This is a genomic window from Nocardia sp. NPDC049220, assembly GCF_040647855.1.
In the GTDB taxonomy this organism is placed as follows: Bacteria; Actinomycetota; Actinomycetes; order Mycobacteriales; family Mycobacteriaceae; genus Nocardia.
Map to the genome: position 1 here is coordinate 288358 of NZ_JBEZDA010000001.1, position 57671 is coordinate 346028.

The 57671-nt window shown below is 64.1% G+C and carries 40 protein-coding genes (2 of these 40 only partly in view); 8 read left to right on the forward strand and 32 right to left on the reverse strand.

The window, feature by feature from the left end; translation table 11 throughout:
- The 3 genes from AB0C34_RS01260 to AB0C34_RS01270 all read right to left on the reverse strand — a co-directional run.
- Window positions 1-1113: the 5' portion of an acyl-CoA synthetase gene (locus AB0C34_RS01260; RefSeq protein WP_357066164.1), read on the reverse strand. Its footprint begins 513 nt before the window's first position; only the first 1113 of its 1626 coding nucleotides appear in the window; its start codon is at window positions 1111-1113; its stop codon lies beyond the left edge, outside the window.
- A gap of 199 nt (window positions 1114-1312) precedes the next feature.
- The gene (locus tag AB0C34_RS01265) at window positions 1313-1813 is read right to left on the reverse strand and encodes a winged helix-turn-helix domain-containing protein (RefSeq protein ID WP_357066167.1); all 501 of its coding nucleotides are present in this window, start codon (window positions 1811-1813) and stop codon (window positions 1313-1315) included.
- 95 nt (window positions 1814-1908) lie between these two features.
- On the reverse strand, window positions 1909-2541 hold the full coding sequence (locus AB0C34_RS01270; protein ID WP_357066170.1) for a hypothetical protein: 633 nt from the start codon (window positions 2539-2541) through the stop codon (window positions 1909-1911).
- Between the two features lie 1056 nt (window positions 2542-3597).
- On the opposite strand from AB0C34_RS01270, the gene AB0C34_RS01275 reads away from it, so the two are divergent.
- Window positions 3598-3915, forward strand: coding sequence for a hypothetical protein (locus tag AB0C34_RS01275; RefSeq protein ID WP_357066173.1), 318 nt, complete (start codon window positions 3598-3600; stop codon window positions 3913-3915).
- A 78-nt stretch (window positions 3916-3993) separates the two neighbouring features.
- Here AB0C34_RS01275 and AB0C34_RS01280 read toward each other — a convergent pair whose 3' ends face one another.
- The 9 genes from AB0C34_RS01280 to AB0C34_RS01320 form a co-directional block, all read right to left on the reverse strand.
- Entirely contained in the window at window positions 3994-4593 is a 600-nt protein-coding gene (locus AB0C34_RS01280; protein ID WP_357066176.1) for a DUF4145 domain-containing protein, read from the reverse strand.
- A gap of 334 nt (window positions 4594-4927) precedes the next feature.
- Window positions 4928-6157: an acyl-CoA dehydrogenase family protein gene (locus tag AB0C34_RS01285; RefSeq protein ID WP_357066179.1), complete on the reverse strand. Its 1230-nt coding sequence runs from the start codon at window positions 6155-6157 to the stop codon at window positions 4928-4930.
- Between the two features lie 32 nt (window positions 6158-6189).
- Window positions 6190-7581, reverse strand: coding sequence for an acyl-CoA dehydrogenase family protein (locus tag AB0C34_RS01290; RefSeq protein ID WP_357066182.1), 1392 nt, complete (start codon window positions 7579-7581; stop codon window positions 6190-6192).
- 287 nt (window positions 7582-7868) lie between these two features.
- Entirely contained in the window at window positions 7869-8774 is a 906-nt protein-coding gene (gene ftsX / locus AB0C34_RS01295; protein ID WP_357066185.1) for a permease-like cell division protein FtsX, read from the reverse strand.
- Window positions 8774-9463 carry a cell division ATP-binding protein FtsE gene (gene ftsE / locus AB0C34_RS01300; protein WP_357066188.1) on the reverse strand — a complete coding sequence of 230 codons (690 nt, stop codon included), beginning with the start codon at window positions 9461-9463 and terminating at the stop codon, window positions 8774-8776. The genes ftsX and ftsE overlap by 1 nt, the downstream gene beginning before the upstream one ends.
- Before the next feature lie 84 nt (window positions 9464-9547).
- Entirely contained in the window at window positions 9548-9670 is a 123-nt protein-coding gene (locus AB0C34_RS01305) for a hypothetical protein (RefSeq protein ID WP_357066191.1), read from the reverse strand.
- A gap of 16 nt (window positions 9671-9686) precedes the next feature.
- Window positions 9687-10547 carry a mechanosensitive ion channel family protein gene (locus AB0C34_RS01310; protein WP_357066194.1) on the reverse strand — a complete coding sequence of 287 codons (861 nt, stop codon included), beginning with the start codon at window positions 10545-10547 and terminating at the stop codon, window positions 9687-9689.
- Entirely contained in the window at window positions 10548-11663 is a 1116-nt protein-coding gene (gene prfB, locus AB0C34_RS01315) for a peptide chain release factor 2 (RefSeq protein ID WP_357066196.1), read from the reverse strand.
- 328 nt (window positions 11664-11991) lie between these two features.
- The gene (locus AB0C34_RS01320) at window positions 11992-12579 is read right to left on the reverse strand and encodes a TetR/AcrR family transcriptional regulator (RefSeq protein ID WP_357066199.1); all 588 of its coding nucleotides are present in this window, start codon (window positions 12577-12579) and stop codon (window positions 11992-11994) included.
- Window positions 12580-12626: 47 nt separating this feature from the next.
- Here AB0C34_RS01320 and AB0C34_RS01325 point away from each other — a divergent pair, with 47 nt between their 5' ends.
- A complete protein-coding gene (locus tag AB0C34_RS01325) occupies window positions 12627-13562 on the forward strand; it encodes a hypothetical protein (RefSeq protein ID WP_357066202.1) in 936 nt (311 codons plus the stop codon).
- 187 nt (window positions 13563-13749) lie between these two features.
- Here AB0C34_RS01325 and AB0C34_RS01330 read toward each other — a convergent pair whose 3' ends face one another.
- Window positions 13750-14610 (reverse strand): helix-turn-helix transcriptional regulator, encoded by an 861-nt coding sequence (locus AB0C34_RS01330; RefSeq protein WP_357066204.1) that lies wholly within the window; start codon window positions 14608-14610, stop codon window positions 13750-13752.
- A gap of 142 nt (window positions 14611-14752) precedes the next feature.
- Between AB0C34_RS01330 and AB0C34_RS01335 the strand changes: the two genes are divergently transcribed.
- Window positions 14753-15349 (forward strand): NAD(P)H-dependent oxidoreductase, encoded by a 597-nt coding sequence (locus tag AB0C34_RS01335; protein ID WP_357066207.1) that lies wholly within the window; start codon window positions 14753-14755, stop codon window positions 15347-15349.
- A 194-nt stretch (window positions 15350-15543) separates the two neighbouring features.
- On the forward strand, window positions 15544-16377 hold the full coding sequence (gene hisN / locus AB0C34_RS01340) for a histidinol-phosphatase (protein WP_357066209.1): 834 nt from the start codon (window positions 15544-15546) through the stop codon (window positions 16375-16377).
- A 78-nt stretch (window positions 16378-16455) separates the two neighbouring features.
- On the opposite strand, the gene AB0C34_RS01345 is transcribed toward hisN, so the two are convergent.
- Both AB0C34_RS01345 and AB0C34_RS01350 read right to left on the reverse strand, forming a co-directional pair.
- Window positions 16456-16983: a GNAT family N-acetyltransferase gene (locus AB0C34_RS01345; protein WP_357066212.1), complete on the reverse strand. Its 528-nt coding sequence runs from the start codon at window positions 16981-16983 to the stop codon at window positions 16456-16458.
- A gap of 440 nt (window positions 16984-17423) precedes the next feature.
- On the reverse strand, window positions 17424-17591 hold the full coding sequence (locus tag AB0C34_RS01350) for a hypothetical protein (protein ID WP_357066215.1): 168 nt from the start codon (window positions 17589-17591) through the stop codon (window positions 17424-17426).
- A gap of 187 nt (window positions 17592-17778) precedes the next feature.
- Here AB0C34_RS01350 and recQ point away from each other — a divergent pair, with 187 nt between their 5' ends.
- From recQ to AB0C34_RS01365, 3 genes are all read left to right on the forward strand, one after another.
- Complete coding sequence (recQ, locus tag AB0C34_RS01355; protein WP_357066218.1) at window positions 17779-19656, forward strand: DNA helicase RecQ; 1878 nt, start codon at window positions 17779-17781, stop codon at window positions 19654-19656.
- Between the two features lie 84 nt (window positions 19657-19740).
- Complete coding sequence (locus AB0C34_RS01360; RefSeq protein ID WP_357066221.1) at window positions 19741-20820, forward strand: metallophosphoesterase; 1080 nt, start codon at window positions 19741-19743, stop codon at window positions 20818-20820.
- 67 nt (window positions 20821-20887) lie between these two features.
- Window positions 20888-21130 (forward strand): hypothetical protein, encoded by a 243-nt coding sequence (locus tag AB0C34_RS01365; RefSeq protein ID WP_357066223.1) that lies wholly within the window; start codon window positions 20888-20890, stop codon window positions 21128-21130.
- Between the two features lie 231 nt (window positions 21131-21361).
- Here AB0C34_RS01365 and AB0C34_RS01370 read toward each other — a convergent pair whose 3' ends face one another.
- The 11 genes from AB0C34_RS01370 to AB0C34_RS01420 form a co-directional block, all read right to left on the reverse strand.
- Window positions 21362-21685: a helix-turn-helix domain-containing protein gene (locus AB0C34_RS01370; protein ID WP_357066225.1), complete on the reverse strand. Its 324-nt coding sequence runs from the start codon at window positions 21683-21685 to the stop codon at window positions 21362-21364.
- A gap of 341 nt (window positions 21686-22026) precedes the next feature.
- Window positions 22027-24000 (reverse strand): DUF3732 domain-containing protein, encoded by a 1974-nt coding sequence (locus tag AB0C34_RS01375; RefSeq protein ID WP_357066228.1) that lies wholly within the window; start codon window positions 23998-24000, stop codon window positions 22027-22029.
- 5 nt (window positions 24001-24005) lie between these two features.
- Window positions 24006-24491 carry a three component ABC system middle component gene (locus tag AB0C34_RS01380; RefSeq protein WP_357066230.1) on the reverse strand — a complete coding sequence of 162 codons (486 nt, stop codon included), beginning with the start codon at window positions 24489-24491 and terminating at the stop codon, window positions 24006-24008.
- Between the two features lie 39 nt (window positions 24492-24530).
- Window positions 24531-25748, reverse strand: a complete 1218-nt coding sequence (locus tag AB0C34_RS01385) for an ABC-three component system protein (protein WP_357066233.1) — start codon at window positions 25746-25748, stop codon at window positions 24531-24533.
- A gap of 67 nt (window positions 25749-25815) precedes the next feature.
- Complete coding sequence (locus AB0C34_RS01390) at window positions 25816-27906, reverse strand: UvrD-helicase domain-containing protein (protein WP_357066235.1); 2091 nt, start codon at window positions 27904-27906, stop codon at window positions 25816-25818.
- Between the two features lies 1 nt (window position 27907).
- The gene (locus tag AB0C34_RS01395) at window positions 27908-32047 is read right to left on the reverse strand and encodes a DNA methyltransferase (RefSeq protein ID WP_357066238.1); all 4140 of its coding nucleotides are present in this window, start codon (window positions 32045-32047) and stop codon (window positions 27908-27910) included.
- On the reverse strand, window positions 32047-34947 hold the full coding sequence (locus AB0C34_RS01400; RefSeq protein WP_357066241.1) for a DEAD/DEAH box helicase: 2901 nt from the start codon (window positions 34945-34947) through the stop codon (window positions 32047-32049). Before AB0C34_RS01400 ends, AB0C34_RS01395 begins: the two co-directional genes overlap by 1 nt.
- The gene (locus tag AB0C34_RS01405; RefSeq protein WP_357066244.1) at window positions 34944-41162 is read right to left on the reverse strand and encodes a protein kinase; all 6219 of its coding nucleotides are present in this window, start codon (window positions 41160-41162) and stop codon (window positions 34944-34946) included. The genes AB0C34_RS01400 and AB0C34_RS01405 overlap by 4 nt, the downstream gene beginning before the upstream one ends.
- Complete coding sequence (locus tag AB0C34_RS01410) at window positions 41159-42778, reverse strand: N-6 DNA methylase (protein ID WP_357066247.1); 1620 nt, start codon at window positions 42776-42778, stop codon at window positions 41159-41161. Before AB0C34_RS01410 ends, AB0C34_RS01405 begins: the two co-directional genes overlap by 4 nt.
- 756 nt (window positions 42779-43534) lie before the next feature.
- Window positions 43535-45589 carry a hypothetical protein gene (locus tag AB0C34_RS01415; RefSeq protein ID WP_357066250.1) on the reverse strand — a complete coding sequence of 685 codons (2055 nt, stop codon included), beginning with the start codon at window positions 45587-45589 and terminating at the stop codon, window positions 43535-43537.
- Window positions 45586-46461, reverse strand: coding sequence for a 5'-methylthioadenosine/S-adenosylhomocysteine nucleosidase (locus AB0C34_RS01420; protein ID WP_357066253.1), 876 nt, complete (start codon window positions 46459-46461; stop codon window positions 45586-45588). Before AB0C34_RS01420 ends, AB0C34_RS01415 begins: the two co-directional genes overlap by 4 nt.
- Window positions 46462-46579: 118 nt before the next feature.
- On the opposite strand from AB0C34_RS01420, the gene AB0C34_RS01425 reads away from it, so the two are divergent.
- Complete coding sequence (locus tag AB0C34_RS01425) at window positions 46580-47317, forward strand: NUDIX domain-containing protein (protein ID WP_357066255.1); 738 nt, start codon at window positions 46580-46582, stop codon at window positions 47315-47317.
- 30 nt (window positions 47318-47347) lie between these two features.
- Here the strand turns inward: AB0C34_RS01425 and AB0C34_RS01430 are convergent, their stop codons facing one another.
- The 6 genes from AB0C34_RS01430 to AB0C34_RS01455 form a co-directional block, all read right to left on the reverse strand.
- Complete coding sequence (locus AB0C34_RS01430) at window positions 47348-48082, reverse strand: hypothetical protein (protein ID WP_357066258.1); 735 nt, start codon at window positions 48080-48082, stop codon at window positions 47348-47350.
- Between the two features lie 44 nt (window positions 48083-48126).
- A complete protein-coding gene (locus AB0C34_RS01435) occupies window positions 48127-53646 on the reverse strand; it encodes a putative T7SS-secreted protein (RefSeq protein ID WP_357066261.1) in 5520 nt (1839 codons plus the stop codon).
- Window positions 53643-54251 (reverse strand): hypothetical protein, encoded by a 609-nt coding sequence (locus AB0C34_RS01440; protein ID WP_357066264.1) that lies wholly within the window; start codon window positions 54249-54251, stop codon window positions 53643-53645. The genes AB0C34_RS01435 and AB0C34_RS01440 overlap by 4 nt, the downstream gene beginning before the upstream one ends.
- Window positions 54252-54253: 2 nt before the next feature.
- Window positions 54254-54640: a hypothetical protein gene (locus tag AB0C34_RS01445; protein ID WP_357066267.1), complete on the reverse strand. Its 387-nt coding sequence runs from the start codon at window positions 54638-54640 to the stop codon at window positions 54254-54256.
- A 687-nt stretch (window positions 54641-55327) separates the two neighbouring features.
- Window positions 55328-56575, reverse strand: coding sequence for a cytochrome P450 (locus AB0C34_RS01450; protein ID WP_357066269.1), 1248 nt, complete (start codon window positions 56573-56575; stop codon window positions 55328-55330).
- Between the two features lie 156 nt (window positions 56576-56731).
- Window positions 56732-57671, reverse strand: partial view of an FAD-dependent monooxygenase gene (locus AB0C34_RS01455; protein WP_357066272.1) — the 3' portion only. Its footprint extends 671 nt past the window's final position; 940 of the gene's 1611 nt are visible here — the last part of the coding sequence; its start codon lies off the right edge, out of view — the gene reads right to left on this strand; the stop codon is at window positions 56732-56734.

The window sequence follows — 57671 nt, forward strand, 5'->3', positions numbered from 1 at the left end:
GATCGGCGGCCGACCGACGGTCCCGGGCGTCAGCGCCAGATCTTCCGGTTCGGCCACCGCCGCGACCGCGCATTCGGTCGAACCGTAGAGGTTGTAGAGCACGGGCCCGAACATCTCGGTTGCCCGGATCGTGAGTTCAGGGGACAGTGCCGACCCGGCCAGCAAGATCACCTTCAGCGACGACGTGTCGTACTTCGCGCGAATCGCCGGATCGAGTTCGACCATCCGGTGCAGCATGGTCGGCACCGCCACCAGCATGTCGGCCGTGTGGTCGGCGACCATCTTCAGCGTCGCCTCGGCGTCGAAGCGGCGGCGTACCACCACCTTGTTGGCGAGAGCCGCGCCGACCAGCCAGGCGGCCAGGCCGGTGCTGTGGAACAGCGGCGACACGATCACCTGGGTGCCGCCCTGCGGGAACGGGATTCGGTCGACCATCTGTGCGGTGGACAGTGGGGAGACCTTGTTGCGCTGAGCGCCCTTGGGCAAACCGGTGGTGCCGCTGGTCAGGATGACGAAGCCGCCGGGTGCGCTCGGCGTAGGAAGCGGTTCGGCCGAGTTCGCGGCGACCAGGTCGGCCAGTGTGCGCGCGCCCGGGGGCAGTTCGGTGCCCTCGTCGAGCCAGGTAAGGTACCGCGGCAGGTCCGCGGGCAGCGCGTGGAGCAGGCCAAGGAACTCACTGTCGTGCAGCACTGCCTTGACCTTCTCACGCTCGCACACCTCAGCGAACTGCGCTGGGGCGAACCCGGTGTTCATCAGTGCCATCCGCACGCCGAGCTTGCCCGCGGCCGCCATGGACAAGATCAGCCCGCGGTGGTCGCGTGCCAGCACGCCGATTACCGTGCCGGGGGTTATTCCCGCAGTCAGGAGCCCGCGGGCGATCGCGGTCGACTGCTGGTCCAGTTCCAGGTAGGTCAACGTACCCGCCTCGTCGACGATGCCCGGAGCGTGCGGCCGCACCCGCGCGGAGTGCCGGATCAGCCCTGCCGCTGGGCCAAAGGTTCGCGAGTCCCTGATCGTTCGCAGCAACTCGAGTGGCTTACCGAAATCGCTGATTCCGCGGGCTCGCAGCACCCCTAGCGCCTTCAGCGCCTCCCGCGTGTGTGCGACGTTCATGCCAGAACCTCCAAACCCTCGCGCTGGTAACTCGACCTAGCGGACTGGTGCGGATGTCGACTAGTCACGGTAGCAGTGCGGAGTGGGACAGGTCATTGGCAAATCGGACAAATCGGGCCTAATTCTGCTGGATCTGCTGCGGACGGGCGGGCAACGGCTTGCTCCACCAGGCATCTCTCCGACTGAAACCGGATCCGGGTCAGCGACGGGCGCAGGCCAGTGCGACCAGCAGGGGAACCACCCTGGCTTCGGGCACCTCGAAGCGTCCACGGCCAGCGGTGTGCAGCCAACCCACCGCGGCCAGTTGGCGCAGGTGGTGGTAGATCTGTCCGGACGTGCCGACGCCATCCACCCCGGCGAGTTCGGCGGCGGTCCTTCGCCCACCCATGATCTCGCGCAGCAGCCGCAGCCGCACCGGACTGCCCAGGGCGGCAAGGCATTCGGCGGTCTCGGCCCAGTCGTCCTCGATGAGGTCGCCGGTGGTGAACCCGGCTTGCCAGTCGCGTCGTTGATCGTTCGGCAGCCGCACCGATCCGGCGAAGACGACGCCGCCGTTGGGCTCATCGGCTTTCGTGAACTCCTCCTGTAGACGGTTCACCGCCCAACCGTCGGCATCCGCCGTCTCGGTCGCTGACTGCCCCGCACCCTCCAAGGCGCTGAGTCGCCGTTCCAACGCGGCAACCCGCTCTTCCAGACTCACGATCCACAAGCTACGGAACTACGTAATCCCCGACAAGCCGACCACGTTCCGGCCTCAGATGATCGAGGCCGGAACATCGGTCAGTTGTCGATTGGTCAGTTGTAAACGGCCCCGAACGACGGAACCGAGATCGTGGCCAGTTTGTAGGCGTATCCGTCCGGGTTGGCGTCGCTGACAGCAACCGGCCAACGGTGCCACAGCGTTCCGTAGACCGCGGCGACGATCATGCCCGCGCCGGTGTCCACCGGGCGCGTGCGGATGGTGGTGTCCGCCGGAACGTCGTTGTGCTCGGTGAGCACCGCGGTGCCGCTGCGTCCGTTGGACAGGTTGATCCACAGCGCCTCGAGCTTCGCGCCCGTCTGATTCGGTGAGATCGTGCCCGGCCCGCCGAAGAATCCGAGCTGGAATCCGTCCAGGCCGAGGGCGATGCCGGACCCGTACACGCCGGGCGAGTCAGCGCGCCCGATATCCGACTGCGCGGGAAACTGGAACGGCTGAGCGGGCAGGGCCAATTCCCGGGCCCCCGCGATCGGCCCGGTGGCGCTCAACTGATCCATCGCCTGCTCCGCCGCGGGGTTCCCGGCCGCGGCCGATCGCAACTTCTGCACGGCGAGCACCCAATCCGCCGTGCCGGGCTCCGCGTCGACATTTCCGGCGAACGCCGCGGTGAGTACCGCCGAAGCGGCGAAAGCGATGGCGAGGCGACGCGTCAAACTCAGTCGTGGCATAACCAGTTCTCCTCGAAGTGTCTGGTACAGCTCTGGCGGATTCGTCCGCTGAATCGGTCATCCAGCGACCTTGGGCGATACGGTGCCCGTTCGGGCCGCCGCTGTCCAGGCTGAACGCCGATTTTCGTCATCGTGTCGCCCCGTGCACCGACGGATCGGTGGGGTCATCCAGGACGCGAAGGCGCGGATTCGCAGCAGGATCCGCAGGAACGAAGCCTCAGTCGCCGGGAAGCCCCCAGACGAAGCCCGCGGCAATCGCAAAGCAACTCAGCACGGCAATGACGACGATGATCCACATGGGTGCGAAGGCTACGGAGCACTCGGCCCGTGGTCCACAGTCGCACTATCGCCAAATATGGTGGTGCTCTGAAGGTTCGGACCGCACCCGGACCGGTGCGAGGCCGACAGCTTTGGAATGCGGCTTCCGGCCATTGCCGAGAAACGCAACGCGATGCGATTGGCGAGGATTCGCACCGAAATTCGACGCCGGACCTCTGATTCAGCGCGCCGCGCTCGGCAGTGGTCGTGCGAGTATCCGTCGGGCCACGATCAACTACTGGATCTGCTGGGTGCCTTCGAAGATGTCGAGGATCCTGCGGTGGGCTTGGGACCATCTGGACGTTTGGCGCTAATGCCGTTTGCTGTACTGCGGATATCGTCTCACCACATCTCGGCGGATCTACCACGTTCAGAGCATGTGACGGCCCAGAGACGGCCTGGCAGACCGCTTCATTACTAGTCGAGCACGTCTTGTCCGCGCCGGTCGCATGGGCGTTCGCGTTCTTGCGTGAGGTGGTGAAATGCCTCCGTGGGAGTTTCGTAATGTCCGGGGCTGTCCGGGCGACTTGTGACAACTCGGTGACAGTTGCGAATCCTGCTGACAGTCTCTGCTGTCTCGGATCGATCTGGTCGTCTGCGGACGGACTACGCACGCGTGACTCTCACACCGCCAGTGCGGGCCGGATCCTCGATCAGGGGCGTCTCTCATGTGGCGAGACGAGAAATACATTCTGGTTGACCTGGGGTCATGATGTGCTGGTGGCTTCGGATCATTTGGTGGCGATTGAACTCTTGGATGCGGAGCGCGAGGTGCTGCGCTCCGGGCTGGGTGAGTGGGGCGGCCCAGCCCGCTGTACTGATGCGCTGGCGGTCGTGATGGGTTTTGAGGATGTGGCAGATCTGTTCGTGCAGGCGCGTCGGCTGCGCTCACTGCTGATCACTGGCGAGCCTCTGAGTGCGAAGGATTGGCGGCGGACTGTGGTCGCGACCGAGTTCGTCTTCGCCAGTAATGTATTCGGGTCAGGCCGCGACTGGCCGATCACCACGGGGTTCTCCGATGAGGAGACAATCAAGATCCTGCGGCAGTTGCAGTAATGGCTTGGTTGGCGGCAGTGGGTACTAGCGAGCCGTACTGCGGACGGGACCGGGAGATCGGAGCGAGGTCTTGCCATGTCACGACTCGAGCGAGCCTGCTGCGGCCAAGAGGCGGGTCACTTCTTCCGCTCGTTGCGCGTAAGTCAACGCCTCGCCAACGTTTGGTTTGTGCAGTCCATGCGCGACTTGATTGCGCAGAGTCCTGAGTTCGTCGAGTGGTTTGACAACGCGGTCAGGAAGAACTCCCGCACTCACCAGGCTTCTAATCTTGACGTAGATCGGCTTCGGCCGACGATCCTCGGGCTCGAGCTGCTGGTAGAGCATGTCGATAGCCCGTTCGACGTCCATCCACGCTTTCACAACGCCGAGCTCCGGCATAGCCTGAACGATACGCAGCAGACCCTCGTAGCCGCTGAGGTCATCGATCGATGTTCCCGATTGCCGCTGCGCGGTGACGTCCTCTCCATTGTGCGACGGAGCCTCGAGCTCGTCGACGTGCTCCTCCAACTGGGCCAGTCGTTGGCCGAAGTCTCCAGTAACGCCGAATGCCTCGATTCGAGTGAGGCGCTCGACCACGCTTCTAAGAGGTTTTCGAAGGAGAACTAGCCCGACCACCACCACGACAGGCCATGACACAACGATCTCGAGAAGCTTGACCACGAGTTCCTGCCATGCCATGGGAATAGACTACGGCTTCTGCTGTGTGGCATCGCTTTTCGGTGTAGACATGTGAAGCGCCATGGGTGGGCCCGGCTGGGTGGTGGGGTGCACACAAAGGCAGGCCGGCTGCGCATGCCCTGGGCGTCCCGTCTGATCAGGCATTCGAATGTCTCTGACGGACATAGCGCTGAACGAGCTGCGGGTCGAGCCTCCGCACACGCTCACCATGGAAGTCAACGCCGGATAGGGGGTGAAGCTCCTCCGGGGCAGTACGGGTACCGGTCGAGCATCGCACGCAGAAACCGGTGCGAGCCCAGATCAATGCTCGAACCGGTTTCCGTTGTATACCAGACTATTTCAGCTCGGCACTGGTCTTACCGAGTACCCGGCGCGCCACGATCAACTGCTGGATCTGCTGGGTGCCTTCGAAAATGTCGAGGATCTTGGAGTCGCGGCCCCACTTCTCCAGCAGGGTGCGCTCGGAGTAGCCGATGGCGCCGGCCAATTCGACCGCCTTCAGCGTGATGTCGGTGCCGGCGCGGCCCGCTTTCGCCTTGGACATGGAAGCCTCGAGCGAGTTGGGCTTCCTGTTGTCGGCCATCCATGCCGCGCGCAAGGCGAGCAGGTAGGCGGACTCGTAATCGGCCTCCATACGCAGAAATTCGGCTGCGGCGGCGGGCTGATTGTTGACCGGGATGTCATAGGAGATCTCGATACCCGCGCCGGTCAGGATGGCGCGCAGTTCCTCTAGGGCGGCGCGGGCGACACCGACCGCCATCGCCGCGACGAGGGGACGGGTGTTGTCGAAGGTCTGCATGACCCCGGCGAAGCCCTTCTCCACGTTGACTTCCGGGCTACCGAGGATGTTGTCCTTCGGAATCCGGCAGTCCTGTAGCAGCAGCACGGCGGTGTCGGAGGCCTTGATGCCGAGCTTGTGCTCGAGTCGGGCCACGGACAGGCCGGGAGCGTCCCGGGGCACGACGAAGGATTTGATCGCCGCACGGCCGAGGCTTTTGTCGAGCGTCGCCCACACCACGATGTGGGTGGAGCGCTGACCCGCGGTGACGAAGATCTTCTCGCCGTTGAGTACCCACTCGTCACCGTCGAGCACCGCGGTGGTGGAGACGGCGGCGGAGTCGGAGCCGAACGCGGGCTCGGTGATGGCCATAGACGCCCACACCTTGCCGAAGCGCTTCAGTTGCTCGTCGGTGGCGACGGCGGCAATCGCCGCGTTGCCCAGACCCTGGTAGGGAATCGACAGCATCAGGCCGACGTCGCCCCATGAGGTCTCCAGCGCATTCAACAGTGCGGACATATTGCCGCCGTTGGTGTTCCCGAGTAGCTCGGTCGCGTGACCGTCGGTCTCGATGTCATCGGCACGGCCACCTGAGGCGCCACCGATCTTCTGGGTGCCGGAGTCGGCGAGGCCCTCCACCATGGCGGCCATGGTGTCCAGCTCGACCGGGTAGTCGTGCTCGGCGAGGTCGTACTTGCGCGAGATCGGGCGGAAAATCTCCTGCGCGACCTGGTGGGCCTGGTTCGCGCTGGCCCGCAGCTTCTTGGGGAGTTCGAGGTTGATCATGGTGAGGTCTCCTGGAAAACGGAACGGGCCGGTTAGATGAGCACGACACCTTCGGCGACGCCGATGGCCCGCAGGTCGCGGTACCAGCGCTCGACCGGGTGTTCCTTGGTGAAGCCGTGCCCACCGAGCAGTTGCACGCCATCGAGGCCGATCTGCATTCCCTTGTCGGTCGCGAGTTTTCTGGCGAGTGCCGCCTCGCGGCCGAAGGACAGACCCTGTTCCGCACGAGAGGCGCCGCGGAGGGTGACCAAACGCATACCGTCGAGCTCGATCGCGATATTGGCGACGGTGAAGGCGACTGCCTGGCGGTGCGAGATGGGCTCGCCGAACGCCTCCCGCTCGTTCACATACGGAATGACGTAGTCCAGCACGGCTCGTCCGGTACCCGCGGCGAGCGCGGCCCAACCGAGGCGGGCCAGTCGTACCGCGTCGGCGTAGTCCTCGGCGCGGGATCTGCCGTCACCGTCACCGAGGATGGCATCGGTGCCGACCGCGACGTTGTCCAGGATCAGGCGACCGAGGCCTGCACCACGCAGACCCATGCTCGGGTCGGCCTCCACCACCAGACCTGCGGTGTCCGACTCGATGACGAACAGCGCGGGACGGCCGTCGAGTTCGGCGCCGACCAGGAACAGCTCGGCATCGGCTGCTGCGGGCACCAGGCTCTTCACGCCCGAGATGCGGTAGCCGCTTGGCGCGCGCACCGCCTTGGTCTCGAGTGCGAACGGATCGAACAGTACCCTTGGCTCGCTGATCACCACCGCGGCCTGCGGCACGTTCGCGCTGGTGAAGGCCGGTAGGTAGGTTTTCTGCTGCGCGTCGGTGCCCCACTGCGAGAGCGCGACCGCGACGCCGCTCGGCGCCAGGATAGGCAGCGCGAGGCCCATGTCACCTCGCGCCAGCGCCTCGGCGACCAGCGCGTTGGTGACCGCGCCGCGCTCGTCGGCCGCACCGTCGAGTTCCTCGGGAACGTTGATCAGGGTGATGCCGAGTTCGGCGGCCCGCTCGAGCAGGTCGCGCGGTGTCGCGGCGGCGCGGTCGGCGTCGTAGGCTGCCGGACGCACGATCTCGGCGGCGAATTCCCGGACCGTCTCGACGATCATCTGCTGGTCGTCGGTCGGGGTCAGGTCGAAGAAGTCTTTGCCCTTCGACTCGTTGGTCGCGAGGCGCTGCGGAGTACCGGTGCCCGCGACCTTGGCGAAGGCGCGAGTAGCGGCGCCGAGCGTGCGGAAGCCGGTCTTGGTGCCCTCGTAGGTGACGCGCTCGATCGGTTTGCGCAGGTTGTATTTCTGGGCGAGGTCCGACCCGGTCAAGGTCGTCATGACCCGCATCGCCGTGCCCATCCAATCCCGCCTGGGTTGGTTCAGGCCGACCGCGGACGTGTCCGGACGCCGCTTCGTTGCGCTGTCTCGAGTGCTCATCATCACCTGTTTTCTCGGATGGGCGAGTGCGGTCTGCAGGCCAGCTACCTTACTCTTGAGTAATACTATCTTACTTCAGAGTAAGGAGAGCGTCGAGAGACAACCTCTGCGGCCGACCGGCCTCGAGACGGACACCTGCCAGCGCATGTGGCGTGGGTTGTCTACCGCTGGGCAGCGCCGTGTGCCGAGCTTCGGGTGTCGAAACGAGCGCACGCACGCTCGATGTGGCGCCCGGTATGACGTCCAGCGAGCGCACACGCACTCGCCGGACGTCATACCGGGCGAACGCTCTACTCGCGGACGTAGTAGCGCAGCGTCGCGTAGGCCGTGAGCGCCGCGAATCCGATACCCACCGGCGCGATGACCAGCGCGGTCATCGCGATATCGTCGCCGGTGATGCGGGGGAACACCTTGCTGGCGAACAGGTCGCCCAGCGCGCGGTCGATCACCAGCGGGCGCGCGACGAGCAGTCCGATCATCGCGACCGCCGAGCCCGCCAACGCCGCGGCCACCGCCTCGAGCAGGAAGGGTAGCTGGGTATACCAGCGGGTCGCGCCGACCAGCCGCATAATGCCGACCTCGGTACGTCTGGTGAATGCGGCAATTTGCACCATGTTCGCGATCAGCAGCAGCGCCGCGAGCGCTTGCAGCACCGCAAGACCGAACGCGGCGTTGCGCAATCCGTCGAACAGGCTGACCAGCCGGTCCACGATGTCCTTGTCATTGCGGACCATGCCGACGCCGGGCCGGTCGTAGAAATTCTCGTAGATCGTCGGATACAGCTCGGCATTCGTCATCTTTACCCGCAGCGACGCGGGCAGCGGCGTTTCGCTGACGTATTTGGCCAGCTCGGGCTGGTCTTTGAAGGTTTTGTCCCTGGCCTCGCGGATCGCGTCGTCGCGGTTGAGGAACTGGACCGATTCCACGCCGCTGGTCGCCTTCAGATCGGCTGTCAGCGATCGGCACGGATCCTGCGAGCAGTCCGGGTCGTTGGCCGAGACGTCCTCGGTGAGATACAGCCGTACCTCGAGCCGATCGAGGAAGTATTGCTCGGTCTTATCCGCGATCCGCACCGCGAGCAATCCGCCACCGAGCATGGTGAGTGAGACCGCGGTGGTCAGGATCATCGCGATGGTCATCGTGACGTTGCGGCGCAAGCCTTCGAAAACCTCGCCGAACAGGAAGCTCGCGCGCATTATCGGCCCACCCCGTAGACGCCGGTCGCCTCGTCGCGCACCAGACGCCCGTGGTCGAGTTCGACCACCCGTCTGCGCATCGCGTCGACGATGTGGTTGTCGTGGGTCGCCATCAGCACCGTGGTGCCGATGCGGTTGATCCGTTCCAGCAGCATCATGATGTCGGCGCTGGTATCCGGATCGAGATTGCCGGTCGGTTCGTCGGCCAGCAGTACCAGCGGCCGGTTCACGAAGGCCCGCGCGATCGCCACACGCTGCTGTTCACCGCCGGACAGCTCGGTCGGGAGCCGATCCGCCTTACCGCCGAGGCCCACCATGTCGAGCACCTCCGGGACGGTGCGGTCGATGAACTGACGCCGCTTGCCGATCACCTCCAGCGCGAACGCGACATTCTGGTAGACCGTCTTCTGCTGCAGCAACCGGAAGTCCTGGAAGACACATCCGATCCGCTGGCGCAGTTTGGGCACCCTGCGGTTGGGCAGCCGGTCTACCCGGAAGTCGGAGACCTGGATCTCGCCCGCCGTGGGGGCTTCCTCTTTGAGCAGCAGCCGCATGAAGGTCGACTTGCCCGAGCCGGACGGTCCGATGATGAAGACGAACTCGCCCTTGCCCACATCGACGGTGATGTTGTCCAGCGCGGGTCGCGTCGAGGTCTTGTACGACTTGGTGACGTTCCGCATGGTGATCACGGGGAGCCAGTGTAGCCAGCCGACCCGTGTTTTCGCCGATGTCGAGCAGCGGTGACGCGGTGATGGCAGCGCTTCCCGCGCAGCTCAACGGTCCGGTGACTCCGTAATCACCGCCGCGGGAATGGTGTTCACCGGCGTGGGCGTGGTGGCAACCTCATCCGGCCTGATGATGACGTACAGCACGAACGTGGCGACCCAGGTTGCCATCAGGATCGCCGTGGATCTACGTGGTCTCACTGATTCCCTCCCGGCGCAATGCCGCGGCTACCCGCACCCGCAGTTCGCGTCCGACTTCGAATTGTTTGCCTGGCAACGTGCGGGCAACCATTCGGATGTTCATCTGATCAACGGTGAGATCTTCTACACCCATGACGGTCGGCTCGTCGAGAAGCAGTGGCTTCAGGCGAGCGTCTTCGTATGCCTTGGTCCCGACCTCGTGCAGGATCTCGTTGACCCTGGTGATGTCGGCGCTGGCGGCCACCGGTACGTCGATCGCGGCACGTGCCCAATCCTTGGACAGGTTGGTGACTTTCACGATCTGACCGTTGGGGACGGTGATCACCTCACCGTCCGCGTTGCGCAAGGTGGTGATCCGCAGCGTGACGTCCTCGACGGTACCCTCGGCATGCTCCGCGGATCCGGTGACCGCGATGCGGACCACATCGCCGAAGCCGTACTGCCGTTCGGCGATGAGGAAGAATCCGGCGAGAATGTCCTGCACGATGCGCTGTGCGCCGAAACCGAGCGCGGCGCCGAGCACGGCGGCGGGCGCGACCAATCCGGTCACCGCGAAACCGAGCCGCCGCAGCACCTCCATGGTGATCAGCACGTAGGCGATGGTCAGCACCACCCAGGTGATCACCTGGGCCAAGGCGTGCCGGTGTTTGGCCGCCTCGGTCCGCACCAGCGCGTCGCTGCTGCGAAACTGGGCGTCGATCTTGCGCGTGATCCGGTCGCGGACGAACGTGGCGAATCGGGCGAACAGTACCGCTCCGAGAATCAGCAGCACGATCTCCAGGCCGGCGCCGCGCAGCCACGTGGTGAAGTCGGTCGAGGCGACCGCCTGGATTCCCACGACATTCATCTAGCTCGCCTGCTCTCGCATCCGCCAACGGATGCCGGACTCGATGAATCCGTCGATGTCACCGTCGAGTACCGACGACGGGTTGTTCACCTCGAAGTTCGTCCGCAGGTCCTTGACCATCTGATACGGGTGCAGCACATAGGAGCGCATCTGGTTTCCCCAGGACGCGCCCTCATTCGTCTTCAGCGCGTCCATCTCGGCGCGCTCCTGCTGCCGCTTGCGCTCCAGCAGCTTGGCCTGTAGCACTCGCATGGCCGAGATCTTGTTCTGTAGCTGGGACTTCTCGTTCTGACAGGTGACCACGATGCCGGTCGGCAGGTGGGTGATGCGGACCGCGGAATCGGTGGTGTTGACACTCTGCCCACCCGGACCCGACGAGCGGTACACGTCGACGCGGATCTCGGTCTCGGGCACTTCGATGTGGTCGGTGGTCTCGACCACGGGCAATACCTCGACCTCGGCGAAAGAGGTCTGGCGGCGCCCCTGGTTGTCGAACGGGCTGATCCGCACCAGGCGGTGCGTGCCCATTTCGACCGACAGGGTGCCGTAGGCATACGGTGTTTTCACCGCGAACGTGGTGCTCTTGATGCCCGCCTCTTCGGCGTACGAGGTGTCGTACACCTCGACCGAATACTTGTGCCGGTCGGCCCAACGGATGTACATGCGCATCAGCATCTCGGCCCAGTCGGCGGCGTCCACACCGCCCGCGCCGGAGCGGATGTTGACCAGCGCGTCGCGCTTGTCGTACTCGCCCGACAGCAGCGTGCGAACCTCCATCGCCTCCACATCACCGTGCAACGCGGCGCGCTCGGCGTCGGCGTCGGCGAGTGCGGCGACCCGGCCCTCGCCTTCTTCCTCCTCGGCCAGTTCGTAGAGCACCGGCAGGTCGTCGAGCCGCTGGCGCAGTTCCTCGACCCGGCGCAGTTCGCCCTGGGCGTGGGACAGCTCGCTGGTCACCTGCTGGGCGTGGTCCTGGTCGTTCCACAGGTCGGGGTCGGCCGCTTGATGCTCGAGCTCATCGATGCGACGGCGCAGTTCCTCGATGTCGAGAACCGATTCGACCGTTTTCAGGGTGGCGTCGAGTTCGGCGAGATCAGCGGAAACGTCAGGATGCACGATCGCCAAGCCTAGCTGCCCCGTGGAGACCACAGCACACGAGTGCGCGCGGTGTGGGCGCGGTCGGCGCGGGGATGCGGTGCCGCCGACGATCGGTTCGGGCCGCCACATCGGCGTCGCGCGATCGGCTCGGCCCAGACCGCACGCGGATGCGATGCTGTGGGCGTCTCGTCGGTTCCTACCATGAACGACGACTGTGGTTGGCGCAGTTGGTGTTTGGAGGCTGTTGGCGCCACGGATCGATCGGGTTGTCGCGATGCGCCCGGTGGTAGGTGGACATCGAGGGTCGGGGTTGGAACGTCACGGCTGAGCTTCGGCCCGCCCCCGGTCATTCCGTGCGCTGCTGCGAATCGGACTGCCTTGCGCCGCTCGCGAGGAGAGCCACGCGCGCGGCCTGCAACAGTTTTTCGGAAAGGGGGTTGCCCCGGGTGGCGCGGGCGAGGACGAGAGCGCCGACCATGGTGCAGAACTGGGCCATCCCGTCGTCGTCGCCGGTGGCCAGCTGGGCGGCCGAGTTCCGTACCCCGTTGAGGTAGACGTCGTGGGCGCGGGCGGCCTGGTCGGGCTCGCGCCCCAGGTCGGCGGCGAGCCCGGCGACCGGGCAGCCGCGCCCGGCGTGATCGCGATGCGAGACCGAGAGGTAGCGCTCGACCAGCGCCCTGCGGGCGGTCTCGTGGTCTTCGGAACTCTCCGCGAGCGTTACCTTGCCGAACTCGTCGAAGGCGTAGGCGGTGGCCTCGTCGATCAAGTCCTCCTTGGAGGCGAACTGCTTGTAGAACCCGCCATGGGTGAGCCCGACGGCCTTCATCAGATCGGCGACGCTGACCCCGGTGCCTTTCTCGCGGAACATTCGGGAGGCGGTAGCTACGACACGCTGCCGGTTCGCCTGTGCTTGCGCCTGGGACACGCGGCCCACGAAACCACTCTCCTCAGTTGGATGTCGTTTGTCATCTATCCTAGCCTGTGCGGGCCTGGCTGCAACCAGTGATCATCGGACTGTTCGTGGTATCGGCTTTCGTCGCCTGTTATGGGGGTTTGCAGCGCAATCCCCAGCCGCACGGCGTGCCGCTGGCCGTGACCGGGCAGCAGCTCGCCACCGAGGTTCGCCAGACGCTCGGCGACCGCGTCGACGTGCATGAGGCAGCCGGCCCCGCCTCGGCCCACCGCGCGGTGCTGCACCGTGATGTCGTCGCAGCTCTCGGTCCCACCGATGACGACGGCGGACTGCGGCTGGATGTGGCCGGAGCCAACGGCCAGTCCACCACCGCCGCCGTCACCGGCCTCGCCGCGACCTACGCGAACCAGGCGGTGCTGCACCTGGAGACCGCGGACATCGTCCCGCTGGCCGAGTTCGACAGTCGTGGACTGTGCGGCTTCTATGTGGTGTTCGGTGTGACCCTCGCCGGATTCGTCCTCGCCCAAAACACCCTGGGCCTCGGCCACGTGTTGCTCCTGCGCCACCGGTTCCGGCTGATCTGGGGCTTCTCGGCAGCTTGCGGCCTTACCGCGGCTGCCCTCGCCGGACCTGCCCTGGGAGCCGTACCGGCACCGTTTCTGCCCTTGGCCGGCACGCTCGCGCTGCTGACAGCTGCGGCAGCGTTCACCACCAAATCGCTCGGCGCCTGGCTGGGCCCGGTCGGGATCCCGGTAGCCACCATGCTGCTGCTCACTGTCGGCAACTCGACCAGCGGCGCTGCCATCGGTGTCGATCTGCTCCCCGGTGTGGCCCGCCTCGTCTCGGGGCTGCTCCCGCCCGGCGCCGCAGTACGGGCCGTCGCCGACCTCGGTTACTTCGGCGGTGCCCACGTCGCCGGCCCGCTGATCACCCTCGCGCTGTGGGCCGTGCTCGGGGCGCTGGTGGTGGGCCTGCGGTCTCGGCAGGTCGCCGCGCGGGGCTGAGTGCCAGCTGCCCGGGACGCGCGGAGCAGGAGCTGCGTGCCGTTCTCATCGCACCGCAACTCAGATATTTCATTGCTTCCCGGCCGAGGCGGCGAAAGAGTCCGTCTCGGCCGCCGTGCGGTCGATAGGTCGTCGGGTTGTGTTGCTTGGCGACCGCGATCGAGGTGGTCGAGCGGAGTTCGTGGGGTCAGCTGGAGACCGCGCGCAATGCTCCCGGGCGGCGGCCGGTCAGGCTGTCGAGGGCGACCGCGGTGGCGTCGTCGGCCGGGAGATGGACGATCAGGCGCTGGTCGTCGTCGGCGGAGAGATCGAGGACCTCGTAAGTCAACCGGAGAGGACCGACTTCTGGGTGTGTGAGCCGGGTGATACCGGTGGCGGCAGCCAGGCTGGGAACGGTGTCGAGACGATCGGCGAACGCGGGGCCGGCGGTGATGGTGAGTTCGTCGGCCAGGGCGGCGATATGCGGGTCGGCGCGGAACGGGCCTTGCTTCAGGGCGGCGACCATCTCGTCGGCGACGTGCTCCCAGTCCGGGTACAGGGCGCGGATTCCGGCATCGGTGAAAACGAAACGGGTCAGGTTCGCCGGCGAATCACCGCCGGCGAACAAGCCGGTCGGCGCCATCAGTCTGCGATAGCCGTCAGTATGGGCGAGCACCTCGGTGAGGCGGTTCACGACCACGGCGGGCGCCGGCTCCAGACGGTCCAGGATCGCCCGGATGGAGGGGCGCACATGGCGCTGCGGTTGCGCGCCACCCAGACAGCTGAACCCGCTATCCGAGGACTTGCTCAGGCGGTGGAGATGGACGCGTTCGGCGGGGCTCAGCCGCAGCGCGTTCGCCAACGCGGAAAGTACCTGTGGCGATGGACGACGGTCGCGGCCCTGTTCGAGGCGCGTGACGTACTCGACACTCACTCCGGCCAGCGTCGCCAGTTCGGCGCGACGCAGCCCGGAGGTGCGGCGGCGCGGGCCGGTGGGCAGGCCGACCTGGCTAGGCGTCACCGTTTCGCGGCGGGTGCGCAGGAACAGGCCTAGCTCGTTGTCGCTCACCTTCCGAACGTAACAAGGACAAACCGTCGGAGGGTGTCCCTGTCACTACCACTCTTGCGGCGGCCTTCCTGGCCTGCGCGCCGGGCGACAGAGTGAGACCCGCGGCCCGGTCGGGTCGTCCTGTGCATCGAGGAGGAACAGTATGTCCAACGCAGCACCGAAGCTCGCGGTGATCATCGGCAGTGTCCGGGACGGACGCTTCGGACCCGTCGTGGCCTCGTGGTTCGCCGAGCAGGCCCGGCAACATGGCGCGTTCGAGGTCGATGTCATCGATCTGGCCGAGGCGCACCTGCCGCTCGAACTGCCTGCGGTGCCACCGGCACTCGACCCGGATCCGCCGCGCCCGGCAGGCATGACAGACCTCACCCGACGGCTCACCGCGGCCGACGCCTTCGTGATCGTCACTCCCGACTACAACCGCAGCGTCCCAGCCGCACTGAAGGCTGCCATCGACTGGCATTACACCCAGTGGGACGCCAAGACGATCGGGTTTGTCGGCTACAGCGGAGCCAGTGGCGGCCTGCTCGCGATCGAACACCTGCGCCAGATCTTCAACGAACTCAATGCGCACACCGTCCGCAACTACGTCTCGTTCCCGCGCTACTACCTGCTTTTCGACGCAGCAGGTCGGCTGCGGGAACCCGACGACCCAGCGGCGGCCGCGGCAGCGATGCTCGACCAATTGCTGTGGTGGGCAAATGCGCTGAGCGCCGCGCGTGCAACTATCACCGCGGCGTGAGCGACGCGGGCCCGTGCACTCGATGATGGTCCGGCATCTCGACGGGAGTGATGCGAGTGATCGGACCGCGGCGACGGGTTTTCGTCGGCTTCGGCCTGCGCAACCGCAAGGCCAGCCCGCTTGCGCTGGGTGTCCGGCATGCCGCGGTGCCGGATCGCTGACCTCGGGTCGGGAACGATGCTGCGTGCGCTCGGATGCCGGTGAACGTGGTCGGCGAGTATCGGACCGATAGGGTGCGGGGCGTGGCTGTGTACTCCTCCGATCTCGAACTCGCCTTGCGACTGGCCGACACGGCCGATGCCATCACGCGGGCGCGCTTTGGTGCGCTGGATCTGAAAGTCGACGCGAAGCCCGATCTGACACCGGTCTCGGATGCCGACTTGGCCGTGGAAACGGCGATCCGGCAGGTGTTGTCGCAGGCACGACCGGACGACGCGGTGCTCGGTGAAGAGTTCGGCGGTGCCGCCGAGTTCAGCGGAAGACAGTGGGTCCTCGACCCGATCGACGGCACGAAGAACTTCGTGCGACGGGTACCGATCTGGGCGACGCTGATCGCACTGTTGGAGGACGGCGAGCCGGTCGTCGGTGTGGTGAGTGCGCCCGCGCTGGTTCGGCGCTGGTGGGCTGCCGCCGGCTCGGGAGCATGGTCGAGCTTCGAATCGGCGGCGGCCACAGCGATCTCGGTCTCCGCGGTCGATGAGTTGAGTTCGGCCAGTTTGGCGTTCTCCAGCCTGTCCGGGTGGTGTGAGCGCGGTCTGCGCGACGACTTCATCGCGCTGACCGACGATGTCTGGCGTGTCCGCGGTTACGGCGATTTTCTCAATTACTGCCTGGTTGCAGAGGGCGCCGTCGACATCGCCACCGAACCCGAGGTGTCCCTCTGGGATCTGGCCGCCCTGGACATCCTCGTTCGCGAGGCAGGTGGGCGCTTCACCTCCCTCGATGGTCGATCGGGTCCGCACGGCGGCGACGCCATCGCGACCAACGGCCTGCTCCACGACCTTGCCCTAAACCGCCTCCGGGGCTGACCGGCCTCCTGCCACGAACGCTGGATGCGGACGTAGTCGGCTGTCTTGCGGGTACGACCGAGATCCCAACGATATCGATCACTCGTAGGCAGGGGCCAAGAGCTTTTCCATCAACACGACATGCGTAGTGCCGCGGAACGGCGGCGGCAACGTTGTCTCCCGGAGTTCGATGAAACCCTGTGCGGTGTAATACTTTCGGAGAACCGCGTTGTCGGCGGCGGTGTCCAGGCGTTGCCGGGTGATGCCCCTGGCCAGGGTGCGGTCGGCGCAGAACTGGATGATGCGCGGCCCGAGGTCGCGACCACGATGCTCCGGCGCGACCATCAGGCCGTGGATGTAGCCCGCCTCGGTCTCGTCGTCCGCGCCCCAGAAGTCTGGATCCCGCCAGACGAGGCGAACCGCGGCAACGAGCGTCGCGGACTTGTCGCGCCACAGGAACCATTCACCACGTGCGGTTTCGTCTGCGACGAGCGCGGCGGGATACTCTCCGGGAATCCATTGCCCGATGCCGTTGTCGACCATCCAGCGCGCCAACCGGTTCCGCAGCCCCGCGATGTCCTCGGCGTCCTCGGCGCCGGCCGCCACCATGGGTGCCGATTCGACCACGATCTTTCCTTCCCAGCAGCACCGTTTCTCCCGTCGAACGAGAGTGCGGCAGAAGCCGCACCGTCCGACCGGATCGACGGTACCGCGCCGATATGGTTCGTTCGCGCGCGGATAGCCATGGCAGGGCGCACCTCGGATCAGACGGCGATTGCCGGAAGCGGTGTCGGCACGCTGCCGGGTTGTCCGGCGCGGGACAATTCTCCAGTCGGCGTCGGAGCGATGCCCGGTGCTATCCGGCCTCATATCGCGTGCCGGGGTGAGATCAACTCCTGCCGGCGGGCGCAGGTGACGCGGGCGGCGTCCCTGCTGGTGACGTAGAGTGCCCATGATGCTCTGTCGGGCCGTTATGCGGACCGAGGTGGCGCCGTCCGGTGGGTTGCGCAGGGGCCCGGGCTCGATCACTCCGGTGACGATGGCGCAGGTCGCGCCAGTGGTGGTGTTCACCCGATAGCGGCGCCGAGGATGTGGTCGGCGACGAATAGGGCGCCGGCGCGCGTGGCCTGCCTATCGTCAGGGAACGCGACCAGATCGGGGATGCCCGAGACGAGGGAGTGATGGCCGGGATCGGTCAGCGGATGCTGCCTATTGCCGCTGTCGTGGGCGTCCATCGAACAGCGCGGACAGCTTCGGGCAAATCGGTGAATCCCGCGCAACTTGGCGAATCCGCACGTCAGCGAGTCGGAGGCCAGGCAGTCGGCGGCCGACTATCCACATGTGGACAATTCCGCCGTCGAGCACGGAGGCCGACCGGGCGTACTCGTCTCGTCGCGGCAGGGCGCTCGTAGGATGGGCCGGGTGACTCCCCCCGATGACTTCGCGGCTGTAGCGCTCGAAGACGATTCCGGTGTAGGCGCTGAACCCAGTGCAGCGCAACAGGTTCTGCGCCGAGTCTTCGGCTACGACAGTTTCCGCGGCGATCAGCACGAGATCGTCGATCACGTGGTCGGCGGCGGCGACGCGCTGGTGCTCATGCCGACCGGTGGCGGCAAGTCGCTGTGCTACCAAGTGCCTGCCCTGGTCCGCCCCGGCGTCGGCGTGGTGGTCTCGCCGCTGATCGCGCTGATGCAGGACCAAGTGGACGCGCTCAGCGCGCTCGGTGTGCGTGCCGGCTTCCTGAACTCGACCCAGTACCCCGACGAGCGCCGCGCGGTGGAAGCGCAATTCGTGGCGGGTGAACTCGATCTGCTGTACATGGCACCGGAACGGCTTCGCCTGGAATCGACCGCGCGGCTGCTCGACCAGGGCAAGATCGCGCTTTTCGCTATCGATGAGGCACACTGCGTCTCCCAGTGGGGCCACGACTTCCGGCCCGACTACCTCGGCCTTTCCGTGTTGCACGAGCGGTGGCCGGACGTGCCGCGGATCGCGCTGACCGCGACCGCCACCGAGAAGACGCGCGACGAGATCATCCATCGGCTCGACCTCGGCTCGGCTCGTCGCTTCGTCGCCAGCTTCGATCGGCCCAACATCCAGTACCGGATCGAGCCGAAGAACCGGCCGGATCGCCAGCTGCTGGACTTCATTCGTACCGAACATAGCGGGGACGCGGGCATCGTCTACTGTCTCTCCCGCAACTCGGTGGACAAGACTGCCGCCTTCCTCAGTGCGAACGGCATCACCGCCGTGCCGTATCACGCGGGCCTGGACAGTCGCACCCGCGCGGCGAACCAGTCGCGGTTCTTGCGCGAAGACGGCCTGGTGGTCGTGGCCACCATCGCCTTCGGGATGGGGATCGACAAGCCCGACGTGCGCTTCGTCGCGCATCTCGACCTGCCGAAATCCGTTGAGGGGTACTACCAGGAGACCGGTCGCGCGGGCCGAGACGGACTACCGTCCACCGCGTGGATGGTCTACGGCCTCAACGATGTGGTGCAGCAGCGCAAGATGATCGATTCCTCCGAGGGCGACGCCGCGCATCGCCGTCAACTCCAACTGCACCTGGACGCGATGCTGGCGCTGTGCGAAACGGTGAACTGCCGCCGGACCCAGTTGTTGGCGTATTTCGGACAGCCCGGCCTACCGTGCGGTAATTGCGATACGTGCGTCACGCCACCGCAATCCTGGGATGGCACCGTGGCTGCGCAGAAGCTGCTGTCGGCGGTACTGCGGCTCGAGCGCGAACGTGGCCAGCGCTTCGGCGCGGGTCACATTGTGGACATCCTGCTGGGCAAAGAGAATCCGAAGGTACAGCAATACGGCCATCACGAACTGAAGGTCTTCGGCATCGGCACCGACCTGCGCGAAGGGGAATGGCGCAGCGTGGTCCGGCAATTGCTCGCCGGTGGTCTGCTCGCCGTGCACGGTGACTACGGTGTGCTGACGCTCACCGAGGCCAGCAGCGAGGTGCTGTTCGATGGGCGCGCAGTGCCGCTGCGCCGCGAACCCGAGCGGGCGGCCAAACCCGCCCGCGCCGCGAAGGCCGGCAAATCCGGGGCCGCTGATCTGGCGCCGGTCGACGTGCCGATGTTCGAGCAGTTGCGCGAGTGGCGTGCCGCAACCGCGAAGGAGCAGGGCGTTCCGGCCTATGTCGTCTTCCACGATGCGACCTTGCGCGAGATCGCGGCCCGCAAGCCCGCGAGTCTCGCCGATCTCAGTAGCGTCGGCGGAGTCGGTGAGAACAAGCTCGCCAAGTACGGCGAGCAGGTTCTCGAGGTACTCACCTCCGGACGGTGAGTTGTGCGAAGGTCCGGTAGCGTCCACTCCCCAGAGGGCGAGGATGGCTGCCGGGTGGGGGCGCGAATGACTGTGGAGGCAAGCGTGAGTGATCGGAACATGGTCGGACGCCGCGAGTTTCTGGCCGGTGCGGCCACCCTCGCGGCCGGTTCGACGCTGGTGGGCCGCACGCCCGCGCAGGCAGTGCCGGTCGCGGAGGGAACCGTCAAGTTTCCCTTCCCGACCGGCCGTCGGGTGCGCGTCCTGGTGACCGGAGACGCGGGCACCGGCACCCGCACCCAGTGGGCGGTCGCGGATGCGATGCGCGCTTTCCACGACCGCGAACCGATCTCGGTGGCGCTCGGCCTCGGCGACAACATCTACGAGCACGGCCCCGACAGCGCGGCCGATGTGCAGTTCGCCGACAAGTTCGAGCATCCGAACGCTGGTCTCGATTTTCCGTGGCTGATGGTGCTCGGCAACCATGACAACAGTTCCGTCCTCGCCGGTGACGGCGGCTGGCTGTTGCGCGGCAACGCCGAGGTGGAGTACCACGCCAACTCCCCACGCTGGTGGATGCCGAGCCGCTATTACTCGGTGCGAATCCCGGAGCACAACCCGGTGGTCGAGTTCTTCGTACTCGACGTCAACCCGCTGGCCGCCTACGTGCCGCCGATGTTCTCGCCGTACTGGGCGGCCCACGGTCAATTCATGAACGAACAGGCGGCCTGGCTCGACCGATCGCTCGCCGAGTCGACCGCCACCTGGAAGATCGCCTGCACCCACCACCCATATCTGAACAATGGGCCGCACGGCGACGCGGGACGCTACGAGGGACTATCGATCGAGCCGATCAACGGTGTGCATGTGCAGCGGTTCTTCGAAGACCACGTCATCGGTAGGTGCCAGTTCATCGTCTCCGGGCACGACCACTCGCTACAGGTGCTCGAACCGACGGTCACCTCCAAGGGCACCAGGCAGATCGTGTCCGGTGCTGCCGCCAAAACAGTCGGCGCTGAGCCGCGGATCACCGCGAGCGCGGGGCACGCCGCGTTGTTCGAGAACTATCACGAGCTCGGTTTCATGGTGCTCGAGCTGACCGAGGACGCGGTCGACCTGCGCGTCCACACGGTCGACGTAACGACCGGGGCGGGCACCGAGGCGTTCCGCCGACGCCTGGCCTGAATGCCAACCGTGATGCGGCGCGCGGGAATTGCGACGCGCCACCGGCGCGGCGGCTACCGTTCTGGCCATGGCACCGGGTGATAGCTCCAACGACGACGGAGCCGAGATTTCCTCCGGCTCTCCGGGGGGCGAACCCGTGGACGCGCCGCCGCACGTCCGCGGCAGGACCGACCCCTCCCTGGACAGCGTGTGGCTCGGACTCCGGTCATCACCGCTTCCCTCCCTACGGCATGGGCCGCGGTGGTCGACAGTGGTCCTGGCTGGCGCGTTCCTCGCGGTCCTTGTGCTCTACATCGTGGTGCGACGCTAGCTCGGCGAGCCGGCGCCGACCTGCGGGAATAATACGGTTGCCGCGTCACTTAGAGTTGACCGTATGAAGGAGAAGGGGCGTAAGGTGATTCCGATCAGCAAGGTCGCCCTATACGTGCTGGTCATTAGCATTATTTGACGATTTAGGTTCGATGAAGTAAGACCGAGCGGGATCGAGCCGGTTTCAGTCCGGTGACGGGACCAGGACGGGACCAAGGACGCAGGTTTCGGATCAGCTGGTGCGCTTCGGAACCAGGACGCCAGTAATACCACACTCCACAAGGATGCGATGGCGTTTAACGTGCTGCCGCGCGGTGAGGGCGCCGTGTCGGACGGCGACTCCCATGATGCCCGTCAGAACAACCTGCGCCAAGTGCGCTTCGAGGTAGGCGTCCAGATCCGCGAGTCGATACATGCACGACTTGCCCGACGGCTTCGAGTAGCGAGGTCCATGCCCCTTGGCGGCCCAGTTCGCGAGGGTGCGATGGTGAACACCGAGGTATTCGCCTGCTTCCTCGCGAGTGAGCCACTTCTTGCCAGGCAGGTCATCTCCCACACCACCTTCGTCGGGCCAGGCCCTTCACAGCCGCGTTCCTGTCTGATCGGCCGACTCGAATCTGGACGTGGCACGATCAACCCTCCCTACGACCGGAATAGTCAAGTCAACCCTGAGCAGGCGGTCTTTGCACGGCCGTGTGCCGTCCCGGGTGATACCCCCCGGCGGTTTGGGTACCCGGGCGGGGTTTGCGCTGCCGACGCGCCGGTCAGTGGCCCATTCGGCGTACACGACACCCGGACAGCGTTAGATCGCTTCGGCGAGATCTGATCTACGTGTCCACAGCGAACCGCTACGAAGTCGGCGATGTTCAGCAGCTTCCCGGTCGCTTCGATCGACTGCTAGGAGCCCGCCCCGGACACGTCGTCGATCCAGTCTTGAGGGATTAACTGCTCCCCGTGCCGCCAGTTGTGGACAACCGATTCCTGGAACCAGTCCTCCGCCAGATTGGCGTGATCGCACACGATGATCTGGAGTTCGGGGGCAAGTTCCCGCACAACATCGTGAATCAGGTGGAAGAGTCTGTTCACGGCTTCGCGGTCACTGTCGGCGCTCGGTGCACCGGATCGTTGGTCGACCTCGGAGCGGTACCAGACCTGGGTGGGTTGGTCGAGGATGAGGATTCGCGGCACCGGGCGTCGCTGTCGAACGAAGTAGCGGTGCAAGGCCAAATGGGCGACGAGATGGTAGCCCACCCAGTTCTCGCCGCTACCGATTCGGAACAGCGGCGCGGGACCCTGTTCGGTGTCGGTGACGACGGTGAGCCGGTTCATGTCGAGCCGTACGTTGCTGCCACTGTGCTCCAGTTGCAGCTGGTTTGCCCATCGAGTCATGTCCTGGCTGATCGCGACCAGCCGTGACGTCAGCTGTTCACGTTCTTCAGCGGGATCGAGCTCGGCCTCCAATCTACGGACACGATCGGCGGCGAAATCGAATAGCTGCTTCAATCGCTGTCGCTCGTTGCCCGAGCCACCGGGCAATGCGGCGAGGGTGGCGTAGATGCGGCCTCGAGTGAAGTCGCGTTGGGAGTCCTGCGGTAGCTGCTCAAGGGCTGAATTTCCGGCGTTAATCGATCGAAGAGCCGATTCCACGGTGCGGAGCCTGGTCCGAAGTTGTGCGGCTTGATCGTCCAATGCCGTCAGTGCTGCCCGACGTGCTGGACGTGCCGCGTCGATGCTGGCCAACTGAACGTTGAGCCATCGAAGACTGCGATCCAGCTCGGTGACCGTGGGGTCGGGATCGGGCAGTGTGCTGCCGCAAAAGGCGCACGTGACATCGGAATCGGCAGCGGGCGCATCGGTCTCTGTGTGCGGAGCGAGCCCGAGAAGGTTCAAACTGGTCAGGCGTGCGGCTTGAGTTCCTACGGCACCGACATAGCCGACCTCGGAAACCTCCTGTTGCAGTAGTGTTTCACGTTCCGCGGCGATACCTCGCAGCCGACTGCGCAGATCGTCGCACTCCTGCACGAGCTCGGAAGTCCTTGTCGCGCTTTCTCTGTCGTCGCGAGACGGTTGTCGATCGGCGATTGCTACTTGAAGTGCAGATATCGCGGCGGGTCGCGCGGGCTGCTCGGGCGCGTCGACCATGCCGAGCGTGTACGCTTCGCGCCACAGCGCCGCCAACGTCGCTTCTGCGAGCTGGCTGGCCTCTTCGGCTCGGCGATACTGGATTTCGGTGTCGCGCAAGTCGCGCCGGGCGGCGGTGAGCTGAGCACGACGGAGCGCTTGGTCGCGTGGAACCGCCCCGATGAAGTAGGGGATGGTGTCCTTCAACGTCTGGATCATCCCTTGCTCCGCCTGGCGGTGGAACAGGAGGTTCCGGTTGGCGATCTCGTTCTGGGACTGCAGGCAGAGCAGGGTCGCATGGCCCAGGTGTGCTTCCACCGCATTTCGAGCGGAGCCGATGGGCGGCTGGTGAAGGTTCTCCTCGATGCCGATCCTTCGACCGAGTTGCTCACGAATCGCATTGGAGTCCATATCGGCTTCCAGCTCGTGAAAGTCGAGCGGCTCGAGATCGTTTCCGAACCGGAGCATGGCTAGTTGTGTCGAACTCTTCCCCACCCGGGGAGCCGGCCTGGCCACGAAAGCGCGACCGCCCGCGAGGTCGAACAAGGCTGCATACCAGGTGACAGTCTTGGTGATCGGGCCGATCGACATCTGGAGGCTGTCCCGGCCAAGGCAGTACTCGACGATGTCCAGGAGAGCACTCTTGCCGGTCTTGGACTCACCGGTCACGATGTTGAGCGATCCCGGCTTGAACTCCAGGGTGCGCCGGGCGCCTGATGCGTTGTAGAGAACGATCGTGAGCAACTGCACGGTGATCAGGGTGCCATGCCGAGAACGGCAAGAACAGTCGCCGGACTATTCGTCTTGGATAGCCAGCGGCCCATCAGGTTTGCTTTGCGGAGGATCTCGTCGAGTTCCGTCGGCATCTGGAACCCGCGGGGCCGCCGACGCGGAATGGCAACCACTCGATCACCATCCACACGAAGGATTCCATGGGTGATGCCGAACCTCATTCCGGCGCGAACCGGCTCGACAAGGCCCAGCGCGCGTTGCGGAAGATTCGCACGCAGCACTGGGTTTCGTGAAACCCAGGTGGCGAGATGGGTCCGGGTCGTCGTGGGTAGGGCGGCACGCGTACCACGATGCAATACCATCGGTGCCACTACGAAGGACAGGATCCACGGAACACCGTCGCCCGATTCTTTCTGGTGCCCATCCGCCGAGGCGGCGATAACGGCAGCCAGCAGCGCGGGGTTCAGCATCGTCGAGACAACGGACGGGCGCGAACTCGACACCGTCACCGCATCTCCCTCCCACTCGATGCCTGAAGATCAAGTGTTTCAAATGCGGATCTTGAGTAGCTCCTCGACCCGGTTCTTGAAATCCGCATGCCAGCCGATGTGCCCCCCGTCCGCCAGGATGTGGCGCTGCCCCCTTGCGAAGAATGGCTCGTTGTAGCGGGACCGGACCGTAATCCCGGTATTCCCAAGGAGAGTGCGCAGCATGGCCTTGCCCGCCTCCCGCTTCGCTTTCTCGTCGGCGTCATCGTCAAGACTGTCCATCATCCAATCGAATTCGCGCTCCCACTCATCCACCAACTCGTGTTCGAACGTCTCGAGTTCCCCGATGCCGATGAGGTCTTCGTCGACCCACCTCACCGCCTGGGTATACGCCCGGTAGTAGTCGACGATTGCCTTCTGCAGGTTCTTGGGCGGGTATGCGACCCACTGCATCTGCTGTACGAATGGGTGTGCCCGGTACATTTCGCCGATCTCGTCCTCGTCGACGTCCCCCAGCTGTACGAGTGTCGGCAGGTTCTCGCAGGTAAACCGGTCGCGTATGTCGGCGATGGCCGCCTGGGCCGCGCCAACGTCGAGGCTGGTAAGACGGCCTTGCAGGAGCGCCAGCGCCTGCGTGTCCCACCACTGCCAGACCATCGCCAAGAACAAGTCCTCGTGTCCACGAGGCAGTGTCCACTGCAGGCACGCGCGGACAGCAGCCTGAACATCCTCCGCATGAGGTGAGCCGTCGGCTATCCGAATGCGGTGCAGAAACGTTCGTCGCTCGGAAAGTGCCAGCGCGAGGAACTGTCTACGCGTTGCCAGAGTTTCCTTGTCCCCCTTCTCGTCAGCGACGTCTTCGAGAAGGGCCGCGGCTGCTTCCTCGTCGCGGTCCACCGCCCGAAGGGCCGCCATTGCGCTGCCCGGTGCGGCGACCTGAGTCGTGACCAATGCGAGACTGGGGCCGTACGCATCCCCGGGAGAGGCTGTGTCCATCCACACCTGGAGCGTTTTCCACACGTCTTTCGAGCGGTCCGTCAATGAGCGACTCTTGCCCTCATGATGCTTGACCTGCAGCATCTCCGTTGGTGTGCCTGCGTTGTCCCATGCGATGTCGTCGAAAAGTTCCAGACTGATGGCCGCATCGGGCCTGTCTGGACCGGACCGCAGCAATTCCACCAGGGCCCACCAGGTCTGATGCTGGTAGCCGACTGCGTTTGGTGCAGCGTTATGTGAACCCTGAGCCATCCTATGATTTTCCACCGGCCAGATGATCACGTCCAGACGACAGCCCGCGGCGGAGCTCGGCCCGAGCCGTCCACGGAAGGCGGTGTTCGCTCCGGTGTCACGCGATCTGGAGGAATGGGCTCGGCGTCCCATGCCAGGTGACCACAAGCTGTTCTCGGGCACGTGTGCAGGCCACGAACAGCAGGCAGCGCTCCCTTTGTAGGTCCAGTCCGTGCTTGTGCTCATCTTCCTCGACGGTGGTTACTGCGGCAGACTGGGGGACCTGGTTGGCGTTGATGCCCGCAGCGATCAGGCATCTGAACTCCAGTCCCTTCATCCGGTGCATCGTCGCGACCGCGACGCCTTCCAAATGTCTACTCTTGCCGAGCAATTCGGCCTTCACTCCGGCCTTGCGTAGACCGTGTTCGATCTTCGAGCCGTACCATTTCGCGCGGACGGCGATGCCGATGTCTTCTACGGACACGCCTTCATCGATCCACTTGCGCACGGTCTCAACGATTGTCGCGACCTCTTGGGATGTATTGCGGCAGCCGATCGAGGTAGGCGCTTGCCCGTGGACGTCGGACCGGCAGCCCGCGATCGAGTCGAGACCGTCCATCATGTCGTCGATCGATTCATTGCGCAGGATGGCAAGGCTCCAGCCGAGGGTCTCGGCGGTGGTGCGGTAGTTGATGGGGAGGCGGCGGCTACGGCCGGCGATATTGATGCCTACCTCCCGCAGGCTGACACGACAGTCGTAGATGCGCTGGTGGGTGTCTCCAGCGAGGAAGATGTCGTCGTCCGCTTCCGTTATGGCGGCGCGGAGCATCCGCCACTGGTCCGGGTTCAGGTCTTGCGCCTCGTCCACGATGATGTGGCGATACGGCTTGTCATTGCGCTCGTTCAGGATTCGCGCGGCTTCCCTGGCGACTGTTTCGTGGGTCCATAGATCGTCATCGCGGAGCTGCTTCTCGAACGCGGCGATTGCTGCCCAGGCACGCTCCTTCTGGCGTGGACCGAGACGTTTGCCACGACCGGCTCGGCTGGCGGTCAGGTAGTCGTCGAGGCTGGTCGATTGCTTGGCCAGGACTACGTGTCGCCATTCGTCGGCCAGGAAAGCCGCGGAGAGCCCGATGTCCAGTCGTTGGCTGATCAGCTCCCACATCTCGGCTTCACGCTCCGACGCGAGTATCCGCAAATGGCCGTGTAGCTCGCTCACGACCTGGTTGGCGAGTTTGTCGATATGAGTGAAGGCGATGAGGTTTCGGACTCCCTCACTGTCGACCAGCATCTCGAAGTTGTCCGCCATGCTCGCGGCGAGGTTCGCGGTAAACGTCGTGACGAGTACCGGGCCCGCGCCGCGTTTGGCCAGCTCGTGCGCTCGGTGTAGTGCGACGACGGTCTTGCCGGTGCCGGGTCCGCCGCTCACTCGCGCGGGACCCGTGAACCGTGCCTTGACCAGCGCTTCCTGGGTCGGATGAAGGTAGATCCGCCACAAGGCGAACGGATCAGCGAACACCTGCATCAATTCCTCAGGCCCGTCCACGAGCACTACTCGGTTTCGGCTGCGGGCGATGGCGGCATCGAGATCGGAAGCGTCGACGGGCGCCTCGTCAAGGGCGTCAGCGCCCAGGTGCGCCCACACCTCGTCGGGGCTGTAGCCGGCCGCCAAGCCGTAGAGCACCTCCCACTGGGTGGTGGGCAGATACTCGCGCGCGGCATCGAGCTGCTCGGCATCGGTCAGCGCCCTGGCGAACCGGAGGGTCTGTTCGTCGACGCCCAACCTCCGCAGATCGGTGTCGCTGGCATGAGCGAGCAGCCGCGTCGGTGCGTCGTGCGCGACCTTTTCGATGACCGGCAGCGCTTCTGACATCGCGTCGTCGTCACGGATTTCGATGCAGTGGTCGGCGGTGTTGACGGTGATCTGGCGGCGGCACGCCCACTGATAGGCGTCGTCGTGCGGGAGCACCTTCAGCAGCATGTACGTATCGCTACCGTCCTTCGGGGCCAGGACGATACCGCGCCAGAAGTTGTCGATCCGGACCGAGCGGTAGCGGCTGTTCTGCGCGTTGTTGATCTTCTCCAGGTGCGCGCCGGTGTTGATCGTCGTGGGGAACTTCTCGAACAGGTCCGAAACACGTTTGCGGACTGGGGGTTCCAGCTTGGCGAAGTCGAGCAGAAACTCCTTGTGGATGCCGAGCGTTGCCATGTCAGTTCCTCATCTCGGCAGGGAGGTCCATACATGGGCGACGCGGACCGTCGCCGGGAGGTGGATTCAGCGGGGACTGGTAGTTCTCACCGTCGACCAACGGGTGAGCGAGATCGACACCCAGCGGGGACATTCGGTCGTAGGCACTCAGCACGAGTTCCTTTGTGCGGTAGATGCCATACTTGGCGATCTCGTTGTTCTTTAGCCCGCCGCCCGACTCGGATTGGAAGGTTTCCAGGATATAGTCGGCAACATCACGGCCGATTCCATAGAGCAGGAAGAAATACGCATCCAGTTCTGCGCGGATAATGGCACGTCGATCCTCATCCCACTGGAAAGGGCCGGTATCTTCCGAGTCGCCGAGATCGCGTGCAAGCGGCGCCAAATCGTAAGTCGTGTAGACCAACTCAAGCATTCGAGGCGTGAGGAATTCCGTATGATACTGCAAATCAGAGGGAGCCGGCATTGGAAGTTGCTTCATTACGAATACCGCCATGTTGGCGCTACCGATCTTCTGTCGACTGACGTAGTCGAACACTAGTGAGCTCAGGGCGGCCATAAGGGCAGCACACAACTTGCTGGACACCGCTGGAAGGATAAGTGGAAGCTTATCGCCTGTAGCCGATTTCGGGACGAACGCAGCGATAGTGGTTCGCTCATCGGTGGAACGGCACACGTCGCGGAATCCGCAGATCCACTCTCGTTCCCATCCCAGCTTCCTAAGCCGCAGATCCACGCCGGGAATATCGCGCTCACGGCCGCGCCGGACAACTCGCACGACACCTTCCTCGGCCACCCAGTTTCGGGGCATCACCAGCGCTGATGGATCGGCTTTTTCGCGCAGTTCGAACCTCCGGCGATCGTTGTCACCAGTTCCGTAGAATGAGCTCCACCTGTGGTCAAAATGGTGAATCATCTTGCCTTCAAAGAATGGTAGCATTCGCTTGCCATCCCGGATGAATACATTGCCGTGGAGCACCCATCCGTCGTCGAGGAGTTCCCCTTTCTTTCTGAAGATGTCATCGTCATCGGTGATATTGAATAGGTTTCTGGTGGTGATGTTCCAGGGATTTCCGCTTCTCCTGGTTTCGTCCCACATGACAGGAATCCGTCGATAGATGGACAGTGTGATATCAGCATCGCGGCGCGATCTGAAGATCGGTAGATTTCCAGTATTAGGATTAGCAAGGGTGATCTCTTCGGGGGCGAGGTCGATAACCCGGTTGGGGTCATCAAGCTCCGCTGGATCAAGCAGAAAGAATGCCAATCGCACCGATGCCTCGGAAAGGCTCGGTCCAACAAGGGATAACAGGCAGAATTTGTAGCTGGCGTGGACACTTTCGAAAAGGAGGTTCCTGTTCTCGAAATCGAGAAGCATGGAGATGGACCCGTGGCTGCTCAGGCGCTGGAACAGGTGCTGCGCCCCAGCGTTGGTTGCCAATGTGGTTGGTACGACGCATCCGACGCGACCGTCTGGGGCAAGGATGGAGGTAAATCGCTCGACGAACAGGTGATCTGTCCAGAGAGAATTGACGCCCGGAACGCTTAGTCCCCTTCCGGCCAGCGGAAAAACGCCAGAACTGCTAGTGAATTTCAGAGTTGCCTTGACCATGCGGCGGGCATCCAGGTACCTATGCCCTTCCTCCGGAACATCATTGATCCACTGCACAATCCGTTGGCGGCGCGTACTGCCCGACAGCTTTGCGATCGATGGTTCGACGATACTGAAGTACTTCTTGTCCTCCAGATCCAGCTTGTCCCAGGGTGGATTGGCCAGAACACAAGAGAACCCTCCGCTCCAACCTGTCGGCGAACCGGTGTCATCGTCGTCGGAGACCGTGAAGACCTCGGGGAACTCCAAGTGCCAATGGAAGAAGGTGTATTGATCACGCAGACGGACGATTTCGTCATGTGTGGCCTTTGACGCAGCGGACCCTTCCGGATCTTGTAGATCGAGGAACACGTCATGAGTGACTGGCTCAGGTGTGTTGATCGTGTAGCGCCACAAGAAGGCCGCACACCAGGCATCGGCAACGTGCAATGCGTGACGGTAAGCGGTGTCGGAGGCCAATGCTCCGTACGCCGCCGCCTGCTTGCGTACCTGAGTCACGTTGTCTGCGGGGGCGTTCGTGATCCTGCGGGCATTGGTGGCAAAGGTGGTATTTCCGACCTTGGGTACCGTGTGCAAGTCGAACAGACTGGCTTGGCCATCACGGGCCTTCTGGTTCTGATCCTTATAGAAATCGGCGACCTTTCGGTCGTCACCTTCGACGACTTTGAATGCTGTTTCTGGGATGCCGTCACGCAACAGGGCGGGTGTCGCGCCAATGAGTGAGTTGCCGACCTTGATGTGAGCATCGAGAAATCCCATGGCCTTTCCGGGTTCCATGGCCTCGATCCACAGCGATACTTTGGCCAACTCGACGGCCATCGGGTTGATGTCGACGCCGTAAAGGCAGCGCGCGACGACCTCGTGCAGTGCATGCCTTACGGCACCCTCGGAGGGTTCAGGGTGGTTTTCTCGAATCGAGGCTATCCGTTTCGCGATACGACGAGCTGCGGCGACGAGGAAATGGCCGGAGCCACAGGCGGGATCGCAGACCGTCAGGGATAGCAGTTCGGCGACGATGGTCTCGGTCGGGTCAGTTTTGTTGGCTGCTTCAGATTTTGCCAGGCCGCGTTGCTGAGCATCCTCGATTGCGGGGTCGAGGGCAGAGTCGAGTAGCGGTTTGATGAGGCTGGTGCGGGTGTAATAAGATCCGGTCTTTTTGCGTTCGTTGCCGAGTTTCGCAACGAAGCTAATAGTGCGGTCGACAGCACTGTGTTGGGGAACGCGCTCGAGGAGCGACTCGTAGACGGAGCCGAGTTCCTCCGACCCCATGTTGCGATAATCGGCCGCGCGCCAGCGGGCCGAGTCGGCATCCCACACTCGAGACAGGGCTCGGATGGCTTCCAGCAGATGCCGATTGGCGATCTTCAGACCGTGCAACGGCTTGTCTACCGGGGTGTCGTCGAAGAGTCCGCCGAGTCCGGGAAGGCCGAGTTCGGGCCGACCGGACTCGTCGCGCAGTGCTTCGAGGACGATTGCCAGGGCGCGATAGAGGTCGGTGTGCCCATTGCCTCCGCGGCGGCGGGCTTGTTCGCGCAACCGGGCGGTCGAGAAGTAGCGGCGGTAGCGTTCACGTGCTTGCCCGGGAGTATCGGACGGATGTAGGAGGTTTCGATCTTCGATGACGAATAGGCAAATCATCCGATACACCAGACGCAGCAACGCATCTCGGTACGCGTAGACGTCGAGGTTGCGGAGGGCTTCGTCGTTGTGGGTGTGCTGGAGGAACCCGGTGCCCAGTGCGGTGATGGCTTTCTCGACGGCCACCCGGTACTGGTCGAGAGCACGCATACCGGATTCGATGGCGGCGGCCCGCCAGCGTTCGAGCCAGCACGATGAGGGAGGCGCGCCGTCGGCGACGGCGAACCGTGTGACGTGCAGCAACCGGTACAGCAGCACGAACTCGTTGAACAGCTCGCCGTCGAAAATCGCCTCGAGATCGAAGTCCACGTAGCTGGCGGTGGCGAACGAGCTGGAGTCGCGGAGCAACCTGAGCTGGCGGCCATTGGTGACGATGCCCCACAGCTGGGCTTCGGTGCAGTTGAGGCATTCCTGTAGCAGTGACTGCGGAGGTACGGTGCTCGCGCCGATGGAGCGCTTGTCCAACTTCTGGTTCCACGCTACGAAGTGGATCGGTACGTGGTTCCAGTGATGGCTGATGGGGAAGGTCTTCTGCCCGTCGTCGGCCGGTATGCCGTTCGCCCCGACGATGGCGAGTTTGCCGAAACCCAATGCGCTGAACAGTGGTTCGAGCCATTGCTTGGTCGCGATACCGGACGGATCGGCGGGGACGGTAGCCTCGGGGGCGGGCGACAGCTGTTTGCGAAGCTCGAACCAGATGGCCTTCAGGAAGTCCCAGTGTCGTTCGGCGTCGTCGCGCACGGAACGCGCGCCGACGACGTCGTAGTCAGCCGGGTCGCAACCGCCAACCTCTTTGCGGCCTTCGGAGATCCTGTCGAGCATCTCGGGCGGAATGAGCCCGCCGACACTGTGGATGGCCGAGAAAGCCTGGGCGCGTGACGAAGCAGACATCAGTGCGTCCCCCCGGTGGGTGCGGGCAGGTAGACATAGACACCGAGGATGTCGGCGGGTTGTTGCGGGCGCACTTCCACACCGCCGATGATTTCGCCCGAGGCGGACCGCACGCGTCGGTGAGATTCGCGAAGTTCGGTCGCCAGGGCTTCTCCGCGTGCGTTCAGGTGGGGGCCGACCAGTTCGGGGAGGCGGTCGAGGATTCGGATCATGGTGCGTTCGCCGAACTCCGGATCGGTATTGACGGCGGCCTCCGCAGTCAGCAGTTCCGTTGTCGCTTGGGGTGGCAACCACACCGCGTCGGCCGGTGCTCCTTGGAAAGCGAACAGGCGCACGTCTTCCGCCACGAGTTCACGCGTTTCGGCTTTCTGCCGTGACCGCAGACTCAGATGGAATCGGTAGCGCACCAACAGCAAGGTCGTCCTCGTGTCGACCGCATCGGTACGGATCACCCCGCAGCGGCGGGCCGGACGAGTGCGTTCGGGGAGACTGTCGAGCGCAGAGTTGAGCACGAAGTTCGCCAGCGCGCCGACGGCCGGGTCGGTCCGGACCAGCGCCGCTTCGCCGCGGCCCACTGCGGGTGTTGTCCGGAACGGGATGGGTTTCCCTTTGGCGACGACTCCCGAGCCGACGGCCACGTCCAGGGCGTCGCGCAATCCGGCGGGGCTGCCGCTCACATCCGCGGCGAAGCCGCCATCCGAGTTGTTGCGGAGTACGCCATGGAGGTCCGGCAATGCCTGCCGGACAAAGGTTTCCACCTCGCGGGGATCGCCGAGCACATCGCGAAGGGCCTGCACCTCGCGCGCCACTTCGTCCACATGGATGGCATGTTGTGCGAACCGAGAACGGGACAACTTCTCCCGCTCGGCCGTCGAGTTCCAGTCGGCCTCCAACTCGGCGGCCTTCTCGTTGACCTTCACGAGTTCGTCGATCGCGAACAGTCCCTCCTGCTCGCGTTGACCGCCACGCATGAGCAGCCACTCCCAGATCGCGTCGGTGACCCCGGCGGACCTCTCATCAGGGACCGAGACGGAGATGCCCAGAGCGTCTCGGATCTGGCGGTGTTTCTTGATCAGAACTTCCAGCACCTTGCCGTCTATGCCGTTGTCGGTGCCGATCAGCGTGATGACCCGGACCTTGCGCTGCTTCTGCCCGTAGCGGTCGACGCGCCCTTCCCGCTGGTCATGGCGGGTGGGGTTCCAGGCGAGGTCGTAGTGGACCACCGCATCGAAGTAGTGCTGCAGGTTGACGCCTTCCGACAGACAGTCGGTGGCTACCAGGACCCGATGCAACACATGGCCGACGGCCGCCTGCTCAGCGAGTTCTTCGATGCGCTCGATTCGTTGCTGCGGTGAGAGGGTGCCCGTGACTGCACGCACGACGGCTTTGCGGCCGAGCTTGTCGGTCAAATGCTCCGCAACGTATTCGGCGGTTGGTATGTAGCGGCAAAAGACGATTGGGTGGTATCCATCGCTGATCAGTCCCTTGACATGCTTGATCAAGGCTTTCAGTTTGAGATCCGTCGTGGGACCTTCCAGTGCCATCGCTCGTTCGGCGAGAAGCGCGAGCCCGTCCGAAACCGCGTCCACTTCGGCTCCGGGCGCGACATCGACGCCGTCGAGCACGTCGCTGTCGGCGGAATCGCGGATCAATGGCGCACCGAGCTCGTCGGCTTCCTCAGCGGAGGCTGCTGCTGCGGCGGCCGAGCGGGTACGCAGAGTCTGTGCCGCGGCGCGGGGTGAGGAGACCAGTGAGCGCAGCAGCGCGATCGACGACCACCAGGCGATACGGGCTTCCCGCTTGCCGTGTTCGCCTGCGGTAGTGACCTGTTCGCGGGCGTAGACGATCGCATCTTCGAGAAGAGATCGATAGTCCGGCGACAGTCGGTAGGGTTCGTCCTTCGTGGCGCGATCATCCGGGAATTCGGTCTCCTCGCAGAGTTCGGTCTTCTCGAGGTACTTGCGGACATCCGCGCGTCGTCGCTGGACGAAGTGCTGTGCGAGCAGCTTTCTACCCTGTTCGCGAGTGATGTCGAGGGTGACGAACTCCGGCTTCAGCAGACCCAGCAAGTTGCGGAAGGCCGATTCTTTGCCGCTGTGCGGGGTCGCGGTGACCAGCACAAGATGCCGGTCGGTGTTGGCGATCCGCTGTAGTAGTTCGTACCGCAACTGGTGTGCGCGCGAGCTGGGGTCGTCATCGGCGCTGACGCAGGTGTGGGCTTCGTCGACGATGACGAGGTCGGGGCAGTGCTGGACGAACTCGTCCCGATGGCGGCTCGACTTGATGAAGTCCGTCGATACGACCACATGCTGGTGCTTCTGGAACAGTGACTCGCCCAGTTCGAGACCGCGCTCGAGTTTCGGCACTGTGGAGGATAGGACGCACTCCGCGTCGATCCCGAACTTGGTGCGGAGTTCTTCCTGCCACTGTTCGGCGAGCGCGGGGGAGCACAGCACGGCAAGTCGCTTCGCATCACCCTGCGCGAGGAGTTCGGCAGCGATCAAGCCGGCCTCTATTGTCTTGCCGATTCCGACGTCGTCGGCGATGAGCAGGCGGACGGTCTGCTGTCGCAGTGCCATTAGTAGCGGCACCAGTTGGTAGGCCCGTGGCTGAACCGCGACGCCAGCCAGTGACCGGAAAGGTCCTGCACCGGAACGGAATCCGATCCGAAGCGCAGATCGCAGCAGGCCTGCGGAGTGCGCATCTCCGAGGTCGCCCGGCGAGGGCGGCTGGAATTCGGTGCTGCTCACATCCTCGAAAGCCGGGAACACCGCGGCGATCTCGTCATCGGAGCCGCCGAGCGGGCGCAGCACCAGCATGTCCGGCTCGGACTCCGGCAGCACAACCCAATGGCGCCCGCGTGCCGAGACCAGCGAACCGAGCGTGAATCGAGGCGTCATGAGTTAGCGACTCCGAAGTATCGAGGGAACTTGCCGATGACGGCCGACCAGTCGTCGTCGTATCGAAATCGGATCACATCCCAGCCCGCGTCAATCAGACGCCCCTCCGCTTGCTTATCGCGTTGAGCGATGGACGCGTGGTCGTGGACCGGGCCGTCCACATACACGGCGACATTCGCGCCGGGCAGGTAGTACACAAAATCGGGCCTCGCCTGGTACTCGCGCAGAAGGACCTGAGCAGCATCAGGGAGCCGATGCCCTTCTTCTTTCAGCCACTCGGCGAATTTCCGTTCCAGACTGGAGTCGGATTGCTTGACCAGTCGCTGCATCTGCTCGGTCCGCGACTCCGCGGCTCCTGTCGGAGTCGTGATCGACGCTGCGAAGGACATGAGCAGATCTCGCACATCGTGCCGGTTCAAATCGGTATGGTGGCCTTGGTTTCCGTAGGTCAGGACACAGTCATAGCAGCCTCGCGCGCACGGCTTAGCTGTATCCGGGCCGCGGGTGTCATGGCCATCTGCGTCGAAGTGGCAGATGTCGAGCGCCGCGGACGCAGCTCGGGCCAGCGCCTTGCCGCGAGGATCTGCCTGCAGCTGCCGCAAGACGCCAGCGCCGCCTTCAGCGGATTCCATGAACAGAATCCGATCCCGGGGACCCTCGTCGGGCGGCAGTAGCACGGCCTCCAGCTCGGCGTCCTCGAGCTCGAACGCGGCCTCGATGCCACGTTCCAGCGCGTACATGAGGGTGAGCGCTTGCTCACGTGAGATTGCTTCGCCCAGGGTGAGGACGAGGATATTGCGACGATCCTCGACATAGGGCAGCACAAGCATCTTCCGACGGCGATCGTTTCCGTCGGCATCGACGAGTGAACCCTCGCTGGTGTGATCGACTGCGTCATCCGCGTCGGAAACCGTCATCCAGGTGCCATCGGCAGGGTCGAGCCAAAAACCCAGCGGATCATCATCTTTCGCATGCCGCCGACCCACATTCGTGATGCGGACCGTCGCTGAGTCACCGTAAGCGAGGTGTGCGAACTCCTCGTGTGCCCCGGTGACGATGGCGTCGCGCCGTCCCTTGCGCACACCGTGATCGTGGAAGCGATACGAGGTGAGCAACCTGAATCCGGCGCGTCGACGTTCCTCCTCGTCGGAAGTGATGCGCTGGCGCAAACGGGTATAGACGGTATGCAGTTTGAGGAGCCCGGTCGTGGTGTCGCGCAGCGGAGCCTTGCACATGTCGCAACGGTCCGCGCGGTCGGCGATGTCATGGTGGTAACCGCAATTGGTGCAGCGTTTGGCGCTGGTGGTGACGACATCACTGGATGTGTTGGCTTCGAGCTGGATGCGGTCAACCTCGTAGCGGGCGCCTTCGTGGTAGATCAGAGCTCGGGGACCGAACTCGCGAATGGCGATAAACCGGGAACGTTGTAGGTAGTCACCCTCGTCGTGTCGTCGGCTCGACGGCAGGTAGGCCGCCAGCGGTAGCCGGGGAAAGGAGTAACCGGGTAGGAACCCTTCGCTAGCCAAGTAGCGGTATGGGTAGAAGTCGGACAGCACAGAATGGCCGTCCACCCCTTCGTTTTTCAGCAGATCGATTCGGGTTTCGGCCTCGCGTCGGCGTGCGACGGCGAGCTTGCGATCCCGTTCAGAGAGTGTGTGGTCGAGCCTGCGGCGGTTCTGCTCTGATTGGTCGACCAATGCGGCCCGGAACAAGTCCCGCCAGCGGTCGAACGCATCGTCGAATTCGGCAGGCGCCTTTCGGATGCAATCCTCCAACCACTGGTCGTCCCACCATGAAGTGTCGGCGAACATTGATGTCATCGGGCCGAACGCCCGCTGCGCCGCGGCCAGGCTGCGTTCGCGAAGATCGGCGGCCTCGATCTTTTCGACGACCTGGCTGTACAGCTCGAGATCAGGATTGGGGAGGCGGGTGTCCTCGTCGTAGCTGATATTGATGATGTTCGGGATGGCCTTGCCCAGTTGGAGACCGGCCTCGGCGATCCAGATGGCTTGCACATGGGACCGAACAAGATCTTCGTTCGCCAAGTCGAGCTTCGGCGGACGAACCGCACCGGCGACCATGCGGTGGGACTGCCGGAAGTAGTACTGGTCGTGGCTGTTCCCGGTGGCGCAGTATGTTACAACCAGCGCCGGCTGCCCTTGACGACCGGCGCGCCCACTACGCTGAACGTAATTGGCAGGCGTCGGCGGGACATTGCGCATCAACACCGTATTGAGATCGGCGATGTCGACACCGAGCTCCATGGTCGGCGAGCAATACAGCAGCTTCAGCTCCGCGTTCCGGAAGGCATCCTCCCGCTCCTGGCGCTTCCTCGAATCAACCTGCGCCGTATGCTCTTTCGCCCACATACCGGTCAGCGTCGCGGCAGTCTCGCGATAGAAGTCGCGGAAGAACAGATTGACCCTCGGGCCGTCGCCACTGGCGTAGGTGCGATCGACTGGATCGTGGACGCCGGTCAGACCCGAGCCCAGCCGCCACACCAGCGCCCGCGCCGCGACCCGATAACCGGCCAGCGGTTGCCCGGTCGGTCGGCGGCGGCGACCTGCTCGCTGCGGGGCGGCGGTCACCTTGCTGACCAGACCGCCCTTCTCGAGGATCTCCAGCAGTTCCACGATCAGCTGCTGGGCCGCCGCCGTATCCAACGATTGAAAGTGAACTCGGCGAAGGTATTTGCCGAATTTGCCACGCCCGGACAGGAACAGCCCCGACCGATCCAACCCCGGCCGGGAACTCTGCGGATAGGCGGTACCGACCTGGGGGCGGTCACTCTCCGAAAGAATCCACGGATCGCTAAGGCGCTCCTCGCTGGACCGCCGGAGCGTATCGAAGTCATCGCGGAAGTATTGGACGTCGATGGCCAGCCCACGCCGCATCTGGTCCAGTAGCGCACGGAGAATTTCGGCGCGCTGTACCTTGTCGGCATCACGCAGTGGGCGGGAAGCAGTTTCCCAGCGTTGCTGGTTGCCGGCCAGCCAATCCAGGTCCGTGTAATCGATCCTGAGCAGACCGGTCTGCTCGAGGTTCGGCATTGTCACTCGCCACCCTCGCTCCAGATCCAGATACAGGCGGAACGCGACGATATCCCGGAGCGTCCGCGCCGCCGCCGTCACCAACGACGGCGTCGGATCCGATGATCGGATGTAGTCGGCCGGCTCCAGGCCCAGCGCGTTCGTGACACGCGTCGCCAACTCCTCGTGACTGATGCCGCCGTCGCCTGCTTCAGCCAGAGCCCGATACAGCGCGCCACGCATCAATGCCACTTGAACAAAGTCATTGAAATGCCCCGCCTGCAGTGCGGCGTCCTGTCGGTTGTCGACGAAGGACAGCAGCTTGCGAGCAGTCTTGTTCAGCGCCTCGGCCGGAATGTCCTTGAGGAATCGGACGATCGACGCCGACACCAGCGAGGTGGCCGAGGACCGGCCCTCCTGGTCGAGAGACGCCAGCCGCGCGAAATCACGTCCGCGAGTCTGTTCGTAGCTGACGCCACAGTGCAGACAGAACAGGAACGGGCTGGGAATGAACGCGGCCCGAAGCTCCCCCGGGCTCTCGACGCCATGCGGATCCACGAAAATCGTTCGGGGAACGCGCCGTTGATACGACTTGCGAACCAGCTCCTGGCCATTGTCATCTGTCTCGAGCCAGGACTCGGGAAGTCGGCGGCTCTCGATGACTTCGACAACGTCGGCGGGCCATGGCCGATCAGGATCGATGTACAGGTAGCCGTCTTCGGCGCTGCCGTCGGTGGTATCGACGTTTCGCCGAGCGGCATAGACCGCCTGCCCGTCGTTCAGCGTGCGCCGCACCGACAGGTACTCCTTGCCGCATTCGCGGCAGAATGCCAACGGCAGCAAGACTTTTCCGGACTTGGGTTCGACCACCTGGTATTCGCGCGTTATCGAACGGGCCTGCGCATCGTCGAGCGTCACGTAGACGGTATCGCCCTTGGACAGGAACTGGTGCAAGCGGAACGCGAACAGCGGGCGGTTGGTAACCGGGTGAAGCGCCTGCGAACCTGCCTCGAGGGTTGCGCGGATCGCGTCGGCGCAGGAGTCTTTGTCGAATCCGGTGTCAGCAGCCAGTTCGGCGGCCGCGTCCTCGATCTTGGTCGGCCGTTGCCGGATCAGGCGTCCTGTTTCGTCTCGGGTCAGCCCGAAACGGGTTTCGATCCAGCATGCGAGCGGATCGTTCACAAGATCGGAATACGCCGTCGGGACGGCGGCTCCGAGGCGTCCGGCGGGAACTATGGCTGGGGCCTCTTCCGTTGCCCGAACCAGCGTTTCGCCGATGACGTTACCGGGCACGATCTCGGTGCCGAATAGTTTGGTCGCGACTTCGGAGACGACCTGGCGCTGTTCGTCGAAGGTGCCCTCAGTGGACATCGTCGCCGATGTGCCGATGCATTGCAGGTTGTCGGCCTGGCAGGCTTCTCGGACGCGACGGATGAGCAGGGCCACGTCCGCGCCCTGTCGGCCACGATAGGTGTGCAACTCGTCGAACACCAGGAATTCGAGACCGGTCGCCATCCTGATCAATGAGTCGCGGTCACCCGGGCGGGTGAGCATCAGCTCCAGCATTACGTAGTTGGTCAGCAGGATGTCCGGGGGATTGTCGCGAATCTCTCGGCGTCGCTCGTCGCTTTCCTGACCCGTGTACCGCGCGTAGGTGACCGGTTCCTTCCCCGCGCCGTATCCGTTGGTCAGATACTTCTTCAGCTCATCGTCCTGACTGTTGACCAGGGCGTTCATCGGGTACACGATGATGGCTCGGACACGTGCGGCGGTCCCGCCCGCCTCCTTGCGCTCGCGCAGGACCTTGTCGACGATGGGCACGATGTAGGTCAATGACTTACCCGAGCCGGTTCCGGTCACCAGAACATACGACTCGTCCCGCCGCGCGGCCTCGATCGCATCCCGCTGATGCCGATGCAGGGTGAGCGGGCGCCCGTCGCACTCGGTTCCATTCTCGGCCTTGCCGCTCTGGAAGATTCGCGTGCACTCCTCGTCGAGCAGCCCCGTATTGTTCAGTTCGAGAACCGTTCCGCCAGAAGCGAAGAACGGATTTAGCGACACCCATGGGTCTGGCCACTGCGACTTGTTCGCCAGGTCCTTCTCGACGAACGCCTTGATGCCGGCGTCACGGATGATCGTCGCGCCTTCGGTGAAGGCCCGGTACTCATCGATGACGTTGCGGTGCAATCCGAATACATCCATTCCCGCGCCCGGCTCGGGTCCGCGCCGTCGATCGGTCCGGATCTGGACGGCCGAGCTGTCCGCGCTTGCGACGTTGACGTCGCACAGCGGTTGGTACTCCTGCCATCCGGAAACGTGGGAGTCGCCAATGGCGAAGGGCAACAGAGCTTCTCGCACTGCATGCGCGTCCTCTGGCCGATCGGCCGGATCCTTCCTGAGTAACCGCTCGACAATCCTCAACAGGCCCTGCGGGACATCCGGGCGCTGCGGACCAATGGGTGGCGGTTCGTCGTTGAGGTGCTTCTGAGCGAGTTCGGCCGACACGGCACTATGGAATGGGGGGACACCGACCAGCAACTCGTACAGCACGCACCCCAGCGCATACAGGTCCGCGGCCGGTGTCACCGCCGAGCCGTAGAATTGTTCGGGCGCCATATACCGTGCGGTGCCGACCGTGGCATTCGAACTTGTCAGCTGATCGTCGGCGTCGCTGGTGATCCGGCCCATTCCGAAATCCAGGACCTTGACCGTGCCCCCACACAGCAGCATCACGTTCGCAGGCTTGAGGTCCCGGTGCACGACGTCGACCATGTGCGCAGCAGCCAACCCTGCGGCGATCTGAGCGCCGATCGCAGCTACCCAATCCGCCGGAAGCTGTGGGCATTCACCAACCAGCTCGCACAGGGTGTGGCCGTCCAACAACTCCATCGCCAGATACGGAGTCCCGGAATCCTCGTCGATGCCGCCAGCGACCGTCTGCGGCAGGTTGATGTGCCCCAACTTGCGCATGATTCGGACCTCGCGATCGAAGCGATCGGCCACCTTCAGATCGGCTCCGGAATCGAACGACTTGCCTGTTCGGCTGCGCAGGATCATCTTGACCGCAACTTTGGGCACTGCGGAATCTTGAGCCTGAAGATCCTCGGCGCGATAGACCACGCCCATATTTCCGCGCCCGAGGGGGCCGAGCAGACGGAACCGCCCCGCCACGATTGTGTCGCTCACTTCGCTTCCTTATCCATAGGCTTCAGAACTCCGTTGGTCAGCCCCTCGCGCGCAAGCCGCGCCAACTTCGCCCCGAGCTGGGCCAACTCATCCATACTGCGCTCAAAAGCAATCGTCGCGCGGAAGGCGGCCCCGTACTGCTGCTGTGTTGCCGGATCGAGCTGCGGTACCTTCGCCCCCCGCGGATCGAGCCGGAGGGTGCCACTGGACGAGGTGTTGCGGCGAGCGTTCGCCGAGCTGCGCACGATTCCGCGTAGAAAATCCGAGTCGAGCTGGTCGGTATTCGAGGTAACCGTGTCGCCTGCGACTGACACCAAGTCGTTGCGGACGAGATCGCTGATATTCAGCATCACCGACCGATCCCACCCCTGTGACTCCATTAGGTCTGGAAGTGAACCGATCAATTCCCTTGCCAAACGCTCGAACTCGGAACTGGTCTCGTTATACGCCGAGGCGACATCCCCACTGCCGCAGTCAAGATACCGCAGCGGACTCAGATCGACCTCTTCATCGAGTATCGAGATTTGCGGAACCGCAACAGATTTCGCCATCGCTGACTCGAGGTCGGCAGCAGTACCGATGCTGGACAGGTCGACCATTCGAATGTCTTCTCCGGAAGGGGTTCGGCGAAGAACCCACAAGTGGGCAGGAACCGAACTCCCAGCGACCGAGCCCGTGGGCAACTGCGCGATGGTGTCGATGTGGCCGGCTCTGATCAAACCGGAACGGATTCGCCTGCCCGAACGGCGATAGGCCACCGTCGCGGGTAGCGCCATCAGCACCTTCCCACCTGGTGCCGTGCACGCAAGACAGTGCTGCAGCCAGGCCAGTTCCCCTTCGCTCTTCGGTGGAATTCCAAACTCCCACCTGGAGTCGAGCAGCAACTCTTCCCGGCCCCAATCCGTCAGGGACCGAGGCGGATCACAAACCACCAGATCCGCCTTCAGGTCCGGAAAGGCGTTCGTACGCAAAGAGTCTCCGGGAGCGACCGTCGCCGGTCTTCCCGACAACGAGGCGCGACACTCGAGAAGGTCAAGCGACGCCGCGTCGATATCCTGGCCGATGCGGATCTCGAAGCCGGGGTTGCCGACCGTCAGCAACAGGTCACCGATTCCGCATGCGGGGTCATAGACCGTGCCGGAACACTCGCTGGCGAGGCGGGACATCACCCGCACAAGCAGTGGCGTCGACACAGCCTCCGCCTCGCCACGTCCCACAGAAGCGACATATCGCGCGACGAGGCCGTTCACGACCGTGTCGGCCCCGTGCCGAGAGCCCAAGTCGTCGGTGAGAACCGCTGCCGCGTCCTCCAGATTCGATTCCTCACCTACAAGTTGCCGCGCCACCGCGGCTACGCCGGAAACCATGCGCTCGCCGAACTGGAGTCGAAGTGATTGCCACAGCCTGACCTCGTCGGACACCTCGCGGCCCTTGCCGGTTTGTTCGAGCCACCCCTCGACATCGTGGAGCGCGAACAGCGGTGCTGCGGAAGTCCCTGCAGCAGGCTGCGGAAAGTCGGCATAACGCCGACGCCAGTTGGACACAGCCGCGCTGGTCACGCCAGCCAACCGAGCGATCTCGGTGGGTGTCACGTGGGCTATCTCTCGAGCTGGCATAGGTTGAGGCTAGATGATCTGTGAGCTAAACCGCAACAGAAAATCGTGTTGATGGAATCAACATGACTTGCCTTGAATTGGCGTACAAGAGTCCGGGTAGGGCAGAGATTCTTTGACGAAACTGCATGCCTCGCGGCGTTGTCGTCACGCGGTCCTCTTGGGGCAGGCCCAGCAGCGGCTCGTCAACATCCTGATCTCTGCGCACAGCTCAGTGTGACCCGGCGCACTCCAGATTCCGCAATCGACGCATGAACCCGCCGGACTTCGCACCCGGGCAGAGCCGTTGTGCCTTCTGCAACCGGGCACTGCCGCCCACAGGTCCGATCTTTAACCACGAGGCATCGCCCGCAATCGGCACTGCCGTGCCCCCGCCGATGCGCGCTACCAGCGACGGCTCCGGCAGCGACCGCACCGGATTATCTGCGCACAACATCGCGTCCACCAGATCGAACACCGCATCCGTCCGCCTGGTTATACACCGGTGGTCTCCGGGCGCGGAGCGGAGACCCGTGCGGGGTAACCAGCATGCTGGTCGTGGGGCGGTTGCGGGACCAAGTGCTGTTCGAGACTGCCTACACGTGCGGGGCACGCTAGTGAGATGTGCTTGCTGTACGTCGGGGACTTCGAACTCGTCCTCGACGATGAGCACATGCGGTTGCACGGTAAGGGCGGGGGACCGTGCGCACCGTGCTGCTCGAAGACCGCAGTTACGTTGGCGGCTGCGTCTGTATCGCCGCCCGCGTTCGATGCCACCGTCTACCGGTGGATCGTCCGGCCAGAGTTCTTCCCCGGCCGCATACCATCACCTGACAAAGATCTCGTGCACCAGTTTCGTGCCCATCGCTGTTTGCGCTCTCTGTCACGAGCGATCCATTCCCGGCCCTCGGTGGCCACCGCCTCCAGAATCTGCAGGGCGCTGTCGAACCCGGATGTCCGCGCAGACGCAGCGTCCCCCGGTTCGTCATCTCCCGGCGTCTGGTCATCGCCTGTCGCTCGGGAATTTTCTTTGACTTCGGCGATGCACGTGCCGTTGAGCGAGGTCAGCTGAAATACCCGTCCGCTGAGGTTGTCGACCCAGGGGCGGCCGTCGGCCAGGAAGGTGCGGACGCCTTTCTCCACCACGGAGGCCGATGCCACCGCATCGTAAGTGCACATCTGACGTTGCTCGTTGCGCACATCCCCTGTGGCGAGGCTCAGATACGTGCGCGTGGTACGCATTCCGTATGGGGTGAGCAGGAAGATGTAGACCAGATAAGCCTCGTATCGGGGCGGCCCGTTGGTGACTCTTCCCTTGCGGGCGTAGAGAGCTCGTTCGGTCAGCACTACGTGCGTGACCAGGTCACGCTCGCGAAGATTCGCTCGCCGCAGCGCGTCATCTTTGAGGTATGCCTTGTCCAAGGCCAGCCAGTGGGCCATTTCCGCGTCGTTTGGGCGGTCGGCCAGAACCTGGACCCATCGGTGATGCTCTGTCGATTCTTCGGCAAGCAGTACCTCGGCATTATGGTCGAGCAGACTCTGCGCCCGGGAGACGGAGACGATGCGGGCGATGCCGCGGATACCCCACCAGCTGCCTGCCGCAAGGAGAAACGCCACGAATTGCCCGACCGCCAACGGGGCGAGTCCGGTGGCCCACACCATTACGCCGATGATCCGGAGGTTCGATACCTGTTGCGCTCCGGCTGGTTGCACCGGTGGGTAGTCGTACTGTCGGCGGGCTCGCACGCCATGCCACGTGATCAGCCATTTCAGCTCACTGGGGTGAACTTCGTCGTCGCTGAACTGCTGTTGCAGCCTACGTTTGAGATAGGCTCGGTAGCCTGCTGTGGTTTCCCATAGGCCGCCGGGAGTCACCTCCCGAAAGCACTGGTCGACCAGTGTGTCGAATTTCGTGTCCTGCTGATAAGGCTGCGGCGGCTGGAAATTCGCCCACGCGCTGTCGGTATGGCGCACATCGGTCTGCAACACGGTCGTGTAGCGCAACATCATGTAGCCGCCAGCCGCGATCAACCCCAGCCCGCCCACGGTGCTGCCGTTGATCTCATCAACCAGCACACACACGATCGCCAATGCCATAGCCACAGAGCCGAGGACGGCGTCGCGCCAGTCGGTAGCGGTGGAACGAATCGGCGGTGTCAGCCACTTCATGGGTTGTCGAGGATGGGCTTCGAAGAACTTCCATGCCCGCCCGATGCGGTCACCGCTCATCCGTTCCACCGCGATCTGGTACTTGCGCTCACCGGTAAGTCGCTCCTGCACAGCACCGCTGAGGATCAGGTTCAAGTGCCTGTCGATCTCATCCTGTCGATCCACGGTCAGGGTGCCGAACGTCTTCAGCGTGGCTGTGAGTTCTTGTGAGGCGGTCCGCTCGCCGAATTCCGCATGGGCGTAGCGCAGTAGCGTGTCGACGACGTCGAGTGCATCCCGCCATTCGTCTCTCGGGAGTTCGGATGCCGTGCTCATAGCGTTGTGGATCTCGTTCGATAGCTCAGCGGTGATCTCGGTGAACGAGCGATCGCTGAGTACCGAAAGCACGTAGAGGTAGGCGCGTTCGGTGGTGGTGTGGCCGTTCGTGAGCAAACTGTGGAGGATTCCCTGGGCCTGGCGCGGGTTACCGCCTTTGAGGTGCGCCTTGGCCAAGTCATGCTGGCGCTCCGGGGGATCGCCGGGCAGGGTGGTGTAGAACGTCGAGTTGTGCAGAACGGAATCGACGAATTGCGTGCCGATCTGCTGCTCCACGTGTGCGTCGGCGGTCGCTGACACGTGGCTGTTCACCGACACCTCGGTCGGCGTGAGGCCGGGGTCCCCAATCATTGCTGCCCCCAGTTGAACTGCACACCGATTTGCTTGTCGACTTTGGCGTGGTCACGTGCGGTCACCTTGTTGTTGATCGTGGGCAAGGTCGGAGCCGGTGGTGTGGGAGCCGATGCCGTTGGGTTGGGTTCCAGATCGAGGGAGGCCGCCAGTGCAATGGCAAACGCAGCGGCATTGCGCGCAGCGATGGACTGGCCGCCAGCCCGGTCCGCACTCGCCTTCATTCCGTCGGCGTGGTCACTGATACCGCGGACGACCACGGCAGGCACTTGATCGGCGAGGGCCGCCGCGTGCGCGAATCCGGAACCCTCCATTTCCACGGCGATCGCGTCGTTGTAGGACGCGTGGATTCGGCGAGCGAGCTCCGACCTGGTGGAGTTGAGCACCACATCTCCCACTGCGATCGGCTCGAAGTACACCTGCGGCGAGGCCGTACTCGCATGCTTGGACAGCAGGCTGTGCCAACCATTGCCCCTGCATAGGCGCCGGGCCAGCTGGTCAAGTCGGTGTGAAAGCTCCCAGGAACGTGGTCGCACCAGAAACGCGTCATCTTCGCTGCGTCCGCCCTGGTAGGAGTGGACCTTGGTGGCCACAACAACGTCGCCGATGGCCAGCTTGTCACGCAAGCCACCTGCGATTCCGACGAATATCATTGCAGTGGGCGAGAATTCGGCTCGGGCGCGTTCGGTGAGCGCGGCCGCGGTGGTGGTACCGGCACCGGTGACGCCCACAGCAACACGATGCCCGGGGTGTCCTGCGATGGTGCCCACATCGAACAACGTGCCTTTGTCGTGCTCGTGCACCTTGATGTCGACCAGATGCTCCAGCACGGCGTCCTGCTCGACGCCAAGAGCAGTCAGAATCACGATCATTGTTTCTCCCCAACGTGATCGGAACGGAGCGTCAGTCGAGACCTCCGTCCAGTGACGCTAGCCACGGATCTAGTTTACGTCAATATGACGTAAACTTTCGTTCGGAGAGGAGATGAACATGGCTGAACGCCTCTGGCGAACAACCGAAGTCGCCATCGCGGTCGACCTCGCAGTGCTCACCGTGCGGGGCGAGTCCCTTCAAATCCTTCTGGTGGAACGCGGAACCGCACCCTGGCAGGGCTTCCAGGCCCTGCCAGGCGGATTCCTCGACGACAACCGCGAGGACCTGGACGCGGCGGCAGAACGCGAACTGGCCGAGGAGACCGGCCTGGACCTCGGCCGCGCACATCTGGAGCAGCTACGCACCTACGGCTCACCGAACCGCGATCCACGCAGACGCGTGGTGACCGTCTGCTACCTCGCGTTCGTTCCCGACCTTCCAGCACCCGAAGCGGGTGGTGATGCGCGAACCGCAGCATGGACACCCGTCGAATCCGTGCTGAACGTACACACCGAACTGGCCTTCGACCACAAGCGAATTGTCGCCGACGCGGTCGAGCGAGCCAGAAGCAAACTGGAGTACACCACACTCGCCACCCGGTTCTGCCCACCGGAATTCACCGTTGCCGAATTACGCAAAGTGTACGAGATCGTCTGGGGCGAGCCTCTTGACCAGCGGAATTTTCACCGCAAAATTACCGGCGCGGAAGGTGTACTGATCCCTACCGGGGAGCAGACCAACCGCAACGGTGGCCGCCCCGCCGCGCTTTACCGCTGCGGTACAGCAACTATCCTGCATCCCGCGATACTGCGCACCACTACCCAGTCCGGCTTGAACAGGTCTGCAGATAATTGAGCTGATCGTGTTCGGAAAATCACTGTACGCTCAACTGTGCCGATAATCAGAAATGACCTGCCGCCATTTTTCTTCTAGTTGATCCATTGGAACGATCGGTGTGCAAAACTGGTCTACTACCGCTGCCAGCTCCCTGGTTTCAGAAAGTGGGATCTCGCAAGCTTCTCTTAGTATGCTCATCAGTTCGATCTTGTGTCCTCTGAATTCACCGGTAGATTTCAAGTAAGAGAGGAGATCGCACAGGGAGATTCCGCTTTCCACAAGCCGACGAACCTCGGGATAGATCATGCTACGCATGCGGTTGGCGGCTTCGAACTTCTCAGGGAATTTGTGGCTGATGACCCAGTAGTCATATTCCTCTCGAGAAGTGGCACAGAGTTGCCTACCATCGAGCGACATCGCGATGACCTCGGGAGAGTTCCTAATCGCCATAATTCTGGAGGGAAGCCTTTCACCTACCGTGTCTTGGACACATAACCAGCCGGCACGGCTACTGCCTGGTCCCGGAAGTATGAGCAGGAACTTACCTGCATTTGCGTAGAGGGACACGGCGTTGGCTTCGGCATGCCACAGCCTGTCCAGCTCGCCGAGCGCATCGTCTGAGCGGTAGGGAACTGTGTATTTCGGCTCCACTTCGCCGCCGTTTACGGCCTGCATGGCTTGCGAGGGCGAGGGAACGCCTTCTGGGTTGTCGGAACAGATGGCGAGGCCGATCGACGTCAGCGACTGGCGCAGCTCTTCAGATGGGATCGCGGGGGTACTCATTCGCGGGCTCCTTCGTCTGGGCGGCTACTGATGCGGTCACCACTTCAGTGGAAGAAGTGGTGGTCGCCGTGCGGCCCATCAATGCTCCCGTATCGCTGGAACGTTTCATTGTATCGGCTCCCTCCGGGAGGTCCTGGAGAGTTGTCCCATCCGAAGTTGACTCCAGTTTGCGTTGAATCTCCTTTGGGCTGGCCGGCGTGGAAGTGTGTTCCGGCCGGATCATCGGTGTGCTCCACGATCACCCTGGATCCTTGCTCCATCTCGAATTGCCTGAAGTTCCCCCAGTGTGTCGGATCGGGCGAGTAGAAATGGCCAGGAACATGGGCGTATCGGACGTCTCCCATTACTGTCCACTCGGCATCGGGAGTCCTTCCGTAGGGGACACCTGCTGCTTCGAAAGCTGCGCGCTCGGCATCGTCTCGGGTTTCGAACCTTTTGCCGCATTCCTCGGGGATCAGGCCGAGTGGATCGCTCCAGCTGAGTGGGTTGTGTGGATAGGTGTTCGGGTTGGGCGCAGGGGCCAGACCGAAGGGGTCTTGGGTGAGGTAACGGCCCGTGGCTGGGTCGTACACGCGTTGGTAGTTGTAGTGGAGACCGGTTTCCGGGTCGTGAATTTGGCCAGGGAAGCGTAGAGGGCTGGCAGCGGTGCCGTGCCAGGTTGTCCGTCCCCAGAGATCGGTCGTGGCGGTGGCGGTGCTGTGGCCGTTGCTGGGATCGATCAGTTCGATCGGGGCGCCGACGAGGTCGGTGACGATAGCGAAGAATTCTCGGTCGACCGCGGCCTGATCAGTCTCTTGCGTGATGGGTGTATAGCTACCGGGCTGGTATTGCCAGCGTGTCGTTGCGCTGGGCGTGGATTGTTCGATTAGGTGGGTGGCGTCCCAGGTGTAGTCCGTTTGCTCGAGGACAGTGCCGTCAGTGGTGAGATGCTGTTTGGTGGTGCGGCGGCCGAGCGCGTCATAGGTGTAGCGCCACCACTGACGATCGGGGGTCCATACGTCGGCGAGCTGGTCGAAACCGTTGTACCGGTAGTGCCAAACATCAGGTTTGTGCGACAGACGAGTCGTGGTCTTGCGGATGAGTCGACCGGCTCGGTCGTAGTGGTAGCGGGTGCGGCCATCGCGGATGAGGAGGTTGTTGCGGTATTCACGCAGGTTGTCGGTACTCGAGTCCTGGCCAGGGGTGATCCCCGGCGTACTGAGCGGCCGAACGACGTCGGAGTCGGGGTCGCCGACAACCAGTGTGCTTGTGACGTTGCCCAGGGCGTCATAGCTGTACTGTTCGGCAAGCACGCCACCGGAGGAGATGCGGGTGACGCGACCGACCGCATCCAGGGCGAAGTCGCGCTGACCGGCCACCACACGATCGGAGTGGTTAGCGATATGGCCGGTGAGGTATCCGTCGGGACGGTAGATGTACTCGTCTGATCGCACCTGCCGTGGGCTGGGGCGCACGGAGGGCCCGAGATCAAGAGCCAGCGAAGTGCCCGGATAGGCAGTGACTGCTTGATGGGTGACGTAGCCGATGCTGGTCAGGATGCGGTCGATCGCGATTTCGTCGACACGCCAGCCAATGGGACGGCCGATCGAGTCATGGGTGAAAGTGATGTCGTGGTCATTGGTTTTGAGGGCTCGGACGCGTCCGGTGAAGTCGTAATGCCAGTCAGTGGTCGCGCCGGAGGGGATGGTTCGACGCGTTCGGCGGCTCTGTCGGTCGTGTTCGAAGGTCGTGACGGCGTGATCGTCGAGCTTCTGAGAGGCGACGCGGCCCGTCGCGATGTAGACGAATTCCAGAGTGTGAGTGGCGGTTTCGCCGGTTCCGGCGTCGGCGGTTAGGACTCGGCCGACGGGGTCGCGCGTGTAGCGGATCCATTCGCCGGTGTCGGCGACGATCTGGGTGAGGCGACCGAGGACATCGTGAGTGTAGTGGCGGCTGACTCCCGTTGCCGGGGTGACGGTGGCGACACGTCCGGCCTGGTCGTAGGCGTAGCTGGTAGTGGCGCCGGTGTAGTCGATCTCGGCGATCAACCGGCCGGCGGGATCGTAGGTGTAGCTCCAGGTTTGGTCGAGGGGATTGGTGACCGCGGTGAGTCGGCGTTGGGTGTCCCAGGTGTAGCAAGTGGTCGAGCCGTCGGGTTCTGTGCGTGTGTGCAGCTGGTCGAAGGCGGCGTAGTCGAAGGTGGTGACAGTGTCGGCGCGGGTGGTGTGGGTTAGGACATTTCCTTCGCCGTCATATGTCCAGGATTCTGTGTAGCCGTCAGGGTCGGTGCGGCGCAGCAGTTTTCCATCGGGGCGCCATTCGTACCGAGTCACGGCGCCGAGTGGGTCGGTTACCTCGTAGGGGCGGCCGAAGCTGTCACGTTCGATTGTGGTGACCGCCCCCAGCGGGTCGGCCACTCGGACCGGGAGTCCAGCTGTGTTCACCTCGACGGCGGTGCGTGCGCCGCCTGCATCGGTGACCTCGGCAACGGCACCATTGGGGTGATAGGAGTAGGTGGTCCTGGCTCCGGCAGCGTCCACGGTCGCAGCGAGGTCGCCGTTCTTGTTCCACTCCTGGTGCCGAACTGCGCCGTCCGCGTCGGTGAATCGCGTGGGACGGTTGCGCCACATGTACTCGATCTCGACGGAATTGCCGTCGGGGCGCAGGATTTCGCTGACGTCGCCATCGCTCGTGTAACGGTATTGGGTCACTGTGCCGTCGGGTGCGATCACTTTCAGTGGTCGACGGTCGGCGTTGTAGTCGATGTGGGTGCGCCCACCGGAGGGATCGACGAGGTCGCGCAGCCGCAGATCTCGGTCGAAGCCGTGGGTGGTTGTCGCGCCGAGGGAGTCGGTGAGGGTGCTGAGACTGCCGGTGCCGTCGGGGAATTGGAGGTATTCATAGTCGGTGTCGAGGACTCCGGCAGTGCCGCGCTGGTAGATGACGCGCCCGGACTCATCGTAGGTGTTGACCATGCGGTTGCCGTTGGAGTCGGTCCAGGACGTCATCCGGTGTTCAGCGTCGTAGGTGTAGCTGGTGGTCGCACCGACGGCATTCATCACTGTTGAGAGCTCGCCAGCGTCGTAGGCGAATTGCCTCACCGGGGTACTGGTTTCGGGGCCATCTCGGTCGGTATCCAGAACAAACAGGCCTGTCACCCGTCCCGCGGAGGTTTCGACGCGGACTCGATATCTTCCGGAGTGCGATATCTCTACCGGTGCGCCGTCGGCGTTGTAGTGGAAGCGGATTCGGTTGCGGTGGCGGTCGGTGATCGCGGAGATGGCGTAGTTGCCGAGGCGGGAGTCGATACCGCCCAACGCGGATTCGGGAGCGAAGTGCCGGATTATTTCGCGGTGTTGGTCCCACACTCGATAGCCGCCGACCTCGGTGCGAGTCAATGTCCAGCGCTGGCCGCCGGTGATCGGTTCTACGGCGACTCCGACCTCCGCGTGAGGGTAGGCCAGCATGATGCCGTCTTCGCCGATGAAGGTCACGCCCTCATGCTCGACGACAAGGCGCATGTCCAGCGTGGCCGACCAGGAAGGGCCGAACCAGCGGCCGAATCGGTAGTTCGAGCTGTGCGTGCGACGCAGTGTGAGCGCAAGTACGCCTGGTAGGTCGAGATCAGTTTCGGGGAGAAGAAATTCACCGGTCGCGATGTCGACAGGGTCGTCGGAGCAGGTCTTCTGGTCCGGGGTTTGGTCTTTCTCCGGGCCGGATTCCTCTGCCTTGCCGTGTGCGCCGCTATCGGCGTCGGCGCGGTCCTGCGGCGTGGGATTCTCCTGCGCACCATCATGGTGTGTTGGCTGCTGTTCCGTGGACGGTGTGTCGTGTGCGCCCGGTGTTGTGTCGTGGCCGTCCGGGTGGGTCGGATTTCCGTCGTGAGCCTGCTGTGGGACGTTGCTGCCGTGGTCTGTTGGTGTGCTGGGTGAATCTGCGTGGGGAGTTGGGTTCGAGTCGGGGCGTTGGTTCGGTGTTTCGGACTCGGTCCGCGGTGGCGCGTCGGAATCCGGTCGCGTTGAGGGGGAATCGGGTTGCTGCTCGTGTGGTGTGTCGCTCGGATGCTCGCTGGTTGGATGTGGCTGCGATACAGGCTGTTCGGAATGCGTCGGCTGCGGTGAGTCCGGCTGAGTGTGCCCCTGTGCGGTGCTGTCAGGCGCTGGTGTGCCGGAGTCTGTTGTGTGCGTGGGGTTTTCAGGTTGCGAGTTGGTCGTTCCCGGTTGCGTTGGCGATTCGGTTGTCGCGTGTGGCTGCGTGCCAGGTTCGGTGGTGCTCGGGTGGGTTCCGGTCGGTGTGCCCGGCTCGCTCCCGGTCGAGGTTGGTGACGGCGATTCGGTTGTCGGGTGTGTGCTCGTTGGTGCGCCCGGTTCGTGCGAGGTCGACGATGGAGTGTGGGGCGTGGAGCTCGGGGCGTGTGGGGTGTGCGGGGTGTGTTCTGCCGCGCTGGCCACGGTGTGGGTCGCTTTGCTGACCTTGGAGACGTCACCGATCTTGTCCAGCGCCGACAGGGCGGGTTTGGCCGCCCCGGCACCGCCGGTGCCGACGGTGGTAATCAGGTCACCGGTCAACGAGCCGAGGAACTCCGACGGGTTCTTCCGTGCACCGGACAAGATCGAGGACACCGTCGCCCCAGGATCAGCGGCCGCGACCACCAGCCCGGTACCCAGACCCGACATCCCCGAGAAGTATTCAGCCGGATGGGTCAGGTTGTAGGGGTCCATCGGGCTGACCTGACGCACGAACTGCACGATCCCGGTGAAACTGGTCAGCAACCCGGAAGTGAAGTTCAGCTTCGCCTGATCGACCGCCCCCGACAGATCCGAGACATTGTCCGACCAGCGTTCGGTGAACGGCGGCTCGGTCGGAGCGGCCTCAGTCGCCGCTGCCAACGCCGCCGCAGCCGAGGCCGCCGCGTTATCACGCTGGGCACGTGCGCCGCGCAGAATCTCGCGGGCCTCGTTGCGGATCGAGGTCCACGTGTCGGTCAGAGGCGTCTTGCGTTTCTGCTCGTCCGACAGGGCGTTCCACTGGTTCTTCTTGGTGGTTTCCTCGGTATCGGCCGCTTCCCATCTCGCGATCGCATCAGCGGCTTTCGTTTGTGCCGCTGTGACCTCGTGGTACCAGCCGTCGAGCACACCCGATGCTTTGTGCATCGCGTCGGCGCCCGCCCACCACAGCTTCGGCTGTTTCGCGAACTCGGTGTGAAACTCCGCCGCCGCCGACCCCGTCCAGTCCGCGGTGTCGACCGTCCGCAGCGCATCGCCGGTCTTGCCGATCGAATCGCCCATCTTCTGCAACGCCTCGACGGCGTCGTGAATCGCCGAGGGCTCACCACGGATCAGCTCTTTCGGATCGGTGCTCTGTCCGAGTTCGCGTTCCTTGACCTCACCGCCGGCAAGATCGGCGATCTTGTCACCGAGATCGTCGAGGTTCTCCGCGACCCCATCGGCACCCACCTTGCGCGCCAGCCCCGCCGCCGCATCCAAACCAACGTCGGCGAGCTCACCCGCCTTCTGCGTGACCGACTCGACGCCGTGCTCGATCGCGTCGCCAACCTTGTTGACGAAATCACCGAGACCACTCACCTATTCGTCCCTTGGTCGTTCATGATCTCCGCCGCCCGCGCGGCAGCACCGGTATTCCAATGCCGCGGGATCGCCGGTATCGGACCGTTGTTGCCCAACGCGTCCGGGCCCACCGCCTCGATCACCTTGATGTTCGTGCCGATATGAGTGAAGGCATTCTGGAACGATTCGGCGCTGTAGTCGGTGTGGCGGACTTGGTTGAACTGATTGTCGGCCAACGTGTCTCCCCACGACCGCGCATCGATCTCTTCCTTCGACAGATGCGGGTTTCCAGTCAGCTGCGTGAACATCTCCTTGAACGTGTTCGAGAACTTCTCATCAATGATGTGATAGCGCCCCGCCGTCAACCCCAACGTCTTAGCGATCTCGTTGCCCGCCTGCACCAGCGCCCGCACACCCCATGACCAGCGCTCGGTGAAGGTCTCGAACGCGCTCTGCACCGACGCCTTACCTGCCTCCATCGGCGACAACGTCAACAACGAGAACCCGCGCCCCATCGCCCCGGTCTCCCCGACACCCAGATCTGACAGCTCACCGATGACCCCGGTGATTCCATCCGCAGCCTGCTGCAGCACCGCGGGATCCACATTCAACTGGTCTCCCACCGCTACTTCCCGTCCCCGACGGAATCGTCCGATACCTGCGGCGGAAACGCCATCGGCGCCGAACCGGTGATATCGACAGCCACACCCGTGGGCTCCGACCGCCCAGCCGCGTACTCGGCCAGCCGCCACCCCAACAGCGACTGATATCGATACTCCTGATCACCAGCGATACCCCGCGCAGCCATATAGCGGGCGTACTCCTCGACACTGGTGAACGCGCAGATCCAATCGACACCCCCGAGCCGGGAGATGCACAGGCGATCATCATCAACCAACGGCACCAACAAACCAGCCCCCCGGAACGCCGCCGCCAGCACCTCCGGCTGCCCGAAACCGGCATAGAACGCGGCGATCTCCGCCCGTAACGTGCCGCTGTTGTCGCCTGCCATCGCCCAACTACCCCCGTTCGCGATCCATCCACCACAAAGCACGCCCCCGCAGCTTACCGACCTCGACTTGTCGCGCCCTTTCCAAGAATTCACTCGGCCGGGGAGTGACAACCGTCCGATCAGACAGTCCGTCCCAGCGCTGCGTAGCGTGCTCGAGCTGCCTAATAACGTCTCCGGCGCTGTGCACCAGGAGTCCGCCACTTCCGACCGGGGACTGTAAGAACAAGCGCGACAGAGCCGTCCACTGGACAGGCCCTTCCGACGCCGAGGAGTTCGAAGGGCTCGGGCACTGGACTCATCGACGGATACCGGAAGGGCAGCATCCCGCAGCTTGTCGGCGATCTCGCACTTCCCCTGCCGTTCGATGGAAGCCGGGCGCGTCAAGGCTTGGCTAACATTGAGCGGCGGCGCGGAGTGTCCTGTCGGTCGGGCGGCGTCGTTGCATCTGGAAGAGTCGACGGGGCTGGGCGAGGTCGGGATCGGCGGTGTGGTGCTGTGTGGGCACGTGGTGCTGCATCCAGGGAACAGGATTCCGGATCGATGGCGCACTCATCGGCCTGGCCGGGCGGCGCGTGGATGCCCCGACTGGCAACGGTGGTGTCGGAGGGCGACCCGATCCGGTGGGGGCGTGCCTCATAGAGGGTGATGAGCTGGTGCATGGCAAGCGAACTCGCGATCATCCGGGTGTCAGGAGATGTTCACGGGCGGCGACGGGCGGAAAGTGACCGGTAGGGAGGTCAGGGCCCGGTGGAACGGTCCGGGACGCCACACCAGGTCCGCTGGCGTGGCGGCGAGTTCCATATCCGGGAGCGCGTCCAGGAGCTGGTCGATCGCGTCTTGGACGATCAGGTAAGCGATGGTGCGGGCCGGGCAGGCGTGTCGGCCGACGCTCCAGGCGAGGTGGGAACGGTTGCCGGTGCGGTCGCCGCGAACGATGGTGGGGTCGGTGTTGGCGGCGGCGAGACTGATCAGCACCGGCTGATGCGCCGGCAGCCAAGTCACACCGGTGAGGACAGGGGATCGGGGGTAGGTGGTGCAGAAGTTCGCCATCGGCGGGTCCTGGAACAACACCTCGTCGAGCGCATCTCTGCTCGACAGGCTGCCGCTGACCAGGCCCCCACCGAACCGTTCATCGGTCAGCATCAGCAGGACGGTGTTGGTGATCAGGTTGAACTGGGCTTCTCCGCCCGCGCCGTAGAAACTCATCAGCTGGGCGAGTACTTCGGTCTCGTTGAGCTGATGGGGGTGGGTGAGCAGCCGTGTAGTGGCATCGTTGCCGGGATGCGCTTGTTTGAGTTCGATCAGCTCGGTCAGCGCGGTTTGCAGAAGTGCCATGCCTTCGGCGGCGCGGACGGTGTCGAAGCGGGCAGCCATCCCGGCGGTGACCTGCGCCCCGATCTCCGGCGGGCAGCCCATGATCTCGTTGAGGACCGCGGACACCAAAGGGCGGGCATAGTCGGCGACCAGCTCCGCGGACCCGGCCTGGCAGAAGCTGTTGATCAGTCGGAGGGCGAGTTCTTCCACGACTGTGTGCATGGCATGGCCGTCGATGCCGTCAATGGCGGCTTTCGACGCCTGGCGGTAGCGGGTGTGGTCGTAGCCGGTGCTATAGCGGGCCGCGGGATACCAGCGCATCATCGGCAACACCGGCGAATCGGCGGGCACGGTGTCCTGCCACGGGCGAGGATCGGTGGGGAAATGCTCGGCATCATGCAAGATCCGCAACGCGGTCTCGTACCCGAGCACCAACGTGGCTGGCACCCCCTCGGCGAGTTCCACCGGTGCGAGGTCACCGAACCGCTCTCGCATCGCACCGTAGGCACCATGCGGATCGGCAGCGAACGCGGCGGCGTGTAGCGGCACACGCGCGGCGGCGGCGTCGGCGGGGGCGCTGCGGGCGACTGGGCACCGGCCCATCGGACCCGTGCCGGGCAACGAAACCGATGGTGGTGGAGCAGATGACGGTGGTGGGGCAGGTATTGACATGAAGTGTCTCCAGACAAAGGGGATCCCGGGGCACCGGTGGCCGGGGTGCGATCGGGGGTATGGGGTCCGCGCACAAAGCCGGGTGGGGCGGGTACCGCGTGGTGGTCAGGCCAACGTGGTGCGCAGCGTGGTGAACAGGGTGTTCTGCTCGCTCGAGCGGCAGCGCTGGCTGATGTAGCCGTCGGGGCGGATCAGACACAGCCCGCCGCCCTCGGGTGCCCCGTAGAGGTCATGGATCCGGCGGGAATCGGCGGTGATCGCACCGGCTGGAGCCAGACCGTGATGGCCGGGCGCGGTGATGACCACCGGGTTGACCCGGTTCCCGAACTGCTGACGAACCTGCGTGATCAGCGCCGATGTATCTCTCAGCGACTGCGGGTCCCGATGGGACACCAGCAGGGTGTGCCCGGGGTGGCGCAGTGCCTCATGCAACCGTAGCCGCGGAGTGATCTCGATATCCGGTGCGCGGTCTCCGGCACCGAGCCCGCCCAACCGCTGGCCTGGCGGCATTTGCGTGTCCACTGTCGGCGAGTAGCCGTAGATGAGAGCGGAGATCCGTGCCACCGCGCGCTGGGTAAATCCGGGTTCGCGGGCGATCGCCAGCCGCTCCGCCACCGGGATTCCGTGGTTCATCAGCACCGAATGCAGCTCGTGGGTGCCCGCGATCACCTGCTCGGCGATCGGGCGCCGCTCGGCTTCATAGGTATCCAACAGTGATTCGCGGGCTTGGCCTTTGACTACCGCGGCCAGCTTCCACCCCAGATTGAACGCATCCTGCATCGAGGTGTTCTTGCCCTGCCCACCCGCAGGCGACCGTTCATGCCCCGCATCCCCGCACACAAAGACGCGGCCATTGCGATACCGCGAGGTGATCCGCCGCCGCGTCCGGAACACCGACGTCCACTCCGGTGTCCCCAACTGCACCGCGCCGTCGAAATGCTCGTCGAGGATCATCTGGAACGCCGCAGGCGAGGTATCGGCGTCGCGAGCATCACCGGTCTCGCTGATCAATACCCGCCACACACCGCCCGGCAGCGCAGTCGTC

Excerpts from the sequence above, each read along its gene's own strand:
- AB0C34_RS01270 (WP_357066170.1), bottom strand. The coding sequence starts at position 2,541 with ATGCCACGACTGAGTTTGACGCGTCGCCTCGCCATCGCTTTCGCCGCT.
- AB0C34_RS01280 (WP_357066176.1), bottom strand. The coding sequence starts at position 4,593 with ATGGCATGGCAGGAACTCGTGGTCAAGCTTCTCGAGATCGTTGTGTCA.
- AB0C34_RS01285 (WP_357066179.1), bottom strand. The coding sequence starts at position 6,157 with ATGATCAACCTCGAACTCCCCAAGAAGCTGCGGGCCAGCGCGAACCAG.
- AB0C34_RS01290 (WP_357066182.1), bottom strand. The coding sequence starts at position 7,581 with ATGATGAGCACTCGAGACAGCGCAACGAAGCGGCGTCCGGACACGTCC.
- ftsX (WP_357066185.1), bottom strand. The coding sequence starts at position 8,774 with ATGCGCGCGAGCTTCCTGTTCGGCGAGGTTTTCGAAGGCTTGCGCCGC.
- AB0C34_RS01305 (WP_357066191.1), bottom strand. The coding sequence starts at position 9,670 with ATGGCAACCTGGGTCGCCACGTTCGTGCTGTACGTCATCATCAGGCCG.
- AB0C34_RS01310 (WP_357066194.1), bottom strand. The coding sequence starts at position 10,547 with ATGAATGTCGTGGGAATCCAGGCGGTCGCCTCGACCGACTTCACCACG.
- AB0C34_RS01335 (WP_357066207.1), top strand. The coding sequence starts at position 14,753 with ATGTCCAACGCAGCACCGAAGCTCGCGGTGATCATCGGCAGTGTCCGG.
- hisN (WP_357066209.1), top strand. The coding sequence starts at position 15,544 with ATGCCGGTGAACGTGGTCGGCGAGTATCGGACCGATAGGGTGCGGGGC.
- AB0C34_RS01350 (WP_357066215.1), bottom strand. The coding sequence starts at position 17,591 with ATGGACGCCCACGACAGCGGCAATAGGCAGCATCCGCTGACCGATCCC.
- AB0C34_RS01365 (WP_357066223.1), top strand. The coding sequence starts at position 20,888 with ATGGCACCGGGTGATAGCTCCAACGACGACGGAGCCGAGATTTCCTCC.
- AB0C34_RS01390 (WP_357066235.1), bottom strand. The coding sequence starts at position 27,906 with ATGGCAACGCTCGGCATCCACAAGGAGTTTCTGCTCGACTTCGCCAAG.
- AB0C34_RS01395 (WP_357066238.1), bottom strand. The coding sequence starts at position 32,047 with ATGTCTGCTTCGTCACGCGCCCAGGCTTTCTCGGCCATCCACAGTGTC.
- AB0C34_RS01400 (WP_357066241.1), bottom strand. The coding sequence starts at position 34,947 with ATGACGCCTCGATTCACGCTCGGTTCGCTGGTCTCGGCACGCGGGCGC.
- AB0C34_RS01410 (WP_357066247.1), bottom strand. The coding sequence starts at position 42,778 with ATGCCAGCTCGAGAGATAGCCCACGTGACACCCACCGAGATCGCTCGG.
- AB0C34_RS01415 (WP_357066250.1), bottom strand. The coding sequence starts at position 45,589 with ATGATTGGGGACCCCGGCCTCACGCCGACCGAGGTGTCGGTGAACAGC.
- AB0C34_RS01420 (WP_357066253.1), bottom strand. The coding sequence starts at position 46,461 with ATGATCGTGATTCTGACTGCTCTTGGCGTCGAGCAGGACGCCGTGCTG.
- AB0C34_RS01425 (WP_357066255.1), top strand. The coding sequence starts at position 46,580 with ATGGCTGAACGCCTCTGGCGAACAACCGAAGTCGCCATCGCGGTCGAC.
- AB0C34_RS01430 (WP_357066258.1), bottom strand. The coding sequence starts at position 48,082 with ATGAGTACCCCCGCGATCCCATCTGAAGAGCTGCGCCAGTCGCTGACG.
- AB0C34_RS01445 (WP_357066267.1), bottom strand. The coding sequence starts at position 54,640 with ATGGCAGGCGACAACAGCGGCACGTTACGGGCGGAGATCGCCGCGTTC.